The sequence below is a fragment of the Grimontia sp. AD028 genome (assembly GCF_000973155.1).
GTDB classification, from domain to species: Bacteria; Pseudomonadota; Gammaproteobacteria; order Enterobacterales; family Vibrionaceae; genus Enterovibrio; species Enterovibrio indicus.
The window spans coordinates 1-57,671 of sequence record NZ_LASY01000028.1 but is presented as its reverse complement, the minus strand read 5'-3'; the positions used below and the strand labels follow the sequence as shown (position 1 = coordinate 57,671).

Annotated in this window: 56 protein-coding genes and 1 pseudogene (1 of these 57 running past the window's edge); 22 read left to right on the top strand and 35 right to left on the bottom strand. The window is 47.0% G+C overall.

The window, feature by feature from the left end; genetic code table 11:
* On the bottom strand, positions 1-15 hold the 5' end (the start) of the coding sequence (locus tag RN22_RS07005; protein WP_046303672.1) for a GyrI-like domain-containing protein. It extends 846 nt beyond the left edge of the window; 15 of the gene's 861 nt are visible here — the first part of the coding sequence; its start codon is at positions 13-15; its stop codon lies beyond the left edge, outside the window.
* Positions 16-246: 231 nt separating this feature from the next.
* On the opposite strand from RN22_RS07005, the gene RN22_RS07000 reads away from it, so the two are divergent.
* Positions 247-1,869: a methyl-accepting chemotaxis protein gene (locus RN22_RS07000; protein WP_046303671.1), complete on the top strand. Its 1,623-nt coding sequence runs from the start codon at positions 247-249 to the stop codon at positions 1,867-1,869.
* Positions 1,870-1,913: 44 nt separating this feature from the next.
* On the opposite strand, the gene RN22_RS06995 is transcribed toward RN22_RS07000, so the two are convergent.
* The gene (locus RN22_RS06995; RefSeq protein ID WP_046303670.1) at positions 1,914-2,798 is read right to left on the bottom strand and encodes a LysR family transcriptional regulator; all 885 of its coding nucleotides are present in this window, start codon (positions 2,796-2,798) and stop codon (positions 1,914-1,916) included.
* A 112-nt stretch (positions 2,799-2,910) separates the two neighbouring features.
* Between RN22_RS06995 and RN22_RS06990 the strand changes: the two genes are divergently transcribed.
* On the top strand, positions 2,911-3,414 hold the full coding sequence (locus RN22_RS06990) for a lactoylglutathione lyase family protein (RefSeq protein WP_039849885.1): 504 nt from the start codon (positions 2,911-2,913) through the stop codon (positions 3,412-3,414).
* 47 nt (positions 3,415-3,461) lie between these two features.
* Here RN22_RS06990 and RN22_RS06985 read toward each other — a convergent pair whose 3' ends face one another.
* Positions 3,462-4,346, bottom strand: a complete 885-nt coding sequence (locus RN22_RS06985) for a LysR family transcriptional regulator (protein WP_046303669.1) — start codon at positions 4,344-4,346, stop codon at positions 3,462-3,464.
* A 117-nt stretch (positions 4,347-4,463) separates the two neighbouring features.
* Between RN22_RS06985 and RN22_RS06980 the strand changes: the two genes are divergently transcribed.
* Positions 4,464-5,327: an MBL fold metallo-hydrolase gene (locus tag RN22_RS06980; protein ID WP_046303668.1), complete on the top strand. Its 864-nt coding sequence runs from the start codon at positions 4,464-4,466 to the stop codon at positions 5,325-5,327.
* 52 nt (positions 5,328-5,379) lie between these two features.
* Here the strand turns inward: RN22_RS06980 and RN22_RS24475 are convergent, their stop codons facing one another.
* Positions 5,380-6,219 carry a LysR family transcriptional regulator gene (locus tag RN22_RS24475; protein ID WP_052737503.1) on the bottom strand — a complete coding sequence of 280 codons (840 nt, stop codon included), beginning with the start codon at positions 6,217-6,219 and terminating at the stop codon, positions 5,380-5,382.
* Between the two features lie 89 nt (positions 6,220-6,308).
* Here RN22_RS24475 and RN22_RS06970 point away from each other — a divergent pair, with 89 nt between their 5' ends.
* A complete protein-coding gene (locus tag RN22_RS06970) occupies positions 6,309-6,737 on the top strand; it encodes a nuclear transport factor 2 family protein (RefSeq protein ID WP_002538280.1) in 429 nt (142 codons plus the stop codon).
* 59 nt (positions 6,738-6,796) lie between these two features.
* Here the strand turns inward: RN22_RS06970 and RN22_RS06965 are convergent, their stop codons facing one another.
* Complete coding sequence (locus RN22_RS06965) at positions 6,797-7,378, bottom strand: hypothetical protein (RefSeq protein WP_046303667.1); 582 nt, start codon at positions 7,376-7,378, stop codon at positions 6,797-6,799.
* A 603-nt stretch (positions 7,379-7,981) separates the two neighbouring features.
* On the opposite strand from RN22_RS06965, the gene RN22_RS06960 reads away from it, so the two are divergent.
* The 6 genes from RN22_RS06960 to RN22_RS06935 all read left to right on the top strand — a co-directional run bounded on the left by RN22_RS06960 (position 7,982) and on the right by RN22_RS06935 (position 11,805).
* Entirely contained in the window at positions 7,982-8,269 is a 288-nt protein-coding gene (locus RN22_RS06960; RefSeq protein WP_231590865.1) for an acyl carrier protein, read from the top strand.
* Complete coding sequence (locus RN22_RS06955) at positions 8,262-9,512, top strand: beta-ketoacyl synthase (protein WP_002538285.1); 1,251 nt, start codon at positions 8,262-8,264, stop codon at positions 9,510-9,512. The genes RN22_RS06960 and RN22_RS06955 overlap by 8 nt, the downstream gene beginning before the upstream one ends.
* A 22-nt stretch (positions 9,513-9,534) precedes the next feature.
* Positions 9,535-10,041, top strand: a complete 507-nt coding sequence (locus RN22_RS06950) for a 3-hydroxyacyl-ACP dehydratase FabZ family protein (protein WP_046303701.1) — start codon at positions 9,535-9,537, stop codon at positions 10,039-10,041.
* Between the two features lie 90 nt (positions 10,042-10,131).
* Positions 10,132-10,581 (top strand): GNAT family protein, encoded by a 450-nt coding sequence (locus tag RN22_RS06945; RefSeq protein WP_231590864.1) that lies wholly within the window; start codon positions 10,132-10,134, stop codon positions 10,579-10,581.
* On the top strand, positions 10,574-11,176 hold the full coding sequence (locus RN22_RS06940; protein ID WP_046303666.1) for a GNAT family N-acetyltransferase: 603 nt from the start codon (positions 10,574-10,576) through the stop codon (positions 11,174-11,176). Before RN22_RS06945 ends, RN22_RS06940 begins: the two co-directional genes overlap by 8 nt.
* Positions 11,177-11,178: 2 nt before the next feature.
* Positions 11,179-11,805 (top strand): CPBP family intramembrane glutamic endopeptidase, encoded by a 627-nt coding sequence (locus RN22_RS06935; protein ID WP_046303665.1) that lies wholly within the window; start codon positions 11,179-11,181, stop codon positions 11,803-11,805.
* Here the strand turns inward: RN22_RS06935 and RN22_RS06930 are convergent.
* The 7 genes from RN22_RS06930 to RN22_RS06900 form a co-directional block, all read right to left on the bottom strand.
* The gene (locus tag RN22_RS06930; RefSeq protein ID WP_046303664.1) at positions 11,800-13,044 is read right to left on the bottom strand and encodes an ABC transporter permease; all 1,245 of its coding nucleotides are present in this window, start codon (positions 13,042-13,044) and stop codon (positions 11,800-11,802) included. The two genes, RN22_RS06935 and RN22_RS06930, sit on opposite strands and share 6 nt — an antisense overlap.
* Complete coding sequence (locus tag RN22_RS06925) at positions 13,041-13,703, bottom strand: ABC transporter ATP-binding protein (protein WP_046303663.1); 663 nt, start codon at positions 13,701-13,703, stop codon at positions 13,041-13,043. The genes RN22_RS06930 and RN22_RS06925 overlap by 4 nt, the downstream gene beginning before the upstream one ends.
* Positions 13,690-14,778, bottom strand: coding sequence for an efflux RND transporter periplasmic adaptor subunit (locus RN22_RS06920; RefSeq protein ID WP_046303662.1), 1,089 nt, complete (start codon positions 14,776-14,778; stop codon positions 13,690-13,692). The genes RN22_RS06925 and RN22_RS06920 overlap by 14 nt, the downstream gene beginning before the upstream one ends.
* A 209-nt stretch (positions 14,779-14,987) precedes the next feature.
* Entirely contained in the window at positions 14,988-16,613 is a 1,626-nt protein-coding gene (locus RN22_RS06915; protein WP_231590867.1) for an ABC transporter ATP-binding protein, read from the bottom strand.
* Between the two features lie 917 nt (positions 16,614-17,530).
* Entirely contained in the window at positions 17,531-18,124 is a 594-nt protein-coding gene (locus tag RN22_RS06910; protein ID WP_046303661.1) for a hypothetical protein, read from the bottom strand.
* Complete coding sequence (locus tag RN22_RS06905; RefSeq protein ID WP_046303660.1) at positions 18,121-18,666, bottom strand: sigma-70 family RNA polymerase sigma factor; 546 nt, start codon at positions 18,664-18,666, stop codon at positions 18,121-18,123. Before RN22_RS06905 ends, RN22_RS06910 begins: the two co-directional genes overlap by 4 nt.
* A 22-nt stretch (positions 18,667-18,688) precedes the next feature.
* Positions 18,689-20,362 (bottom strand): VWA domain-containing protein, encoded by a 1,674-nt coding sequence (locus tag RN22_RS06900; protein ID WP_046303659.1) that lies wholly within the window; start codon positions 20,360-20,362, stop codon positions 18,689-18,691.
* A gap of 311 nt (positions 20,363-20,673) precedes the next feature.
* Here RN22_RS06900 and RN22_RS06895 point away from each other — a divergent pair, with 311 nt between their 5' ends.
* The 3 genes from RN22_RS06895 to RN22_RS06885 are packed head-to-tail and all read left to right on the top strand — an operon-like array spanning position 20,674 to position 22,834.
* Positions 20,674-21,432 carry an amino acid ABC transporter substrate-binding protein gene (locus RN22_RS06895; RefSeq protein WP_046303658.1) on the top strand — a complete coding sequence of 253 codons (759 nt, stop codon included), beginning with the start codon at positions 20,674-20,676 and terminating at the stop codon, positions 21,430-21,432.
* Positions 21,432-22,106 carry an amino acid ABC transporter permease gene (locus RN22_RS06890; protein WP_046303657.1) on the top strand — a complete coding sequence of 225 codons (675 nt, stop codon included), beginning with the start codon at positions 21,432-21,434 and terminating at the stop codon, positions 22,104-22,106. The genes RN22_RS06895 and RN22_RS06890 overlap by 1 nt, the downstream gene beginning before the upstream one ends.
* The gene (locus tag RN22_RS06885) at positions 22,103-22,834 is read left to right on the top strand and encodes an amino acid ABC transporter ATP-binding protein (RefSeq protein WP_046303656.1); all 732 of its coding nucleotides are present in this window, start codon (positions 22,103-22,105) and stop codon (positions 22,832-22,834) included. Before RN22_RS06890 ends, RN22_RS06885 begins: the two co-directional genes overlap by 4 nt.
* A gap of 112 nt (positions 22,835-22,946) precedes the next feature.
* Here the strand turns inward: RN22_RS06885 and RN22_RS06880 are convergent, their stop codons facing one another.
* Positions 22,947-23,972: an Mbeg1-like protein gene (locus RN22_RS06880; protein WP_197076263.1), complete on the bottom strand. Its 1,026-nt coding sequence runs from the start codon at positions 23,970-23,972 to the stop codon at positions 22,947-22,949.
* Between the two features lie 311 nt (positions 23,973-24,283).
* Entirely contained in the window at positions 24,284-25,051 is a 768-nt protein-coding gene (locus tag RN22_RS06875; RefSeq protein WP_039849889.1) for an IclR family transcriptional regulator, read from the bottom strand.
* Between the two features lie 331 nt (positions 25,052-25,382).
* Between RN22_RS06875 and RN22_RS06870 the strand changes: the two genes are divergently transcribed.
* From RN22_RS06870 to RN22_RS06855, 3 genes are all read left to right on the top strand, one after another.
* Positions 25,383-25,925, top strand: a complete 543-nt coding sequence (locus RN22_RS06870; protein ID WP_046303697.1) for a glutathione peroxidase — start codon at positions 25,383-25,385, stop codon at positions 25,923-25,925.
* 173 nt (positions 25,926-26,098) lie between these two features.
* Positions 26,099-27,808 (top strand): hypothetical protein, encoded by a 1,710-nt coding sequence (locus RN22_RS06860; protein WP_156168179.1) that lies wholly within the window; start codon positions 26,099-26,101, stop codon positions 27,806-27,808.
* 538 nt (positions 27,809-28,346) lie between these two features.
* The gene (locus RN22_RS06855; protein ID WP_046303653.1) at positions 28,347-29,495 is read left to right on the top strand and encodes a Na/Pi symporter; all 1,149 of its coding nucleotides are present in this window, start codon (positions 28,347-28,349) and stop codon (positions 29,493-29,495) included.
* 73 nt (positions 29,496-29,568) lie between these two features.
* Here RN22_RS06855 and RN22_RS06850 read toward each other — a convergent pair whose 3' ends face one another.
* From RN22_RS06850 to RN22_RS06825, 6 genes are all read right to left on the bottom strand, one after another.
* On the bottom strand, positions 29,569-30,339 hold the full coding sequence (locus RN22_RS06850) for an ABC transporter permease (protein WP_046303652.1): 771 nt from the start codon (positions 30,337-30,339) through the stop codon (positions 29,569-29,571).
* Positions 30,336-30,965 carry an ATP-binding cassette domain-containing protein gene (locus tag RN22_RS06845; RefSeq protein WP_046303651.1) on the bottom strand — a complete coding sequence of 210 codons (630 nt, stop codon included), beginning with the start codon at positions 30,963-30,965 and terminating at the stop codon, positions 30,336-30,338. Before RN22_RS06845 ends, RN22_RS06850 begins: the two co-directional genes overlap by 4 nt.
* Entirely contained in the window at positions 30,962-31,396 is a 435-nt protein-coding gene (locus RN22_RS06840) for a thioesterase family protein (protein WP_231590863.1), read from the bottom strand. The genes RN22_RS06845 and RN22_RS06840 overlap by 4 nt, the downstream gene beginning before the upstream one ends.
* Positions 31,397-31,521: 125 nt before the next feature.
* Positions 31,522-31,935 (bottom strand): alternative ribosome rescue aminoacyl-tRNA hydrolase ArfB, encoded by a 414-nt coding sequence (gene arfB, locus RN22_RS06835; protein ID WP_046303650.1) that lies wholly within the window; start codon positions 31,933-31,935, stop codon positions 31,522-31,524.
* 48 nt (positions 31,936-31,983) lie between these two features.
* On the bottom strand, positions 31,984-32,865 hold the full coding sequence (locus tag RN22_RS06830; protein WP_046303649.1) for a LysR family transcriptional regulator: 882 nt from the start codon (positions 32,863-32,865) through the stop codon (positions 31,984-31,986).
* 262 nt (positions 32,866-33,127) lie between these two features.
* Positions 33,128-34,048: a DMT family transporter gene (locus RN22_RS06825; RefSeq protein WP_046303648.1), complete on the bottom strand. Its 921-nt coding sequence runs from the start codon at positions 34,046-34,048 to the stop codon at positions 33,128-33,130.
* A 193-nt stretch (positions 34,049-34,241) separates the two neighbouring features.
* Between RN22_RS06825 and RN22_RS06820 the strand changes: the two genes are divergently transcribed.
* The 3 genes from RN22_RS06820 (at position 34,242) to RN22_RS06810 (ending at position 37,338) form a co-directional block, all read left to right on the top strand.
* Complete coding sequence (locus RN22_RS06820) at positions 34,242-34,643, top strand: DUF805 domain-containing protein (protein WP_046303647.1); 402 nt, start codon at positions 34,242-34,244, stop codon at positions 34,641-34,643.
* 191 nt (positions 34,644-34,834) lie between these two features.
* On the top strand, positions 34,835-35,374 hold the full coding sequence (locus RN22_RS06815) for an NAD(P)-binding domain-containing protein (protein ID WP_046303646.1): 540 nt from the start codon (positions 34,835-34,837) through the stop codon (positions 35,372-35,374).
* A gap of 371 nt (positions 35,375-35,745) precedes the next feature.
* Positions 35,746-37,338, top strand: a complete 1,593-nt coding sequence (locus RN22_RS06810) for a BCCT family transporter (protein ID WP_046303645.1) — start codon at positions 35,746-35,748, stop codon at positions 37,336-37,338.
* 61 nt (positions 37,339-37,399) lie between these two features.
* On the opposite strand, the gene RN22_RS06805 is transcribed toward RN22_RS06810, so the two are convergent.
* Together RN22_RS06805 and RN22_RS06800 are read right to left on the bottom strand one after the other, a co-directional pair.
* Complete coding sequence (locus tag RN22_RS06805) at positions 37,400-37,690, bottom strand: DUF2218 domain-containing protein (RefSeq protein ID WP_046303644.1); 291 nt, start codon at positions 37,688-37,690, stop codon at positions 37,400-37,402.
* Between the two features lie 60 nt (positions 37,691-37,750).
* Positions 37,751-39,751 carry a TonB-dependent siderophore receptor gene (locus RN22_RS06800; protein WP_046303643.1) on the bottom strand — a complete coding sequence of 667 codons (2,001 nt, stop codon included), beginning with the start codon at positions 39,749-39,751 and terminating at the stop codon, positions 37,751-37,753.
* Positions 39,752-39,870: 119 nt separating this feature from the next.
* Between RN22_RS06800 and RN22_RS06795 the strand changes: the two genes are divergently transcribed.
* Positions 39,871-40,854, top strand: coding sequence for a helix-turn-helix transcriptional regulator (locus RN22_RS06795; protein WP_046303642.1), 984 nt, complete (start codon positions 39,871-39,873; stop codon positions 40,852-40,854).
* A 14-nt stretch (positions 40,855-40,868) separates the two neighbouring features.
* Here the strand turns inward: RN22_RS06795 and vctC are convergent, their stop codons facing one another.
* Genes vctC through RN22_RS06775 form a run of 4 tightly spaced genes read right to left on the bottom strand, consistent with a single transcriptional unit; the run spans position 40,869 to position 44,461 of the window.
* A complete protein-coding gene (vctC, locus tag RN22_RS06790; protein WP_002538335.1) occupies positions 40,869-41,624 on the bottom strand; it encodes an iron chelate ABC transporter ATP-binding protein VctC in 756 nt (251 codons plus the stop codon).
* Position 41,625: 1 nt separating this feature from the next.
* Positions 41,626-42,576 carry an iron chelate uptake ABC transporter family permease subunit gene (locus RN22_RS06785; RefSeq protein ID WP_046303641.1) on the bottom strand — a complete coding sequence of 317 codons (951 nt, stop codon included), beginning with the start codon at positions 42,574-42,576 and terminating at the stop codon, positions 41,626-41,628.
* Positions 42,569-43,504, bottom strand: a complete 936-nt coding sequence (locus tag RN22_RS06780; RefSeq protein WP_002538339.1) for an ABC transporter permease — start codon at positions 43,502-43,504, stop codon at positions 42,569-42,571. The genes RN22_RS06785 and RN22_RS06780 overlap by 8 nt, the downstream gene beginning before the upstream one ends.
* Before the next feature lie 45 nt (positions 43,505-43,549).
* The gene (locus RN22_RS06775; RefSeq protein WP_046303640.1) at positions 43,550-44,461 is read right to left on the bottom strand and encodes a siderophore ABC transporter substrate-binding protein; all 912 of its coding nucleotides are present in this window, start codon (positions 44,459-44,461) and stop codon (positions 43,550-43,552) included.
* Positions 44,462-44,924: 463 nt separating this feature from the next.
* Here RN22_RS06775 and RN22_RS06770 point away from each other — a divergent pair, with 463 nt between their 5' ends.
* Positions 44,925-45,308: a DUF805 domain-containing protein gene (locus tag RN22_RS06770; RefSeq protein ID WP_002538342.1), complete on the top strand. Its 384-nt coding sequence runs from the start codon at positions 44,925-44,927 to the stop codon at positions 45,306-45,308.
* A gap of 10 nt (positions 45,309-45,318) precedes the next feature.
* On the opposite strand, the gene RN22_RS06765 is transcribed toward RN22_RS06770, so the two are convergent.
* From RN22_RS06765 to RN22_RS24650, 5 genes and pseudogenes are all read right to left on the bottom strand, one after another.
* Positions 45,319-46,425, bottom strand: coding sequence for an FAD-dependent oxidoreductase (locus tag RN22_RS06765; RefSeq protein ID WP_046303639.1), 1,107 nt, complete (start codon positions 46,423-46,425; stop codon positions 45,319-45,321).
* A 15-nt stretch (positions 46,426-46,440) separates the two neighbouring features.
* A complete protein-coding gene (locus RN22_RS06760; protein ID WP_082111377.1) occupies positions 46,441-47,115 on the bottom strand; it encodes an SDR family NAD(P)-dependent oxidoreductase in 675 nt (224 codons plus the stop codon).
* A gap of 253 nt (positions 47,116-47,368) precedes the next feature.
* Positions 47,369-49,249, bottom strand: a complete 1,881-nt coding sequence (locus tag RN22_RS06755) for a hypothetical protein (RefSeq protein ID WP_156168178.1) — start codon at positions 49,247-49,249, stop codon at positions 47,369-47,371.
* A gap of 69 nt (positions 49,250-49,318) precedes the next feature.
* Positions 49,319-50,485 carry a hypothetical protein gene (locus tag RN22_RS06750; RefSeq protein ID WP_052737502.1) on the bottom strand — a complete coding sequence of 389 codons (1,167 nt, stop codon included), beginning with the start codon at positions 50,483-50,485 and terminating at the stop codon, positions 49,319-49,321.
* A 725-nt stretch (positions 50,486-51,210) separates the two neighbouring features.
* A pseudogene (locus RN22_RS24650) lies at positions 51,211-52,074 on the bottom strand (IS5 family transposase).
* Positions 52,075-53,374: 1,300 nt separating this feature from the next.
* On the opposite strand from RN22_RS24650, the gene RN22_RS06735 reads away from it, so the two are divergent.
* Positions 53,375-54,331 carry a LysR substrate-binding domain-containing protein gene (locus RN22_RS06735; protein ID WP_046303635.1) on the top strand — a complete coding sequence of 319 codons (957 nt, stop codon included), beginning with the start codon at positions 53,375-53,377 and terminating at the stop codon, positions 54,329-54,331.
* A gap of 59 nt (positions 54,332-54,390) precedes the next feature.
* Here RN22_RS06735 and RN22_RS06730 read toward each other — a convergent pair whose 3' ends face one another.
* The 4 genes from RN22_RS06730 to RN22_RS06715 form a co-directional block, all read right to left on the bottom strand.
* Positions 54,391-55,170: an MBL fold metallo-hydrolase gene (locus RN22_RS06730; protein ID WP_046303634.1), complete on the bottom strand. Its 780-nt coding sequence runs from the start codon at positions 55,168-55,170 to the stop codon at positions 54,391-54,393.
* A 12-nt stretch (positions 55,171-55,182) separates the two neighbouring features.
* On the bottom strand, positions 55,183-55,824 hold the full coding sequence (locus RN22_RS06725) for a glutathione S-transferase family protein (RefSeq protein WP_002538350.1): 642 nt from the start codon (positions 55,822-55,824) through the stop codon (positions 55,183-55,185).
* Positions 55,825-55,883: 59 nt separating this feature from the next.
* Entirely contained in the window at positions 55,884-56,582 is a 699-nt protein-coding gene (locus tag RN22_RS06720) for a cupin domain-containing protein (RefSeq protein WP_046303633.1), read from the bottom strand.
* 225 nt (positions 56,583-56,807) lie between these two features.
* The coding region (locus RN22_RS06715) for a transketolase family protein (protein WP_046303632.1) at positions 56,808-57,671 on the bottom strand (864 nt) is incomplete at its 5' end.

Below are 57,671 nucleotides of genomic sequence, written 5' to 3'. Positions count from 1 at the left end.
CGATTGACGCTTCATCAGTGCTTCTCCCTTGTTTCCATCCCTACAAGTTATCAATGGGTCTTTTAACAAATCCTGCGCATTTTTTATTCAAAAACTAACCCACTGAATAGTAAAGCATGATGTGCCCATCCTGAGAGAACGCGGCGTGCCTGTTATGTAATTGTTCGATTTATCACTAAAGCGAATGGTGCGTGGGTCGATACATCATACGGTAAATGATTCATTTCATCGGGGAGGAGAATCAGCATGTTGAGGAAGCTGACGGTCAGTCAAAAATTGTTTTTTGGGTTTGGGGGCATTCTTAGCCTGTTAGTTGGTATGGTGGCGTTTGTCTGGATTAAGTTGGCGTTTCTTCAGGAGGTTGGTATAGAGGTCAGAACCGACGATGTACCGGAAGCGATAGGTTATCTTGGACTGATTGATGAAGCTGGTGACGTTTACCGGGATTCAATGGGCGTGATAAATGACGTTACTGGCGCCAAGGAGGATTTAAAGAGCAACATCAAAGAGTATATGGATTTGATTGCTCATGTGCGCCTGTTGGAAACCCCAGGGTCGGAAGACTTTCAGAGACTGGCAGAGATAGAAGAGCACATGAAGGCTTATCTAGCCGCTTTTGAAAACAGTATTCTTCCACGGGTAGGAAATGGTGTTGAAATGTCTGATTTGGTGGAAGAGCTTCACGACGTGTATCTCATGCACCTTGCACCTATCGAAGACATTCTCGACCAAGTCTCATCTGAGGAAGTGGCTGAAACTGATAAGGCACTTGGCAGTCTGCTTGAAGCCTATGAAGTGATGCGAATGACTCTGCTTTCTCTTGCAGCAGTGGCTATTTTGCTCTCCTGCGGCATTGCTTATCTGCTTTCCACCTCAATTACACGTCGTCTGACAATCTTGAACCAAGCGGCACAGCGTATCGCCAATGGAGAGCTTTCCAATGAATCGATTGAAGATAAGTCTGGCGATGAACTCGCCAGCCTGGCGGTGTCTGTTAACGGGATGCAAGCATCATTGGTGAGCCTGATTTCATCCATCCGTGGCGTAACTGAAGAGGTGCATTTTTCGGCTAAAGCACTGTCTACGATTAGTCAGGATGTGGTATCAGGCGCATCGATGCAGGATGAAAAAGCGACCTTGATTGCGACTGCGTCTGAAGAACTCAGCCTGACCATTTCTGAAGTGGCGAATCAGGGGACTGCGACCTTTGATGAAGCCAAACGCTCAGAGGAATCAGCGCATGAAGGCCGCCGCGTGATTGGTGAGATGGTAAACAGTATTCAGCAGGTGTCTGTGCAAATGCAGGAAATGTCGGTATCGATGCGTGAGCTGGGCAGCCACAGTGAAGAAATTGGCAATGTGATCAAAGTGATTCAGGGGATTGCTGAACAAACTAACCTGCTTGCACTGAATGCGGCAATCGAGGCCGCGCGTGCGGGTGAGTTTGGGCGTGGGTTTGCCGTTGTAGCAGATGAAGTTCGTGCACTGGCGGAGCGTACTACGCAGGCGACGCAAGAAGTCTCTACTATTATCCAATCGATCCAGACGGGCACACAAAATGCCGTCACCAGTACCGAAGAGAACTGTGGTTTGGTTGAGATTGGTGTGAACCACAGCGAGAGCGCCGTGAAAGCGCTGGATGACATCTTCAATGGCGCTGCATCCGTGCAAAGCATGATAAGCACGATTGCGACGGCAGCCGATGAGCAAACATCCGTGACCCGAGAAATCGCCTCAGATATTACCGCCATCAGCGATATTTCTTCCAAGTCGCTGGACAGTGCTCAGCAAAGTGCAGACCGCATTGCCTCGCTCGACAGAAAAGTGGATGAGCTTGATGCACTCATTGGCAAGTTTAAAGTGTGTTAAGTCTTTACGCTTGAAGACATTGGCCGCCTGCTTGGGCGGCTTTTTTATTTGCATGTTGATTGGTGAATGATTTCCATCACCGCTTCGAATCGCTTCGGCAAATCACGATGTTTCTTCTTCGAAAGAAACAGGGATTGCGAAACCGGTGACTCAAGCGGGAGCGACGTAAGCTGTTCTTTTTGCTCAAATCGACTCATGACGCTTTCTGGCAACACGGTGAAACCAATGCCTTTTGATATGGGCAAAAGGATCTGCGCCAGCTGGTTGACGTAACCGCGATGATCCAAGGATTCGACGCCACGGTATTCTTCGGGGAAGTTACTTCCAAGCACCAAGTCGGCGTAGTGTTTTCCATCGGGGTGATGAATATAGCCCAATGAAGCAAGCGCATGGAAATTGCCTTGGGGAATATCAGCGTTGGAAGGCACGATCACACAAAGTGCTTCTTCACCGAGTAAGGTTTCTTCAAAGGCAGGGTGATCGAACTTTTGGGTAGTGATGCCAATGTCGGTTTGGTTATCCATGAGCATCTGACGAATTCTGTCTGCTGGCGCGGCTTCAAGCTGCACCGATAAGCCGGCGTATGAGGTTTGCAGGTTCAACAAAGACGAATATAGCTTCATCGCCATTGCACCGGAACAGGCAATGCGGATTGCCCCTTGATGGGGATCATCGTCTTTCATTCTTGCCAGAAAGTCTGCCTGCTGCTGATTCTGCTCGGCGATAAAGGCATTCAGCATGATGCCTTCACGTGTCAGTTCGAACTGCTTTCCTTCACGGTATATGAGGGTTTCCCCCAACTCGTCTTCCAGCTTTTTCACATGCTGACTGACGCCGGGTTGTGTCATGTAGAGCCGTTCAGCGGTTTTGGTAAAGCTGCCGGTTTCAACCAGCGTGGCGAAGGTGTTGAGCCATTTAGGGTTCAGCATATGGAAATGAATAACAGAATATTATGGATTCAATAATAATCGATAATTTTTCAATGAAAAAGGTGGTAGGTAAACTTCTCTTCATCCGATAACGCATTGAGAGATTTTAATCATGACAACGCCATATCCACGTAACTTTTCACACATTGGTATTTCCGTTCCTGACTTGGAAGCAGCGGTGAAGTTTTACACCGAAGTACTGGGTTGGTACCTCATCATGGAGCCGACTGAGATTGTTGAAGACGATTCTGCCATCGGTGAAATGTGTACGGATGTATTCGGTGCTGGCTGGGAACGTTTCCGCATCGCGCACCTTTCTACCGGTGACCGCATTGGTGTTGAGTTGTTTGAATTCAAGAATCAGGAAAACCCAGAGAACAACTTCGAATACTGGAAAACCGGCATCTTCCACTTCTGTGTGCAGGACCCGGATGTTGAAGGTTTGGCAGAAAAAATTGTCGCGGCAGGTGGCAAGAAGCGCATGAAAGCGCCACGTTTCTACTACCCAGGTGAGAAGCCTTACCGCATGATCTACATGGAAGATCCGTTCGGTAACATCCTTGAGATCTACAGTCACTCTTACGAACTGCATTACGCGGCGGGTGCTTACAAGTAAGCGTCTACACTCCCTCCTCTTTAAAGGGGAGGGCTTGCTCCTGAACGTCAGAATTTCCCATCAAAATACTCAACCAGAAAATCAATCAAAGCGCGCACAGGCCTTGAAAGATGCTTGCGTGATGCGTACAGCAGATAGATGGTCAGGGTGTTCAATTCCCATTCCGGCAATACCTCTTCCAACTCGCCTTTTTCCAGCATTTCTTCGACCAGATACGTTGGCTGCATGGAAATTCCCATGCCTGCTAATGAGCCATGAAGCAGCACTGTGGCTTCGTTGCCAGTGATCGGACAATTTACTTCAATGGTTTGTTTTTCATGGCCTTTGGAGAGATGCCACTCGTGCCGGCCAAAGTTCTTATAGCCCAAGCATTCGTGCGCCTTGAGATCTTCCGGCACCAAGATAGGCGGCCGCGATTTCAGATAAGCAGGAGAGGCAACCAAGGTTGATTCACAGGGCGCGAGGGGTCGGCCAATCAGCGAAGGATCTGGGTTGCTGGCAGTGCGAATAGCGAGATCAACACGCTCTGCGACCAGATCAACCGCTCTGTCCTGTGCGTCGATATCTATGGTGACACCGGGGTGACGCACCCGAAACTCGTGCAGTGCTGGCATCAACAGGGAAAAACCAAATGACATACTGGTGCTTATTCGGATAAATCCACTCAGCGCTTCGCCGGGCATCAAGCTTTCTTCCAAGTGCAGCGCCTGCTCCACCCATCGCTGCATATCTGGCAGCACTTGCTTACCCATATTGGTAAGTGACACTTTGCGGGTAGTGCGGTTTAACAGCCTCGCCCCAAGCCAGTTTTCCATGGCTTCCACATAGCGTGTCACCATAGGTCGGGACATCTCTAATCGGTCAGCTGTGGCGGTGAAACTTTCCGTTTGCGCCACATCGAGAAGCACCCTTGCGGCAGTCAACTTATCCATAAGTTCATTCTTTATCTGTTCGATTTAAGAAATAATGATGCAAATAATAGGCGCTATTTCCGAGCATATCCAATCGTTATGCTTCTTCCCAAACCCAAATAACGAGGAAGTACAACAATGAAAACAACCATTGCTTTAGCGCTCTCTTTCGCTCTGACAGCCCCAGTAATGGCGGAGACTACACCACTGACATTTGACGTTTACTACGGAGACGACAACAGCTTCAACGTGACTTCTACCGTCGTTGCAGGCGAAAAAGAAGTGATGGTGATCGACACGGGTTTTACCCGCGCCGATGCGTTGCAAATCGCCGCTAAAGTATTGGACTCTGGCAAAGAGCTGAAAACCATTTACATCAGTCAGGCGGATCCGGATTACTACTTCGGTGCTTCACAGCTACTTGAAATCTTCCCACATGCGAATGTGCTGACCACGCAGGCAGTACGAGACGCTATCGTGAAAAAGCTGGAAACCAAGATCAGTTTCTGGGGCCCCAAAATGGGTTCTAATGCACCGAAGCAACCACGTGTACCGGATGTATTTAACGGCACCGAGCTAAAAGTCGATGATGCAGTTATCGAAATCAAAGGCACAGAAGGCGTGCTGGCGCATCGTCCGTACCTCTGGATCCCTTCAGAAAAAGCCATTCTGGGTAATGTCGGCATCGTTGAAGGTATGCACGTTTGGATGGCAGACACCCAAACCGATGAAGAAGTGACAGCGTGGTTGGATCAACTCAAGGAAATGCAATCTTTGAAGCCTGAACTGGTCATCCCGGGTCACATGAAAACCGAAGGCAAACTGGATCCTTCGACCATTGATTACACAGCGAACTGGATTGAACGATTTGCAGATGCGAAAGCCAAGAGCGAAAACAGCAAAGGCGTGATTGATACCATGGTTGGTTACTACCCGAAATTGGGTGCCAACTTCACGCTGGAGCTAGGCGCACAGGTTCACGAAGGTGAAACGCAGTGGTGATGTGCCAATAAGCAAAGGTTAAAACGGTGACTCTGGTAGTCACCGTTTTTGTTTAGCCCATGTTTGATTGCGAAAGCTGGAACTGCGATATCAGGGTGTCGATGACCAAACGGATCCGCGCCGGTGTAAATTCTGAGAAAGCGTGAATGGCGTGAACATCACGTTGTTGTTCTGGCTCAGGCTCTGCTCTTGAAACCAAGGTCAACAACCCTTGCTCACAACATGACCGGGCAAAAAGATCGGGCAGCAATACACGTCCCAATCCCTGCTTTGCCATTTCTGCAGCGGTGAGGATATTGTTTACACGCAGCACGTTGGCGTGCTCTGGGGTTTGCCATGGCAGCAGAATCTGGTCATCTGAACCTTCCGGCAATTCAGGTGATTGGTACCAGCGTTGGTGAAAGCGGCCGAGCAATCTGGCTTTCAAATTGCTATCTGGGAGATTACCCACACGAATCGCCACATCGATATTTTCCTGCAGCAAATCCTGAATGGTATCCGTCACGACGAGTTCAATATCCAGTTCAGGATGTTCGCACCTCAAGGTTTTAATTGCTGGGACAACCAAAACCGGAGCCAAGGCTGTTGGGCAGGAAATCCGGACTTTTCCTTTTATGCCTGATTGGGTCGAAGAGATATCTTCCTGGGCCTTTTCCAGCAAATTTTCCATTGCTACGGCATGTTCAAAAAAGCGCTCGCCGGAATCTGTCATCCGCAGCGTGCGGGTGGTGCGATGCAACAACAGGGTGTTTAGTGATTTCTCCAATCCACTGATTTGCTGACTGAGCCAAGAGCGGGTAATGCCCAGTTGTTCTGCTGCCTGAGTAAAACTGCCAGCCCGAACCAAGGTGACGTAAAGCTGCATTTGGTAGCCAATATGTTTATTTTCCATAAACAGTGTTTTCTATTGTGCGATATATATCTAACAATAATGCGTGGGTACTCTTTGCTCAACCCAAATAAAGCGATGTGGAGTGAAGGATGAAAAAGCAATTAATGGCAGCGGCAATCGCAACTCAAATGGTATTCGCAGGTGCAGCTTATGCGGGCCCGATTGAAGAGGCGCAAGAAGCATCAAAACAGTGGATCGCTGCATTCAACAAAGGTGACTACCAGTATCTTGGTGATGCATACACCATGGAATCGACCATGATTTCTCATCCGTTTGGTGTGTATCATGGCCGCCCGGCGGCAACGGCATTCTGGAAGCAATTAATCAGCGATGGCGCGACAGATTTGGTCTACATAGAACCCAAATTTACAGAGCTGGATGACAAAACTGTGGTGATGGAATCTCGCTGGAAGATGAACATCGGCGAAGGCCATATCACGCTGGAAAAGTGGGTGAAAGAAGCTGATGGTGTTTGGCGTCTGGAGCTTGATGACTTCACCGTTGAAAAGCGTTACTAACAAACACCAATTCGAAATAGAAAGGGACGCAGATGCGTCCCTTTCTATTTGATATCTGCTTAACTTGCTGGGGGAAAACCGCAGAAGTTACAGCCTAGATAGGTGATCACTAGACGGTTCTGATAGCGGTTCTGGTAGTTCCACGGAGATACATCATAAGGCGCACGCTGATAGCGGCCTTGGATGAAAATGGTCTCGCCTTTTTCAAGCTGCATAATGCTGTTTACTGCTGCGACGCCAGGGATGGCGCAACCCGTATCGTTATTGGCAAAAGTAACAGGGCCAATAGAAGCATTGCTGCCTGGTGGGACAGCATTTGGCAGTGAGATGCCAATCCGAAGCAGGTACTTAAACCCGCAAGTACGTTGAGCATAACGGGCATCGATATTGTAGAGACCAGCCACAGGTGCCGTGAACATATGAGACGTGGTGTCAAAAGCGTAATTAAAATTAATCGTCGTCTCATTGTATTCGACAACTTTGATGGCACCATTGTTGGCCTCCGTCAACTCATCACCGCCTATGTAAGCGTCGACAACAACACTGTTTGACGGCAGGTATGGTGTGGTATCAGCAAACACACTGGCTGAAAACATCAGCGCTGCTGAGGAAAAAATAGATACTGGTAGCGAGTATTTCATCCGCATTCTCCATACGATTATTGTGTGTAAATCAATGGGAATATTAGGACGCAGGTGGTTAACAGTTGTGTCACTTGAGTGAGATTTTTTTGTGACTCAAATATTATGTAATCTATTGCATAATGAATTTTTATGCATATCTTTTGATGAACAGAAATGAACGCTATACGGTTTGTGTATATATTAAGTAAAGACAGTGTTTTTAAAAATGACTGAAAATGAAGTTTGATTTTTCACTAAATAATTTATGGGAGAGTGTCACGAATTTCCAAATTAGCATGTAAGTTGTATTTAATAAATTCTAATTAGAATAGTGTGAGTCATTTGAAAGGGCTATAAAAAATCAAGGATATCCATTGATCTCATTCGAATGGGAACGGTATTTAAACTGTATGTTATGTTTTGTATTTGAGATGTGATGATATTTTGACAGAAGAAATGTTGAAAGGGTTTGAAGCAGGTTGTCGTGAAAGATAAGCTAACAGCAACTAGATAAATTCCCACATCGATTGGCAATAAAAAACGATTGATTGAATTATTTCGTCTTGTCGTTGTTCGGATATACGAACCTTATCATTAATTCATGTAGTTGGTGTAATTAATATGAATTCTATCCTCGAGAACCAACAATATTTAACAGATTCGATAATATCGGAAATCATGAGTCGATTAGAGTCTGAGTCAGAAAATGCTATTTCAGCGAAAGATATTGTCCCATCTATGTCATTGCGTGATGATCTTGGTATGGATTCCATGCAGGCTGTTTCACTCACTCTTGATTTGGAAGACTCTTTGGGGATATCCATCGATGACGAAGACTTAATCAAGCTTGACACTGTGAGTGATCTTTTAGAAATCATTGAATCCAAGTTAAGCGAAAAAAATGGATAATCGTAGACGTGTTGTCGTAACAGGGGTTGGTGTTGTTTCATCCATTGGCAACGACTTTGACACTTTTACCGAATCGCTAAAGCTTGGTCGCAGTGGTCTTCGCGCTGTCGAATCTTGGTCTGAATATGGATTAACGAGCCGTGTTGCTGGTTTAATCGATTTAGAAGAAGCCAAAATACAGTCCACGAACATTCCGCTCAAACTCCGCCGGGCGATGCCGACCTCAACACTCTATTGCAGTGTTGCCGCCAATGACGCGATTTCGGCTTCCGGCTTAAGTTCTGAAGCGCTCTCTGACCCGCGAACGGCTTGTCTTGTCGGCAGCGGTGTGGCGGATGTCGGTGTGATACATCGAGAAGGTGTAAAGTATTTCAATGGCCAGGTTCGAAGAACTGAACCCTATACCGTGCTCAAATCCATGAGCAGTACACCAAGTGCACTTTTGACCAAACTCTTTGGTATTAATGGGCGAAGCTATTCCATTTCGTCGGCGTGTGCGACAGGTACGCACAATATCGGACATGCGTATGAACTGATACGTGATGGAGTGATAGACAGAGCCATCACAGGTGGTTGTGAGGAAGTGAGCGACTTGATCGTCGCTTCCTTTCAAGCGTTGAGAATGGCACTGTCCACCGGTTTTAATGACACCCCGGAAACAGCATCACGCCCCTACGATCGAGACAGAGATGGCTTTGTGATTAGCGGCGGGGCAGGAGTGCTTGTCTTAGAGTCACTTGATTCTGCGTTGGCGCGTAATGCGCCAATTTATGCAGAAATTGCAGGTTATGCCGCTAACTCAGATCCTTATGATTTGGTTCTGCCTCAAGCTGATGGCGGTACATTTGTTGACTGTATTGCCAGCGCGTTAGAAGACGCGTGTATTGACTCTGCCGATATCGATGCAATCAATACGCATGGGACAGGCACCGTCGCGGGTGATGTGGCGGAGGTCAATGGATTACGCCGCGCATTTGGCGGCAATGTTCCAAGGTTCTCGTCAACGAAATCCATGACTGGACATGCGATAGGAGCGGTGGGTGCTATCGAGCTGATTGCATGCATCGCCATGCTAAAAGATGGCTTCATTGCGCCATCCATCAATATCGAAAATATTGACCCTCTGTTTGAGGATGCTCCCATCGTACGTGAAACCACACAAGCTGATTTGAAGAGAGTTCTTTCTTTAAACTTCGGTTTTGGTGGCACGAATGCGGCGACCATCCTGCAAAAAGTGGAATGACCTTTGTCTGTGAATGGCGTCTATGAATCGAAATATTATTGATGGATTGAGGGGGCCACAGGGTGGATTGAGTAAAGCGGCTGTTCGTTCAATCTTACCCTATGGTGATGCCTTTTTATTCGTTGATTCAGTAAGTTATTTGACTGAGTCTGAGGCCGTGGCGCAATACCATATCCCTGAATCTTCAGATCTGATTGATGCACACTTCAAACATGTCAGCATGATGCCTGGCGTTTTGATGGGTGAAGCATTAGCACAGGCCGGCATTGTATTGATTCACTACCGGAGTGAATTTGAAGAAGAAACCGATGTGGTTGCCAGCACTGTCAGCCAAATGCGATTTAAGTCTCCTGCTCTGCCGGGAGACACCTTAGAAGCGCGCGTCAGCATAAAGGCCATCAACCGATTGGGCGCCAGGCTAACGGGTAATTCCTATGTGAATGGGCGGGAAGTGTTGGCTGCTACGTTCGATCTGTCGTTTATCAAGCGAAAAAATCTCATTGAGCATATTTCTCAACATGCCTCATAGGCCTGAACGACCTGAATCCTACATATTCAGGTCGTTTGGGTATAGACCTCGGTGAGCGTGTTTTCCTTATAAAAAAGAGTGGAGATTTCAGTGTCATTTAGATTGGCAACGGTGGATGATTATCTTGATTTAGCATCATCAGGATTCAAATGTTCAACATATAAAAACCTGGCTTACCCTCTTGGCTGCTCACAATCCGAACTCGATGCGGCGTTGGGTGATGGAGATTTCGTGGTATTGAGTGGAACCACCAAAGTCGGATTTCTCAGAATAAGAGCTGTGTTCGAGGGCATTGCCTATATAGATGTTCATTTGCTGTGTGACTCTGCTGACGAAAATATCAAGTTCGTCCTGAACTGGTTGGCCCGGAACTACAGCATCGGTAAGTATTATGTCCAGTTACTCCCTCATGAACAGCAAGAGATAGATTGCCTGAAACGATTAGGTTTTACTGAAGAAGCCCGTTTGAGAGATCAGTTGTTTGTTGAAGGCGCTTATTACGATTTATTAATGCTGGGAAGTGAGGATCAACGTGTTTGACAGTGTTCGTGGAATTTATTGTGCTTTGCGTCGTCCCAATCTCGAAGATATTGATACCATTGCTCGCTGGCTGGAAGATCCCTATCTGAATTCAACGGTTTTTGACAGCTCGACGTTTGTAGATGGTGCTCAGGACCAAGTGATGAGTTGGCTTGAACAAAATGCTGCGGTTTATGGCGGAGAAAACCTTCTGGGCTTGGTGTGTTCGGTCAAAAGCGGCAAGCCAATCGGGATGGTCTGGTTTAATAACATCGATTGGAAAAGCCGCACTGCAGATCTTCGTTACCTCGTGGGAGAAGCGGAATACCGTACCAGTGTCTTTGGGCCAGAGATAGCACTGCTGAGTTTGCAAATGGCCTTTAATGTCATGAATTTACATAAGGTCTATGGTTATGTTCTTTCAGGAAATGAGGATTCCATTCGTCTGGCAGAATTTGGTGGTATCAAAGAAGGTGTGCTGAAAAACTATGTCCCTGTGGGGGATGGATGGAACGACTACCATCTGTACGCCATGTTTTCAGAGGATTTCCGGACATTTTTGCAAGAGCACAAAGAGGGCGTATTGCGCCGTCACTTTAGGCAAGGGCTCTTCTAAACGTGGCCTTGCTTGTATTGCTGCTTATCGCCGTTGTCTGTTTGTCTTTTCTTTACCCGCGATTCATTGGGGATTGCGTTGGCTTCCTGCTCATGCTGCCCGTCATCGCTTATACCTTGTATTTCTATCTGGATTGGCAGCTGGCATCTTTTATTGAAATTAGCACTTTAGTCTTGGGTGGCATTGTTGTTGGCTGTGTCTTACTTATCGCGGGATTGCCGCTGAGTTCACCGCAACCCAAAAAGTTTATGGTTGATAGTATCTGTGGGATTAAGTGCCTTAAAGAAAACAAAAACTATCTGCTTTTTCAATTGGGGATCACAGGTTACGAAGAGCTGATATGGCGGGTATTTTTAATCAGTACGCTGATGCTGGTTTTACCGGTTTGGGCCGCTATTTTCCTCTCAGCCGTATTGTTTTGGACCGTTCATGAGGAAAACAGACCGCTAGGGTGGCACTCATTAGAGTTCTTTCTTTTCGCAATACTCCTTGGTGTTGCGTATGTGGTGACTGATTCCCTGCTGTTCGTCTGGATCGTTCACCTTACCAGAAATGTTCTTATCCTTTCTGCATCATTCTACGAGGAATATCAGGACAGCCTTAAGGTCGGTGCCGGCGAATCTTCATGAGTCTCTAAGCGCGTCCACGGGTTTCATTTGGGCTGCTCTTCGGGCGGGCAAGTATCCCGCAACTAATCCAACCAAAATGGATACAAAAAGGGCAATGCTGATGCCCAAGATGCCGGGGAACAACGGAAAGCCGGTAAAGAAGTCCAAGACCACGCCGATCAACATGCCCACCGCTAAACCTGCCAAACCGCCAATCAGGCAAATGAGCACAGATTCCACAATAAACTGAATCATGATGTGGCTGCGGTGGGCGCCAATCGCGGCACGAATACCGATTTCCCGCGTACGTTCAGCAACGGCCGTACTCATGATCCCACCAACGCCAATGGCACCAACGATCAACGCACTAGAAGCGGCAATAATGCCGATAATGGTCACGCCACCAAGAATACTGTCTGTGGTTCGAATGTAGGAAGCGAGTGTGCTGCTTTGATATTCAAAAACGCCTTGATAACGACGGGAAAGCACGCCTTTTATCTGCGCGGCCGCTGCTTCTGCAGCCTCTACCGTTGTGGCTTCAGCTTGAATGTAGCTCACGTCATTATTGCCGTTAAGTGCCTGTACCAGTGGGTAACTGACTAAGATGCGGTTATTCACATCGCCTCCCGCAGAGCCGATGCTGGCCAGTAGATCCCGACTTTTAGAACGGAGCACGCCAACAACCTGATATTCACGACCCGATATTCGAAACGGGTGACCTAAAGGGTTCGATATGCCAGGGAACAAATCTGAGGCGACGGTTTCGCCGATAATGGCGACAGGTCTGCGATTTCTGATTTCTGTGTCTCTTAGGCCTCTGCCAATCCGCAATTGATCGTTGTTGATGGTTAAAAAGGCGGCATTGACGCCAACCACTTCAGCATTGCTGTAGCGATTGCCGGCTTGGACGATGGGAGGTGAGCCTCTGGGTTTTACGATGGGGCTGATCAGATTGACGGATGGGCAGCAATCTCCCTCAAGTGCGATTAAATCGTTATTGGTGATGCCTGTGCCTGTCCGCATCCGCTTGTGGGGATCTTTGCTGCTTTGTGTGCGATACACCCAAACAGACTTGAGACCGAAAGTTTCCAGCTCTTGCATGACAAAGGTTTTACCTCCGGTACTGACGGTATCCACTGTCATCACTGCGGCGATACCCACAGCGATACCAATCATGCTGAGCATGGATCTGCCCCAATTCGCCAGCATGGCCAGACGCGCCTCTTTAAACAAATCCGGCAGAATCCGCAGCCCTGTCATACCACTATCCTGCCGTCGCGCATGTGTACGACTCTGTCTGCAGCCTCTGCCAGATGCGCATCATGAGTTACCATGATAATGGTGTGACCCTCAGCATGAAGCTCCCTGAACAAATCCATGACTTGCTGCCCAGTCTGGCTGTCTAACGCACCGGTAGGTTCATCGGCAATTAGTAACTTGGGTTTGTTGACCAGCGCCCGTGCAATGGCAACCCGTTGTTGCTGGCCACCGGAAAGCTGATTGGGTAAATGGGTGGCACGGTCAGCCAGTCCAACCCGTTCTAGTGCGGATAACGCAAGGTCTCGGCGCTGTGAGGACGGTGTGCCTTGATACACCAATGGCAGCATGACATTGGCTAACGCGTCACGGCGTGACAGCAAGTTGAAAGATTGAAATATAAATCCCATTAACGACGAACGAAGCTTTGCAAGTCCATCGTCATCAGTTTGATGAACACCGGTGCCATCCAAGTGGTAAGTGCCTTTATCGGCTTTATCTAAGCAGCCAATAATATTGAGTAGGGTGCTCTTTCCTGATCCGGATGCACCCATGATGGTGACAAATTCTCCCTGCTCAACGTGCAGGTCGACACCCTGGATGATGGGTAATGGGGTCTCTCCCCGGAAATAGGATTTATACAAGGATTCAATTTTGATCATTGTTCGCGATAAACCTTGCTGCACGTCCATTTTCCAGATACCCGCTATCAAACAGCGCGACCTTTTGCCCTTCTTGGATGCCACTGAGTATTTCAACATGGGTGTCTGTTTCTAACCCAGATTCAATTGGCTGTAAGCGAATCGCGCCTTGCTCAACCAGAGCAACTTCAAACAGCCCTGGTTCGCGCTCACGCAGGGCGCTGTAAGGCAGGCTCAACACATTGCCACGCTCTTCGATAACGATTTCGATATCCAGCTGTTGCCCCAGTAACAGTTTTGGTGCATCTGGCCCCAAGGCCATACGAACGGGAAAGGTATTTAAGTAGCGCTCTGCAGAGCGTTCAATGGCCGGGCCAATCCAATGGATTTGGGTTTGCCATACTTTGTCAGGAAAAGAATCAGATGACACGTTAACCACTTGGCCTGTGTGAATTCTTCCGGTATCAACGGCGTCTAAGTTGGCTTCAATTTCCCACCCTTCAATCGCGACGAGCTGGAAAAGTTGGGTTCCGGCTTCAACCCACTGTCCGGATTCAGTCCATTTGTCCGTGACAACGGCATCGAATGGTGCGTCGAGCCTTTGCCAGTCTTGCTCGATGGTACTCATCTGGGCGTCGGCTTTGGCTATCGCCACCGCCGCTTTCGCTGTTTCCAATTCGTATTGCGCTTGATCGAGGGCTTCGACGGCAACGAGCTTTCTATTGGAGAGCTCAGATAATCTGTTAAAGCGCTGCTGTTGTTCTTTCAGACGAACCGTTTGTTGCTGAACGACGGCTTTGGCACGATTGAGGCGGGCAACAGAGGCACGGTTATCCATGGAAGCCAGCGTGTCATCCTTTTTCACCTTATCACCACGGGCAACGTAAACGTCTTCGATACGGCCATTGACTAACGCGGTGAGAGAAACAGTGCGGTCATTGATGACTTCGCCCGTCACGCGGATGATGTAGGCCATATCATGACGTTGCACCTGCACACCTGAAACACTGAGAGGCGGCTCCTCATAGAAAAAATAGCCAGCAGCAACGGAAGCCAGCACAACGATGGCAAATATACTCTTTAAGTAGCGTCTCATTGTTTGTGTCCATACTGTTTTAACGTCATAGAGAGGCTTTCAATTCCCTGTTTTTACTACGATAAGGAGGCGAGGCTATTTGATTAGTTTTGTATTGATGTCGACGTTGAAATCATGCATTCCTTAGCCTTCTTCCCACTTAAACATTTCGTGTGTGCCAGTGTGTGGCGCTGAATGACGTTTCGGAGAAAACCACACTTTCTTGCTACTCACGTTCTTAGGGTCGCTTTGGTAGTCATTTCACTGACTCGGGTTGAGTAGTTGGAGCTGTCATTCTCTAGATAAACAATGCGATCCACTGCATCAAACAGGCGGTCGTCATGGCTAACAATAACCACAATCTTGGACTGTCTTTGTGCACGGATAATATCGATAAGTAGCTTCACCGCTTCGCTGTCCAGGTTATTAGTGGGCTCATCCATCAATAGAATCGGTGTGTCGCGTAATATGGCACGCGCGAGGCCCAGCTTTTGAATTTGGCCTCCTGAAAGCTCTGAATGCGCGTCTTTGATGACGTGATCAATGCCTCTATCAAGTCGCTTAACCCATTGATTCAGCCCGACGAGAGCCAGAGCGTGATGGATCTTTTCTTCCTCAACATCCATACCGAAAGTGACGTTGTTGCGAATAGAGTCAGAGATGATGTGAATTCGCTGCGGCACCATCGAAATCCATTCAGATCGGTTTGAGATTGCACTTAGGGGCGTTGAATCCAACGTGATATGCCCTGACTGAGGCTGTAACTCTCCGCTGAGTATGGTCAGCAACGTTGATTTACCCGCACCGTTACCGCCATTGATCAAATGGGCGCGGCCCCGATCAAAGGTGAGGTCAAGGCTGGAAAACAACGGATAATCATGTTGATAGGAAAAGCTCATTCCCTCTATTGCCATGTTTTCGATGAAAGCAGAAGGATTTGCTTGAAGCTCGGTGTGGTCAGGAAAATCCCGTTCAGATTGTGCCTTCGCTAAATCACATAACTCTTTTACGCGCATTAAGGCTGTCAATTCATTCGGAAGGCTTGAAGCAAATTCAATAATCCTGATCAGCGACGGCACCATCAAATTCAACGTGGCGGTATACGTGATGATTAAGCCTATAGTGAGCTGCTCTTCAATCACCATCGCACCGCCCAGATACCAGATGATGACCATGGCGAGCATAGGGATGCCCATGATGATCATGTTGACCTTAGTATCATACAACTGACGGGTAAAACGCTTATTTTCCAGCTTTTCAACGGCTTGCCTGCAATACCGTAAAAAGAAACTTTCAGAGCGGTATAGTTTTATTTCTGCATCAGATTCAATCGTTTCTTGTACGACAGTTATCTTTCTTGCCGAGGCGTTAGTTTCCTCTTTGGAAGATGACCAAAGGGCGCCATCAAATCTCATGTAAACCATGACGGCAGCAGGCAGGAGGACAAGCAGTATGGCGCTCAATTGCCAGTTCAGGAAAAATACGATTACCAGCAGCACCACTGACAAGACAAGATGGTGAATCGTGCTTGATAAGCCATAAGGCATAATGACTTCAAACTGGTCGATATCCCTAGTTACCCGGGACAAGAGATCACCGTTGTTAATTTTAAGTCGTTGATTGTAGTTCAACCCCAGAATGCTCTGAATGACATCCTGATTGAACTCGACCATAATTTCTCGCCGTACCTTTAGACGAAACCAAGCGTAAACGTAACTGAGTATCAAGTAGCCGCCGTAAAGGGTCGCGAGTAAAAGAACCGTCTTGAGCAGCAAATTCGAATCTGCGCTTGGTAAAACCTGATCGATAAGATGACCAGACAGGTAGGGAAGTGGGGCTTGAAATGCGGTTAACAACAATGCCAACAGCAAAAAAGACAAAGAATGAAGTTTTCTTTTTTTGTAGATCAGTTGATATAAGTAAGCAGTTCGGGTCACAGTCTGATCCGGATATTGAGAAGATACGCACTTTAATGTTTAAAAGCGATAAAGTGTATTTATTAGTCTCACTACCTTACTAGAAATGGGGGTGAAAAATTACCCCCTAATTTCAGAATGTAAATATCAACATTCGAAAATTATTCTTATAAATGGTATTTACAGATAAGTCTAGAGACAAAATACCTAATAAAAATAATTATGGCCCAGTGTAGCCACAGCATGGACCTGGGTTAGTTGGCTCAGTTTTCTTAGTAGCTAGAACTGGACCCTTTTTTGCAGCGAACTTAATTTTTTTCATCATATTTCCCTCTTGAGAATAAAATTATCGATTAAAGGAATCAAGATATGCATATAGTTTAACTTCTAAACGAATGCAATTTTATTGTTGAGGAGGCGTTTTTAATTGTCAACTCTCTGTAAAAACAGAATTGTTTTTATACCACTGATGATGTTTATAATTTTCTAATTGCCTTTTCATTATCTAACAACTTTTTTCTCATAAATTTATCAGCACTTTTTAATTATTTAATATTAAATTCGAGTTATGACTAAAACTCGAATTTACGTGACCGATTTTGTGACTATTGATGGGTGATATCATCTAACATGCTGGTATGGATAGGTATACATTACCGACTAGTAGTGCATACTTCATGGTGTATTACGCTTTTGGGCAAGGGTGAGTATCTGACTGGCATCAATCCGGTGTGAGTGAATCCAACACTTTCATTTCTGCCTAAAACTCACCCTTATCCGATACTCCTTTTCTAGCGTGGGTAATGTCTAGAAGTCGAGAAGCTCACCAAGGCCTGATTCCAAATCAGACCTTGGATTTATTTTCCTTCTTTTTCCACCAGAGTTTTCAGTCTTTCCGGCAACTTGTTAATTAGCTTGGGATCGTCGGTCAGCATCTGTTCCAACAGTTCTCGCGCTTGTTGTTTCTGACCTTCATCAAGCAGTCTTTCAACTTCTGCAAACTCAGTGATGATGGATTCTTCCAGTTCCATCTCCATTTGGGGCAGAGATTTCGCCGCCGCGGGTGAATTGCGGAAGAAACGCTGTTCCTCTGGTTTTGGTGGCAATAATTCCATTGACCGCGCCGCATCGGCTTCATGGTCAGACAAGGCTTCTGGGCTGATGAATGCAGGGGCGTTCCTTGGTTCGATACCAGGTTCGATACCAGGTTCGATAATAGATTCGATACTTTGAGGCGTTTCTAGGGTGTCATCCACCCACTTCCACGGTGCCAGCAAAGCGATAAAAGCGACCGTTGCGGCGGCACCTGCATAGGTCCACCAAGGTATGTGTTTTTTGCTCTGACTGTTTGCATAGGCAAGGATGCGATTGTCTAAGTCTTTGCTTGGTGTTTCTGTCGCGCTTTCCTTGTACAGCGCGACGATGTCTTCGTCTTTGATTGGCGCTGTCATTGTCGGTCTCCGAGTTTTTTTGTCAGGCACTGGCGAAGTTGATCCATGGCATAGCGAAGCCGGGTTTTCACAGCCTCCGCTTTCGCGCCGACGATCTCGCATATTTGTGCTGGCTCAAAGCCTGCTTCATGGCGAAGTAGAAACGCTTCCCTCTGCAAAGGCGCGAGCAGTGCCATACAGGCTTTGATGGCAGTTTGCTTATCGCCGTTCCAATCAGGCACTTCGCTCTGATTGTCGTCCAATGATTGAGCATAAGCGCTGGATGACATCATTTTTCGGTGTTCATCAATCACCAGATTATGGGCAATGTGATACAGCCAGGTGGTGAACTTGGCGGTCGGCACATAGCTTTTCCGCTTATCAATCACGCGGTACCAAACATCCTGATATAACTCTTCGGCACGGGCGTGTTGCGCCGTACCCAATTGACGGACGAAGTAGCGATATAGCGGATTTTTATGGCGTTGATAGAGTTCAGCAAAGGCGCGCTGGTCACCTTTGCTGAAGTTCACCATCAATGTTTCGTCGGTTTGTTTATCCATGGATGCCTGTTAACGAATGCCCCTAAAGGTTCTGCGCAATCTCCACCAGACTGATAAATTCGCCGCGGTAGTTGAATGGGTCTTTGCCCCGGTTTTCACGCGCGATATCAGCTATTTGACTGTAGGCTAAACCATCCACATAGTGATTGTCTTTGAGCTTCTGCGCAAAGGCGGCAACCGCAGTGGCAAACTGGAAATCCGCACTGGCCTGAGTGAATGTTGGCTTGCCTTTGCTGCCATTAATCACCTGAGTGGTGAGCTGGCTTTTGTCTTTGCCGGGCAGCTTATATCGGACTTTGACCTGGGCGAGTTCGTCACTGTGTGAGGCGTCGTCTGTCTTTTTCTGCTGATAGCGCAGATCGTCAATGCGTCCTTGGTCACCAACCAGTGTTAGTTCATATAAGGCGGTGACTGTGTGTCCTGCACCGATTTCTCCAGCGTCGACTTTATCATTGTTGAAATCTTCATCACGCAGCTTACGGTTTTGGTAGCCAATCAGGCGGTATTCCTTAACCGTGTCTGGATTGAACTCGACCTGAATTTTCACATCTTCCGCGATGCTTTGCAGTGTGCCGCTCATCTGTCGCAACAGTACCTTTTGCGCTTCGTGCAAGGTATCGATATAAGCATGGTTGCCGTCGCCGATGTTGGCGAGTTGCTCCATCATGGCATCGTTGTAGTTACCACGTCCAAAGCCCAATGTGGTGAGAGAAATGCCGTTCTCGCGTTCTTCTTCCACCCGATCTTTCAGCGCATCCAAGCTCGTCACGCCGACGTTGAAATCACCGTCTGTCGCCAGAATCACGCGGTTTACGCCATCTTTGATAAAGCCCTTCTTTGCTTGCTGGTAAGCCAGTTTGATCCCGCTTTCACCATAGGTGCCGCCGCCTGCCTGCAGGCTTTTAAGGGCATCGACGATCGCTTGTTGATTGTCACCGCTGGTGGGTTCGAGCACGACGGAGGCATTCCCCGCATAAGTCACCAGACTCACTTTGTCTTTCTCTCCAAGGTTTTTAGCGAGCAGAGAGAGGCTTTGTACCAACAGCGGCAGCTTATTGGGTTCATTCATGGAGCCTGACACATCTACCAGAAACACCAGATTCGATGCTTTACGCTCGTTGACCGGAATGTCGTAACCCTTGAGTGCAATGCGCATTAGCTTACGTTCCGCATTCCATGGCGCTGGGGCAAGTTCAGTGCTGACAGAAAAAGGTCTGGCTTTGGTTACAGGTGTTGGGTAGGCGTAGTCAAAGTAGTTGATGAAGGCCTCTTCACGAATGGCGTCTGCTGGCGGCTTGTTGCCCATCTTCAGGTAACTGCGAACATTGGCGTAACTGCCTGTGTCGACATCTACAGAGAAAGTCGACAAAGGTGACACTGTCACCAATCGAGTGGCGTTACTTGGGGTTTCTAGGTAGTTATCTCGGTTTTCAGGTTGCACGTAGGGATCGACGCCTGGCATTGGCATCACCATAAATTGGTGATCGGTAGCAACGCGGCTATACGCCATTTTGGAGGTTGGAGTAGCGGGTAGTGGATTCGTTGCATCCATGACTTCCAGCTCCACCAATTCTTCCTGAACCAGAGGTGGCTCCTGTTGAGGCGAGGTTTGAGTGGTGTCGTGGATAGACTCTGAACAGCCGACAACCACGGTCAGTGCTGCGACGATAGCGATAGTGACTTGATTGAATTTCATATACCGATTCCTTTTTCTTGCTGGTTTGTCGGTATAAACGGGCGAGTGGGTGAGAGGGGTGAAATTTTTTCTGCCTTTTTAAAATTCGATAGAGCGGGGCTAGTTCAGAGTAATGTTTGCTCAAAAAGTAATCAATGCGGCGGATGTATCTATAAATGCTCTCATTTGCAGATTATTACATAGAACATTTCGTTATTTATCACAAAAATATGTATGAGTTACATTTGGCTCCATAAAACGAAACACCTTACGAACAATACGTGAACCCAACGGAAGGTGTTTAAGGAAAAATAACAATTGGAGTTGTAACCATGCCTGCTATGAAAAACGTTTTGCTTGCTACCGTCGCATTTGCAGCGAGCTTCACTTCGACCGCTTCGCTTGCCCAAGAAGAAATTAAAGTGGGTATGTCTGGCCGCTACTTCCCATTCACCTTTGTGAAAATGGACAAGCTGCAAGGCTTTGAAATCGATGTATGGAATGAAATTGGCGAGCGTGCGGACTACGACGTTGAATTCGTGACTGCAAACTTCTCTGGCCTTTTCGGCATGTTGGAAGCGGGTCACATCGACACCATCAGTAACCAAATCACCATGACTGACGCGCGTAAAGCAAAATACGCTTTCTCTGTTCCTTATGTGGTAGACGGTGCGCAGGTGGTTGTACGTAAAGGCCGCGAAGACATTGAAGGTATCGAAGATCTGAAAGGCAAGAAAGTCGCGGTTAACCTTGGCAGTAACTTCGAGCAACTGCTGCGTAACTACGACAAAGCCAACGAGATCAACATCATTACTTATGATTCTGGTTTCGAACAAGATGTGGCACTGGGTCGCACCGATGCGTTCGTGATGGACCGTGTTTCTTCAGCACAGCTTATCAAGAAGTCTGGTCTGCCACTGCAACTGGCGGGCGAACCGTTCGAAACTATCCAGAATGCAATGCCATTCCTGAACACTCCTGAGAAGCTGGCGATAAAAGCTAAAGTGGATCAGGCACTGACTGAAATGAAAGCTGATGGCACCCTCAGCGAGATTTCAGAGAAGTGGTTTGACTCTGACATCACGCAATAATGCAGAGCTTCGATTTTAACTACATGCTGGAGTTGTTCCCGATACTGGTGAAGTATCTGGGAATAACTCTGGAAATGTCACTGATTGGCTTTGCGGTTGCTCTGGTGCTGTCGGTGCTGCTGGCACTGGTAAGGGTGTTCAAAGTCAAAGTGCTCGACTCTGTCGTTGCCGTGTACATTTCGTTCTTCCGCGGTACACCGCTGCTGGTACAGCTCTTTTTACTGTATTACGGATTGCCACAGGTCTTCCCGATTTTCGTAGGGATGGATGCTTTCACTGCCGCCGTGATTGGTTTGTCGCTCCACTTCTCCGCCTACATGGCAGAAAGTATTCGCGGTGCGATTCTGGGGATTGATAAGAACCAGATGGAAGCCAGCCTGAGTGTCGGTATGACTGAACTCCAGGCGATGAAACGCATTATCCTGCCGCAGGCAGCGCGCGTCGCAACCCCTTCATTGATGAACTATTTCATCGACATGATCAAAAGTACTTCACTGGCGTTCACGCTGGGTGTGGCGGAAATCATGGCGAAGGCACAAATGGAAGCCTCTTCGAGCTTTAAGTTCTTTGAAGCCTTCATGGCGGTGGCTTTGATTTACTGGCTGGTGGTGATTTTCTTCACCCGTATTCAAACGGTGATGGAAGTCCGATTGAACAAGGCGTATGCACGATGATTGAAGTGAAAAATTTGAGCAAACGCTTTGGTGATGTCGAGGTGCTGAAGCAAATCGACCTCGACGTCAAGCAAGGTGAGATTGTGGTGATCATCGGTCCGTCTGGCACGGGTAAGTCAACACTGCTTCGTTGCCTGAACTACCTGGAAGTGCCAAGTGGTGGTGAAATCCAGATTGGTGATGTGTGTGTTAACGCTGGCAAGGTATCGAAAAGCGAGATTCACCAGCTTCGTAAACAAAGCAGTTTTGTATTCCAGAGCTATGCATTGTTCGCGAACAAAACCGCACTGGAAAACGTGGCGGAATCGCTGATCACCGTTTGGAAAGAGCCAAAAGATAAAGCGTTGGAAGCTGCACGTAAATTGTTGGTCAGCGTCGGAATGGAAGCGCATTTAGAGAAATACCCTGCGCAACTTTCCGGTGGTCAGCAGCAACGTGTCGGCATCGCCCGTGCCATGGCCTGTAAAGGCGAAGTGATTCTGTTTGATGAACCTACGTCAGCACTCGACCCTGAATGGGTAGAGGAAGTGTTGGCGGTAATGAAAGCACTCGCTAAGCAAAAGCAAACCATGATTGTGGTGACCCACGAAATGCAGTTTGCCCGTGAGATTGCCGACAAGGTGATCTTTATGGAAGGCGGCGTGATTGTCGAACAGGGTCCACCATCCCAGATCTTTGGTAATCCTCAAAACGAACGCACGAAAGCTTTTGTGGCGCGTGCGGCGTAACGAATTCAACTGTTCCCCCTGGTTGATTTTCCATTAAAGCAAAGCCCCTTAATCTGGCCGATTAAGGGGCTTTTCCTTGCCGCGGGCCAACAGCCCCTAGCCAACGTTGTTGTTAAAGATCTTCAAGGAAACTTGGGAAAGAGTTAATGGCGTATTCAGCCTGCCACGCCATCAAGTCCAACGTGTCGTCAGTCCAATCGATATAGAACAGGGCGGTAAAGCCATTAATATCGTTGTCGATGCTGTTCCAGTCATTGGCATTAACACGAAAAACCGGTTGGGAAAGAAATTGCAGTTCTTCTCTCAGTGGCGTAGTGAAGTGGCGGGACAGGCCAGTGTTGAGGAAAAACAGAGGTGTGAAACGTGCGGCGGAGAGGTAGAAAATATTGCCATACTGTTTTGAATCCACGCCAATCACGTCGGCATCTTGTTGGTAATCGCCATCAGATACGAATTCGCCTTCCAGGTTATAGTTGGTGATTCGCCCGGCATTGGTTGACCACGATGCGGCGCTAACACCTGCGTTAGCCATGGATTGTTGAATCTCACTTAATACGGCGTTACCTATGCCTGATGCGTCGAAGACGGTAGCTGGTTTGCCAGTGCGAATGGCGGCAACCGTAGCAAGACCACCACCAAGGCTGTGGCCAGTGTAATGAATGTTGTAGCTGCTGTACTGGCTAGCGAGTCGCGCTGACTCTGAAATGGCTAAACGGTACTGCGGTGGCACTTCCCCGGCGGCCATAATGCCATTGTTTACCCAATCAGAAGTCCCCAGTTCACTGCCACGGAATGCAATCACTGCGTTGCTGCCACTGGTATAAACGGCGGCATGAAAACCTGTACTGCTATCGTGAATGGTTTCCGTCAGTGTCCATCCGCTTGGTGCGCCCCAACTTTTGTAAACATATTCTGCAAAGGCAAGATAATGTAGCGCGTCACCAGCTTGGTTAATGGATGGAGGCTGGTGGGTTTTATACGTCGTGCCTGTGGCGTTTGCTGTGTTGGTCATGTTCGGATTCAGTATGGAATCGACATACGCGCCAATATTACCCAACTCTTCCTGAGTGGTTGCTGATGCGGACTGAATGGAGAAACCCATCAGAATGGCTAACGAACATGCGGTGATCTTCTTCATGAGAAACTATCCCTTTATTGATGATTGACGATACTGCCTTGTGTCAAGTTGATACTTAACGTATCGATATTCATCCTAGGAGGTCTGAAATATCCTGCTAGCCCAAAATTGAATCAATAATAAGACTACTTAAAATTAGTAGGGTTATTGTGTTTGATTGCAGGTTTGAATGGTATTAACCATTTGAAAATAATAGGGATGTATCTTTCTGGGATAGGCGGAAAAATGATGGAATTACAAGCTAAACAAACCTGCCGACATCATGGGTGATGTAGCAGGATAGTCGTTGGGCGGATAGGCAAAAAGTGGGCTTAACCTTCCTTCATTAGGGCTTCTAAATCCCTCGCTGCGCGACGCAGCTGGGGTTCGAATTTTAACAAGTCATCCAACGAACTTCGGAACACGGGGGCATGGGTAAACAGACATGCATGTAACTGTCCGTCTTCATTTCGTATAGGCACCGCTATAGCAGCCATACCATCTACAAACTCTTCATTGTCGATGCCGAGATCCTGTTTTTCTATTTCGGTGAGCGCACGCTCCAAGTCAATGGGATCTGTTATCGTATTCTTGGCATGTCGCTCCAGGCTCATATTATTGATAAGTCGCTGCCGGCGTCGTTTTGACAGGGTGCTGAGGTAAAGTTTGCCACTGGCGGTGCACCAAATCGGCGTATGACTGCCGGTCTGCAGATTAATCTGCAATGGCCAGTTGGTTTGCACACGATCGAAATAGATCATGTCGACACCATTTGGCAACGAGATACCACAGGTTTCACCCACCTCATTGGCGAGCTTTTGCAAAATCGCCTGTCGAATAGCTTTAAAGTGTGTGGTGTGTAATACACCGAGCGCAATGTCATGCATACGGTTGGCCGGAACAAGGTTTCCACGCATGTTGGTTTGTACAAAGCCTTCCCGTTCGAGCTGTTGCAGCAATCTGTGAATACTGGGTTTGGGAATATCGAGCATGATTGACAGTTCGGCTGGACTTGGTGGCCGCTCTGAGCAGGAAATTGCTTCGATAATTTCCAATACACGGGTTATTGATGAGGCTTTTTCGCGTCTTTCTGTCGTCATCCCTGCACCTGATTCAGTCGATATGGTGAAAGTATATCTGCATCAGACAGCAAACCGTATTGTCGGGGCGCACCTGTATAAGCTTGCTCACACAAGTGAGCCCCTTAAGTATCACGCTTTCACACTATTTCATCACTGGCATTGAAAATGACACACTCTTTTTAAGGCGAGTATCGAGAGAGGACTTCACCAATATGTCTGAGACTTACGGGTAGTCGATGCTGGGGTGAAATGAAAACGGTTTACGGTCAATCGACAGTGCAGTGATCTGATCTTTTTTCTCTGGATTGGGTAATGCTCAATGTCGCCAACCACTCAAAAAGGCTTTCCAATGAAAATGCTCACCACCGCCGTTATTACGCTGGCTCTCAGCGCCCCAGCAATAGCAAAAAGTTGTCCCGATATTCTCAATGGTTCGCAGCGAAAGCTTAACTCTAACGAGACAGTCGACCTTTGCGAGACCTTCAAAGGCAAAACCTTGCTGGTGGTGAACACGGCTAGCCAATGCGGATATACGCCGCAGTTTGAGCAATTAGAAGCGCTCTATCAAAAATACAAAGACGAAGACTTCAGTGTGATTGGTTTTCCGTCCAATGATTTTAACCAAGACAGAGGCAACGAAGAGCGTTCCGCGAAAGTCTGTTACCTCGATTATGGCGTGACGTTTCCGATGATGGCGAGAAGCCCAGTAAAAGGAAGCAACGCCAACCCAGTGTTTGCAGAAATCAGTAAGCAGGCAGGGGTGGAACCAAGATGGAATTTCTACAAGTACCTTATCAACGCAAAGGGTGAAGTGGTTGCCACGTTTCCGAGTTCAGTCAGCCCTATATCCCCAAATATAACAATGACTTTGGAAAGTATCATCAAGAAATAAAATTACTCTCAAATGAAAACTATTTTTATTTGCAATAAAATTTGAGCGACTCGCCAGAAGTCAAAAGGAAATACAAATTATTGATTATGTAATCGATTTCCATCATTGAGCTTGTGAATGTAAGTTCATAGTGTGTGCAAAGGATAATTTGAACAAACTGACAAGGAAGTTCTATGCGCACAATGATTTGCATACCAATAGCGTTGGCTTTATTGGGCTGTGGTGGTGGAGGTAGTGACTCAGGTAGCACCAGCAATGGCGGGTCTACTTCTCCTGAAGAACCAACACCCAGTAGCGGTACGCTTGAATCATATTCTTTGGCATTCGACCAACGCACTTTTATTCCTCTGCCAATGGACAACAGGAGCTCTCTCCATCTTTTTGCAGGCGAGTCTTCAACGTTTACTGCAACGGTTGAAGGAGAGGGGTTACCCGAGCACGATTGGACGTTGAAAGAGGTCAGTAATGGCAGCATGGCGGTGTTATCGGAGTCCCAAGGCGATTCCTATACATTCATGCAAAATAACCCAGGTGAGTTTTTGTTGACGGGCTGTGCTGATAAATCCGGCTACGACAGTGAGACCTTGGAAGGTTTTGAAAAATGCATCAATGTAGCCATTACCAACCACAGCCCAGAAGTGATCACGCTAACAACGGACAAAGAATCCGACAAAACAGTTGGTGTGGATGCATTTAGTGATTTGGACCTTAAGTTTATTGAGGTAGAACAGCCAAGCCGCGGACAGCTAATCGTCAATCAGGCAAGAAACACACTCACCTATCGCCCTTTGAATCATTACGATTATTTGATGGACACCGACGGGGCAGAAACCCAAAAAGTGTTTGTAAGGCTTGAGGGCGGAGGAGAAGTTGTAAAGCGGTATTTGAATATCGAAGTGAATGGAACGGCGACACTGCCAACCTGTCATGATGGTAATAGTGTGTCAGTCGCGCCGGCGAATCCTGCGATTGCGGTAACCGTTGACCCTGATCAGTGCGTTGAGCTCGATGCTGCTGCCTACGGAGAAAACGGGTATTGGGATTTGTTAAAAAGCCCGTTGGATAGCTTCCTGATTTATGCTGGTCTTGAAGAAGGAACGTCGGTACTGCGCTTTAAGTATCCGCAGTATGGCGACTTGCACTTTATGTGGTGCTATGGCTTAAACGACTGTGAGTCTGACACTTGGAAAGTTGTTTCGTCTTTGACGGACGATGCCGTGATTTCGAGCCCCACACTCGAGGCTCTCACGAGCCAATCTGAAGAGACCGTATCTGCCACTATTACTCGAAGTGTTCAGATTGAGAATGAAGTGAATTACACAGCACCCGACCCTATCACTTATGAATGGTCGCTTACGGATAGCACTTATGGAGAGCATCGCGTACTGAATCTTCTCACCAGTGAAAAGCATTTGGATTTTGACCTTCCTGCCAATACAAGGAACTTTAAACTTGAGGTGAGAGCAATTAATGGCGCGTATCAAGATGACTATTTCGGGAACTCATCTAAAGGCTTCAATGTGTCGCAATACCTCTACGCAAGAGGAGCCAGAACAGACGCTCCTACAGCCATAGTAAGAGTGAATGGTGAAGAATATAATGGAGAGACAAGCAAGAGAGTGAACCTAGATGTCGCTGATGCAAAACAAGTCAGCTTTGACGCTTCCGCCACTGTCTTTAAATCGGACAATCCATTCAACCGAAGTTTCTTTGTTGCTGCCGCTAGTTTGGTTGCTGAGTCGACTTATCAATTAAGTGAGACTTATACACACGACCTTTCTTCTGGCCAGGTACAACCTGTCACCTTGTGCGCTCAAAATGACTATCGCTGGAGTTACGTCGATAACAGCTGCATCACGTTTATCATCTACCCAGGTGAGTAAGCACTTTTAGTCATCTCAAGGAGCCAGCCACGACTTCGTGAAGCTGGCTCAGATCCCAACATAAGTTGTGACGTTACATTGTGTGAGATGGCGACATTCCCTACTAACAGAAACAACGATATTAGACTTGCCTAGCCAGCGCCATAGGAGATGCGGTTGCGATGTTTCTGACCTTTATCGCAGAGGAAGGCGTCACAGCTGGAAACTCAAGGTGGCTAAAGATGGCATGGTGAGAAATTCTGCCTACCAAGTTCTTCGTAAAATAAATTTCCATTGATGAAAGTTAAGACAGTAAGCCTGACTTTATAGGCGTTGTTTTGCGGTCACATTGTGGAGAGAAATAGTAACAGTTCGAAACATCTTTATGGCTTGTCATAAAAGATTTTTCTGCTAGCCATTCGGGAAATTTCTGTTTGGTCATATTTTGAACACAAAAAGAGTAAAAAAAGTGCCGTCGCAATCTTGGATTCATATTTCTGTAATATTTAATTCATAGCATCCACTTCGAACTGAAATCATTACTATCAGGAAGTGAGTTATGAGCATCCAGTCTGATGCGCTACAAGGACCTCAGTCCGCGAATCCAAAACGTGCAATGCAATGGGCAACACTCATTGGTATGTTGTATCTTCTGCTGGTTTCCGTATCTATGATCGGCAGTGGCTTCAAATGGGCTGTAGGTGAGCAGGCAAAAGAGCTTTTCGAGTTTGCCTCTAACCCTGTTGCAGGTTTGATGATTGGTATCGTTGGTACCGCTCTCATTCAATCTTCAAGTACAGTCACCGCGATTATCGTTGGTCTTGTTGCTGGTGGTCTGCCAGTTGCAATGGCAATCCCAATGGTGATGGGCGCAAACATCGGTACCACGGTAACGAACACCCTGGTGAGTTTGGGCCACGCACGCTGTAAAGACGAGTTCCGTCGCGCATTTGCTTGTGCCACCGTACACGACTTCTTCAACTTGTTTGCGGTTGCCATTTTCCTTCCTCTGGAAATGATGACTGGCTTCCTGGCGAAAATCTCCGCTTGGCTGGTATCTCCACTGATGCAAGCTGACAACCTCAGCCTGAAAGGCCTGAACTTCATCAAGCCTCTGACTAAACCGGTTGTAAGCGGTGCTAAATCAGTATTCGAAATCTTCCCTGGGTCGTTTGGTGGTGTAGCGCTGGTTCTGTTCGGTATTCTTCTGGTTGTTGTCTCTATCACAGTGATGGGCAAACTGATGAAGAAACTGATGGTAGGTAAGGCGCGCGAAGTACTGAACGGTGCAATCGGCCGTGGTCCAGTTCACAGCATCGCATCTGGTACGCTGGTAACCATTCTGGTTCAGTCTTCTTCAACAACGACAAGCCTTGTTGTTCCGCTGGTAGGCACCAACGTACTGAGCGTGCGTCAGGTTTACCCATTCACCTTGGGTGCGAATATCGGTACTTGTATTACCGCACTGCTGGCAGCAACCGCGGTAACGGGTGGCAACGCAGTATTCGCTCTGCAGATAGCACTGGTTCACCTGTCATTCAATGTGCTGGGTATTCTGGTTATCTTCGGTATTCCGTTCCTGCGTGAACTGCCGCTGAAAGCAGCGGAGCTGCTGGCTGACTACGCAGCGAAGACAAAACTGGCTGTAGTGGCCTACCTGACCGCTGTGTTTGTTGTGCTGCCAGGCTTGGTACTGTCAGTGTCATAATCGACAGTCAATCGAATAACGAAAGCCCGACCATTTGGTCGGGCTTTTTGCTTTCTTGCTTTCTGCGATGTGGCTATTGGTTTAGCCTTCCATAGCTATCAGTGAGTCGCAGACTACTCAGTTTGAGCGTGGTGGCGACTGACAAGGTGACTGTGATGAAAATGGCCACCATAATCACCAGTTGATATTTCACCGCCAGCAAAGGCTCTGTACCACCCAGAATTTGCCCTGTCATCATTCCGGGTAGGCTGACTATACCTAAAGTGCTCATGGCAGCCAGCGGCGGTCTCAGGGCGGCAGAAAAAGCTTCTTTCAGAAATGGCTTACCCGGCTCTTTCGCGCCAAGGGCAACATAAAACTGATATTCCGCGTGGCGCTGTTTCATGCTGGAATGCAAACGCTCAATCGCCAATACATTGGCAGACAGCATATTGCCGAGCAACATTCCCGCCACAGGGATTAGGTACTGTGCCTGCCACCACGGAGAAGTTTGAATCACCCCAACCATCAATAGTGGCAGCACAATTCCAAGGGAAACTAATTGTCCGCTCAGCACGGCAGGCAACATTTTGCGCCAAGGCGTGTCGGCCTGTTTGCAGATAGTCCAGCTTGCCACCAGTATCATCACCAGCAACCAAGCCGTGTTAAGCCAGAAGCTGGCGAAGTTAAACAGGGTTTGGAGATAAAGACCAACCAGAGCTAGCTGCAAGGTCATTCTCACCACGGAGGTAATCAGGCTTTTACTTAGCCCCAATTGCCAGCGCTGGAAAAGCAGCAGTGGGATCAGGAAAACACAGTAAAGGCCAGCCAGCGCCCAAGCGCTGATGTCGAGCGCGCCATTCATGATGCGACTCCCATATTAAATTCGACATCTGCTGCTGCAATCCAAACTGGGTCGTGGGAGACAGAGACCGCAATAATGTCTTTAGCCTTCAAAAGCGACATCACGATATCGCGGCTATTGCCATCTAGCGCTGAGGTCGGTTCATCCATCAGCCAGATCGGGCGTTCCAATAGAAGGGCGCGAGCAATGGCAAGACGCTGCTTTTCACCACCTGAAAGTGAGGAAGTCTCGGCGCTGAGTGCATGTTGGAGCGAGAGCGATCTCAATACTTCTTGGCATTTAGCGGGATCTGGCTTGCTCAGTGTGGTCGCCTGCATTGACCAAGGCAGCATCAACACCGCTTCGATAGTGTCACCACCCATGACCGGATCCTGTGGCAGGTAATTAACCTGCGTGCGCCACCAAGACAGTGATTCCAGAGTAACGCTCTTTGAGTCCCATTGAATACTTCCTTCCGAAGCAGGCAACAATCCACAAATCACTTTTAGCAGGCTGCTTTTGCCACAGCCTGAAGGGCCGTGAATCACCAGATGTTGGCCATGTGAGAGAGAGATATCCAGTGGAGATACGCTCCGGCTTTCAAAGCCAGAGCGCAGTGCGGAAAGCATGAGGGAGTTTGCGGTCATTGACCACCCACATAAGCTTGAAGCCCTTCCAGCGTTTCAGCAGGAATAGGGCAGCTTTTCCCGGTGTTGAAATCGCAATACACGATGAGCGCTTCTCCTTCTGCCACACAACGTTGTTGGTTATGGCTGTGGATCTCATATTTCATGGTGTAGCGTTTTTCCTGAATGTTTTCGACCCAGGAAACCGTTGTGATAGTGTCTGGGTAAACCAGTGGCGCGCGGTAATCGCACCGCGTTGAAGCAACGACAGGGCCAATGTTGTGGCTTTTGACAAAGTCGAACACTTTGAGCTCTTCAAGCATGACGACGCGAACATCCTCAAAGTAGCGAAAATAAACCGTGTTATTGATGTGTTGCAGGGCGTCCATGTCGTTCCAGACGATGGCTTGTGTTTGTGAGAGCGGGTATTCCTTTAAGTCTACGTTGGCCACTTTGTGGTCCTCCTTTTTTGTTGTGCTTTGATTGCACAACAAGACGTCACTGCAAACAAGCTCAGCGTCAGGAATGGACCGAGTAATGTGACATTAGGCCAATGAGTTAGGAGAAGCCGGGAGGATCAGAACTGCACTTTGCCGCGAAGTGATTTGGTCTTACCGCGTTGGGTTTTACTATCCACGCGCTTTCTTTGCGAAGACTTGGTCGGCTTAGTAGCACGGCGGGCTTTCTGCACAATAGCGACACTTTTGATCAGTTCCTGAAGGCGCTGCAGTGCATCTTCACGATTCTTCTCTTGTGTTCTGAACTGCTGAGCTTTGATCACGATGACACCGTCTTTGGTCAGGCGGCTGTCTTTCAGTGCTAGCAAACGTTCTTTGTAAAAATCTGGCAGCGATGATGCCTGCACATCAAAGCGAAGATGCACAGCAGAGGAGACTTTGTTGACGTTCTGTCCACCAGCGCCTTGCGCGCGGATATACGAAATATCAATCTCGTCGTCAGGGATAGAAACGTTATGAGAAATAAACAACATACAGATATTACTTACTGGCAGAGAGCTCAATACTATAGCGAAACGCTGTTACTCTGCATACTCCAAGAGATACTCAATAAAAAGCCGCGTTCTCAGAGACAGGTTCTTTCTGGATGGATAAAGCAGGTGGCAGCAAACGTCCCGCTCGTACCATTCAGGCAGAATATGAACCACTTGTCCTGTTTCTACTTTTTCGATCATTGCTCTCTCCCGCTGAAAGCCAACGGCCTTGCCATCAAGAATGATCTCCCTCATAAGAGTCGGTGAGTTGGTTTTGTCAAAAATTTCAGGTTGCAGCGAGATATTACAAGAACCATTGGAAAGAGGAATGACATTATTGGGTGCCAAAGCACCATAAAGTATCCAAGGAAAAGAAGAAATATTATCAATGGTTGGTGTTTGACCCATTTCGTTGATGAGTGCTGGTGAACAGTACAGGCCAATCTTATCCGGAAACAAGGGCCTGGCTATGTAGCCTTCTTCTTCAATGTGGGACACGCGAAGTGCCAGATCGATCCCTTCTTTGACGATATCAATTTTGTCGAAAGAGAGAATGTAGTCTAGCTGTATTTGAGGGTGTAGCTTCTTGAAAATATGAATCTTTGGAAGCAGCCAAGTGACGGCAAAGTCATGGGGTGCTGTGATCCGTATTGTTCCTTCCGGTTTGTTATGGTTGAGATTTTCTTCCGCTTCTGCCAATCCTTGTGCGATCGCTTTTGCGGACGGATATAGCGCTTGTCCATCAACCGTCAAGGACAGTTGCCGTGTTGTTCTTTGAATGAGGCGAACACCCAAAGAACTCTCCAAGTTTCGGATTTGCTCACTGACTGCGGAGCGGTTAATACGCAAGAATTTTGCAGCAGCGGAGAAGCTACCTTGGTCTGCCACTGTTGCGAATATAGTGAGTCCCTTCAGGTACTGCAGTTTCATAACATCCCTATTGTTCTAACTTTTCGAACAAACTATCCCTTAAATATCCTCTATTTAAGTTTCAGTTTGTTCTTTATCCTTGTCGCCACTTTTGGGAGGCATCCATGTTTCCCAAAAGGAGCAAGCTCTTTATTCAAAAATCTTCTGCTTTGTTTCATTTACAGCGCCGAGTAACACCACCAACCGACTGCGGCGCTGTTGTTTGAGAGCATGTGAATTTTTACTCTCAGTTTTTCTATCCATATAAATGATACGCCCTTTGCTAGGGCGCTTTTTTTTTGCGGTTGACTGAGAGATTTGCAACGACGATACCCGTCACGATAAAGCCAATTCCCAGCCAGTGATAACTCTCCAACCTTTCACCAAGAAATAGCATGGAAAAAATCAGCCCAAATACCGGGATCAAATGCATAAATTGCCCAGTGGTTGCTGCTCCCATTCTCTGTACTGCTGCATTCCAACAAAAGAAGGCGATACCGGATGCGAAAATACCTGTGTAGAGAGAGATAGCGAGACTTTCTTTGGTCATTGGCATGGGTTCGAACCACAGTGATTCACCAAGATAAAACGGTAGTAGCATCATGTTGCCGAGAAAGACGGTGTAGCCCAGCATAGGTAATCCCTTGAGTGCTTCAGGGAGTTTTTGCACCAGTACGGAATAGGTCGCCCAAACCAGAATCGCGAACAGGGCAATAAGCTCACTGTTGCCGATAGAGAAGTCAGTCACCAGCTGACCTTTGGTGATAATAAGCAGTACGCCAATGGCGGAAACCGAAATAGCGAAAGCCTGCTTTAGGGTTGTGAGTTGGCGAAAGAGCAGAAACTGAACCAAGAGAATCCACAACGGAGAGGAAGACTGTAAGATCACCACGTTGGTGGAGAGGGTGTTTTCCAAAGCAATGTATACCAGCGTGTTGTAACCCGCGACACCGAAGAGCGCCAAAAGCACCATCAACGATGCATTGGCTTTGAACAATGGCCATTGTTCGCGCATGGGGCGCAACACAAACGGAGCCAGAACCAGCGAGGCAACCGTCCAGCGCCAGAAGGCGAGACCAATTGGCGGAATGGATTCGTTGACCAGCTTTGCCAGCGTAATGTTACCAGCCCAACTTATCGTCGCGATAACGGCGAGCAGAATGGGCAGCCAGGCCAGCGGTGAGCTTTGTTGGTTACTTGCCATGTGTGTGTGCTCAAAATCCCTCTGAGTCTTCAGTTAGTCAGCTTGTTAACCAACATGCAACAACTCAGCGTCAGCAATGTGCCTTTACTCACTGTGTCAGGTTGTTCAATGGGTTGGATATTTTGTTAAAATAAGCGCTGATCTTTTTGCCAGAGGGTAGTTATTTCCGCTGGCTTGTTACTCGGAGAGAACCATGAATTGGTATATCGGCGTGTTGAAACAATACGCGAACTTCAAAGGCCGCGCGCGCCGCAAAGAATACTGGATGTTTTTGGCGTTCAACATGCTGTTCACTTTTGCTCTTGCATTTGTGGATCAGGCATTGGGCACACTTAACCCTGATATCGGTATTGGCACGGCGGGAACCGTGTATGCGATTGCGGTATTTATTCCGACATTGGCGGTTACAGTGCGTCGTCTGCATGACACGGATCGTGTGGGCTGGTGGGCATTGATTGGTATCTTGCCGTTTGGTGTGATTGCATTGCTGGTGCTGAATGCCTTCGATGGCACCAAAGGCAGCAACCGTTTTGGTCCAGACCCTAAGTCGGGCGAACGCACTGACACAACCAATACCGGTACGTTCAGCGGTTAATCGATTGATTGTTCATAGACAAAGCGCCTGCATCCTGCAGGCGCTTTTGTTTTCTACGTTTCTTTCTCCCCAATCTTTTCATTTTTTGCAATGTCGCAAACAGCTCAATCGACGTACGCGATACCGCAAATCACCCTAGGTAATCTGGTTTCTGCTAATAAACCACAATCACCGATATGAAGGTGCCATTCATGGATATTGGCTTTATCGGGTTGGGCAAATTGGGAGAGCCCGTTGCTCAGCGTATTTTGACTTGGTGTCAAACCCACGGCTGTCGCTTGTATGTGTTTGATGCTACTCAGCGGGAAGCAATGGCAAGGCTCAAAGCCTCGGGTGCGAGAGAAGGGGTCAACACCGCTTCTATTGCTGAGCGATGTACGATTTTGTTCAGCTTGTTGCCGGGGCCGGAAGATGTGATGGCTGAAGGGCTGGGAGAGAACGGCATTCTCCACAATGCTGAAGGGTTGGATATCTGGTTTGAATTGAGTCCCTTTCAGAATGTCCGTTGGGACGCCCTTCGGGAACAAGCCCCACCGGATTTGGTTTTGGTAGATGCGCCTGTTAGTGGGGATTTGTCTTTGGCGAAATCTGGCCAGCTTAGTATGGCGTTGGAAGGTGCTCAGCCAATCCTGCAGCGGTATCAGGATTTGCTCAGCACCTTTGTCTCGCGATGCAAAGTGACAGAGATAACAAAGACGAGCCCTTCATTTTTTAAGCTACCAGATAGCTAAAGATGAGACCTTTTTTCTCGATATAGCTAGGAAGATTACAGTGGCTTTTGCTTTCTTTCTCTAAATTGAACAGCTTGTCTTGGAACTGGCCATGTTACGCTTTTGCCCCAATGTTCGATTAGTCATTTTTGCAGGTCGAACAAATAAGGCCACGCGCCAAAAAATGTTTTTGGAGAGCTTTAACTCTCTCCCTGTTCAATTAAGCCCATCTTAACAGGGGTGTTAGTTCTGCATTTGTTGGATCGGTGAGCATACACCGACCTAGTAGCAACACACCTTGTCCTCAGGCCCTCTGGTCTTATGTCCAGATGGCAATTTTCTCTATCCGTTCTCCTTCATAGATGAAGCAGGGCGTTTTAAAAGGTAATGCTATGACAGAGCCTACGACAACAGTAAACAAAAATGATGACGACCTATACAACACGGACTATCAGGTAGGTCAGGACAACGTGAACTTCCTGGGGTTAGATTTCCATAATCCCGTCTTCCCTATCTCCGCCATCATGGTCGTGGTGTTTGTATTGGGTGTACTGATCTTTACGGATCAAGCGGCCGATTTCTTCGGTTGGCTGCGCCCCGCTATCACCCAATCCTTCGACTGGTTCTTCGTGATTTCAGCCAACCTTTTTCTCATCTTCTGTTTAGTGCTGGCAATCCTACCTGTCGGAAAAATTCGATTGGGCGGTGAAAACGCGAAACCTGATTACTCCTACCCCGCATGGTTCGCAATGCTGTTTTCCGCGGGCGTAGGTATCGGCCTGATGTTCTACGGTGTGCTTGAGCCAATGAACCACACCCTAACACCTCCTTTGGGGCTAGAAGCGGGTTCAGATGATGCACGAAGCATTGGTACTGCGGCTGCGATATTCCACTGGGGCTTCCATGCGTGGGCAATCTACGCCGTTGTCGGTCTGGCGCTGGCATTCTTCCACTACAACAAAGATCTGCCGCTAACATTGCGTTCAGCGTTTTATCCGCTGCTTGGTGATCGTGTTTGGGGTCTGTGGGGACACATTATCGATATCATGGCGGTACTGGCGACTTTGTTCGGTTTGGCGACGTCCCTCGGTATCGGTGCAAACCAGATTGCTGCAGGTCTTAACTATCTGTTCGGTATCGATTCGGGCATCGAAACTAAATCCATCCTGATTCTGGCTATCACCATTGCTGCTCTCGTATCGGTATACCGTGGTATGGACGGCGGCGTGAAACGTTTGAGTGAAATCAACATGGTGATGGCAGCCATGCTGATGGTATTCGTGATGGTGGTGGGTCCAACGGCACTTATCTTCTCGGGCATTGTCAGCAACACCGTTGATTATCTGAGCTGGTTGCCTGCTTTGTCTAACTGGGTCGGCCGCGAAGATTCAGGCTTCTACCACGGTTGGACGACCTTCTACTGGGCGTGGTGGGTATCTTGGTCACCGTTCGTTGGTATGTTCATCGCGCGTGTATCACGCGGCCGTACCGTTCGTGAGTTCATTCTGGCGGTACTGATTGCGCCAACCATCGTGTGTATTGTGTGGATGACCACTTTCGGCACCACTGCGCTGGATCAGATGGATGGCGGTTATATGGGCGTGGTTAACCTGATCACCAATGGTAACTGGCAGCCAGAGCTTTCTATCTACAAGATGTTTGAAGGTTTACCGTTCACTGCAGTGATTAGCTTCTTCGGTATGGTGCTGACCATCATCTTCTTCGTGACTTCGTCAGACTCCGGCTCACTGGTTATCGATACGATCACGGCGGGTGGTAAGATTGATGCGCCGGTTTCGCAGCGTATCTTCTGGTGTACTATCGAAGGCCTGGCGGCAATTGCCCTCCTGATGGGCGGCGGCTTGGGTGCGCTCCAAGCGGCAACTATCTCTACGGGTCTGCCGTTTGCGGTATTCCTGCTAGTGATGTGTGTGAGTCTTTACATAGGACTTTCACGAGAGCTGCGTAGAAAGCAGTTCGCGTAAAATCGATAAATCAAAAAGAAACCCGCCTGATGGCGGGTTTCTTTTTACTTATCTTTGCTTTCTAAGCATAGGTCCAGTTTAGCTGGATTTTCTCTCTGCGAGAGAAGAGATCAACATGGCCGGTAATAATTGCTTTCTGTATCTCAAGCTTCTCGTCGTCATCCGCTTCACACTGAATGGTGAGTGCTGTTTCTTCCTCATTCACGGCAAATTTGGTGGTGCCGACAGGAAATCTCACTTCGCCATACTTCTCATCCCAGTCAGCCGATACCTTTCTTGCAAAGTGTCTACAAAGCGTAACGAGGTACTTTGCGGCATGTTCAGATTCAATTTCTGTCATCGCCTTTCTCATACGTGTCTCCAAAAAAATGAGGCGGAAGCAAGACGCTTTCCGCCCTCAAGAGTGAAAAAGTTAGAATTGGTAAGATGCAGACAACTTGACGTTGCGGCCTGGCTCATAGTCATCAAATGTCGCGCCGCGGCCTTCGCCTGAACGTGAGGCGTGTGATACGTAGAGTTCGTCAAAGATATTATCGATACCGAAGGTCAGTGTTAGCGAATCCACTGAAGATGGTGCCCATTGCGCGTAAAGGTTATGAACGTTGTAACCGTCTTTGATGGGTTGGCCGTCTTGCACGTTGTCCTCGTCTTCCACAAAGAAGCTTGTCCAACCGAATAGAGTTTCAATGTCACTGGAGTAGTAATTTAACGCAAGTACAATGGTGTCACCTGTGTCCATGCTACGGCCATTACCTGCCAGAATAGGACCGCCAGTGGTGACGTTTTCGATGTCTGAGCGTGAATAAGAGAGCTTGCCTGAGAAGGTTTTATAGGCGTAGGTTGAACTAATTTCAAAGCCTTCCAGCTTAACATCGCCAATATTCTCAATCAGATAATTGTCATCTGTGCGGCTATATGACTCTGCGATGTAGTCGTTGATTTTGGTTTGGAATACAGTGGCATTCGCACCAAACTGATGTGCACCATGTTGGGTTGCGAATCTGAAACCACCTTGGGTGTTGCTGCCCGTTTCGGGTTTTATATCGTCTGCCAGGAATGTCACATCCTGATAGCGAATATAGGATTCCAGCAGTTCAGGACCTTTGAAAAGTGAGCGTGTGTTCGCAAAGAGTGTCCAATCCTCGGAAACAGCCCATTCGGCTCCCAATGACCATGTGATGTCGTCGTAGTCTGTATCACTGGTTTCCGCTTTGCGCTGGTAATCGTCATAACGAAGTCCTGCCACTAAGGTGATGGAGTCAGTGACTGCTATGCTGTCCTCTACAAAGATGGCAGTAGAGATGGTGGTTTCATCCATGAACTGTTCACCACCGTATGAGCTGGTGGTATTACGGTCGATGTAATCAGTGCCATAAGTGAGGGTATTTTCGAGCCCTGCCAGTTTAAAGTCTGACTGGAATTGAATGTTCAGGCCGAGGTTATGGTTGTCTGCTTTGTTACGTGAAGTACGGTTTGGACGCCATAGAGGTGCGAGTACAGACTCATCACGGTCTATCTCAGTCTTGCTGCTATAAAGAGCGACCTTGCCATTGTGCGCCTCACCAGAGAGTTTGTAACTCAGGGTTATAGTGTCACGATCGTATTTGGTTGGAACCAGGGAGTCACCGGAGAAGATCTGGTTTGCATCGCCGGACATATCAGGGCGCACACTGTAGTCACCTTCATCACGATAGGCGTCATAGGCAAACTGCAGGCGTTGTTCATCATTAATCTGGTAGCCAACTTTAAATAGGCCATTGAGAACGTCACCTTCAGAGCCAAAAGTCTCTTGGCCATTCCCGTCTTCAAAGTTGTCTCTACTGATGAGGTGCGTGTATAGCATCATATCGATGTGCTCGGTAAGCAAACCGTAAGCTGTCAACGAACCCTGCTGACTCTTGTTGGAGGCCAAACCACCGTGGACACGTAAACCGTAGTTTTCATCGTAACGAAGCAAATCCAATGCATCTTTGGTTTCAAAGTAAACCGAGCCACCGAGACCATTTTGAACAACAGAGTTGTTTCCGACTTGAATGTCAGCAGATTTCAGAATGTCGGGGTTAAGCGTTAAGTTACCGATGTGGTGGAACATGTTGGCGTGCTGAGACGCGCCATCTAAACGAATATCCAAATCGTCCTCGCCGAGACCACGAATATTGATACGTTGGTTAACGGAATGGGTTCCACCCACATCAACCCCCGGGATTTCGCGCAGAAGGTCAGACATATGGTCAGCTTGCTTCAAAGCGAAATCGTCAGACAGCAGTTGCTCAGAGCTACTGGTAACACGGGTACCCCACACCACCATTTCTTCTTCGGCCTGTGTTTCGGCTAAGACAGGTGTGCTGAGTACAGCCATGACAGCTGACGCAAGGGCTGTGGGTTTAAAAGCGGCAGTGATCTTCAATTCCATGACAATGACATCCAAATACAAATGATAATGATTCGCAGGTATGGTATGGTTTTGCACTCGAGTGATGAAGTGCGATCACTTATGCGAAATCGCCTAGCTGTTATGAGGAAAGGTCAAAGATGGAACCGGGTCGTTGTCCTCGTCAGAAACCTACGAAAGTTGCGCTCGCTGAAAAAATTGAGCTGACAGAGAAACAAATGATTGTTTCCAAAAATCGTGGTCAATCTAAGGCGCTATTGGAGGGAAACTTCGTTGCTTACCAATATGGTGATGGCATTGCCATGCATGGTGGTACAAGCATGGAGCTGCATGATTCTAATATTGTCTCCTCAGCTCCCTCTTCATTAATTCTGACCTTGCTTCTCGAGGGACAACTCAGCTTTGGATATGACGAACTGCAATTTGAATTAGACGCCAATGTAACGCCCAAAGCGGTGTTGGTTAATTTGGCTCGTCCTGCTCATTTTCGTCGCGCTATTCGCAAAGGAAACCCGGTGAGAAAGATCAATGTGATGTTCAAGCCAGATTGGGTCAGAGAGCGCGCTGATAAGCACAGTGAAATGCTTCGCCTGCTTTCCACACATCAGGCACACATGAAGATCCATGTGAATGAGAAGGTGTTGACCATCGCCAATCAGCTGGTCGAAGCTGGCACGCCGGAAACCTTTGGGGAAAAGCTGGCAGTAGAAAGTTTGATACATCAACTTGCCTTGCATGTACTGAGCGAGCTAGAAATGTCTGAGATGCAGACAGGTGAGAATGCAGTGCCAGAGACTGCAAGCCGGCTCAATCCAACGGTGGAAAACATTGTGGGGCATATTGAGACGCAATTGCAGCAACCGTTAACGCTGGAAAGCCTAGCGAGCGAGTTCGCAATCAGCGTGTCCAAGCTACAGCGTCTATTTAAAGCAAACCTCGATCTGACTGTTCAAGGCTATGTTCGCCAGCGTCGCTTGGAAATCGCTCGCCAGCAACTAGAGAGGGGATTGGTTGGGATTACTGAAGCAGCGTATGAGGCTGGGTATCAACATCCCTCCAATTTCACCGCAGCATTTAGACGTGAATTTGGTGTGTCCCCCAAGGCGCTGCTCAGTAAAAAGTGAGGGCGCATACGCCCTCAGTAGTAAAGACACATTCTCTTGCCGTTGGCTTCGACAATAGTAAATGGCGTGTCGTAGATGTTTTCCAAAACGGCTTCCTGAATCACTTCATCAACTACGGCATTGGTGGCGATTTTGCCTTGCTTCATCGCGATGATGTGGTCGGCATAACAGGCTGCAAAGTTGATGTCGTGGATGACGATAACCACAGCCTTCCCCATTTCGTGCGCCAAACGTTGAATGGTTCGCATGATGCTTAGTGAATGGCGGATATCGAGGTTGTTCAAAGGCTCATCAAGGAACACATAGTCTGTGTCTTGCGCGATGACCATGGCAATAAACGCCAGCTGCCGTTGACCTCCGCTTAGCTCATCAAGATAACGGTTTTCCAGTGACTTCAAATCCAGATAATCAATGGCTTTATCGATGACTTTATTGTCTTCGGTGGTCAGGTTTCCCTTTGAGTAAGGAAAGCGCCCGAACGAGACTAATTCGCGTACGGTAAAGCGCATAGTGATTGAGTTCGCCTGACGAAGCACGGCAAGACGTTTTGCCAGCTCACCGGTATCCCATTCGGCGATGGCTTTACCATCTATCACCACGTGGCCACCATCGGGAGTGACGAGGCGACTGGCCATAGAAAGCAGGGTGCTTTTTCCCGCGCCATTTGGACCTATGATGGCGGTCACTTTACCTTTCTCGAATTCGCCGCAGGCTTCATCTACGACGCGTTGTTTACCAAAAGCTTTGGTCAGGTTTTTTAAGGTGATCATGTTAAACAACTCGGTTCTTCAGCAGCATCCAGAGGAAGTAGAGTCCTCCAGCGAAATTCACGACAACACTTAGCGTGGTATCAAACTTAAACAGGTTTTCTACCACCCATTGGCCGACCAACAAGGTGCAAATGGACATCAACGAACATCCCACCAGTAAAATGCGGTGCTCATAGGAGCGGAACAGTTCTCGGGTCAGGTTTGTAACTAACAGGCCAAAGAACATGACAGGGCCAATCAATGCAGTCGACATGGCGATGAGGACAGCGGAGAGAATCAGCGCTTTACGTGTGGTTTTCTGCACATCAACACCCAGACTGATGGCGTTGTCCTTATCCAGCCAGAACACATCTAACGTCCGGTGCATGCGGTAAAGAAGGAAGCTGGCGACCAGCAAGAGTGGCAGGCACAAATACACCAACTCAATCTTGATGTTGTTAAAGCTCGCAAACATCTTGCTTTGCACCACCAGAAACTCGTTCGGATCCATCAGCATGGTGAAAAACGAAGCGGTGCTTGAAAATACCTGCCCGAGGATCAGGCCAATTAAGAGCAACACAATCAGGTTGCGGCCTTCCTTGCCAAAGTAGAAGCCAAACAACAGTAGCGAGAACCCCACCATCACGGACACAGCAATGGCGAAGTTAATGTAGGTGTTGATCAGGAAAAAGCTGAAGCCCCCAAACACAGCAACCAGTAGTGTCTGTGTCAGCACATACAGGGAATCAAACCCCATAATGCTTGGTGTGAGAATGCGGTTGTGGGTGATGGTCTGGAATACCAACGACGACTGAGCAACCGCGATACCTGCCAGCACCATTGCGAGTACTTTCGGGACACGACGAGACAGGAAATACCCATAGTTCGTGGCCGTGAGTCCAATGCAGATAAACAGGGCGGCAAAGACAAGGGCTGTCATAGCCATTGCCCACATTTTCTTGGTATCAGACATTTTTTGGCCCTTTGGTAATGAGATAGATAAAGGCCAATCCACCCAAAATACTCACCAGCATAGAAACCGGAATTTCGTACGGGAAGATGATTAAGCGACTGACAATGTCGCAGGCAAGTACTAGAAGCGCGCCGACAATCGCCACGCGGGAAATGTTCTTGCGAAGGTTGTCGCCATAGAAAATGCTGACAAGGTTAGGCACCAACAAACCAATAAAGGGTAGGGCGCCCACAATCATCACAACACTCGCCGAAAGAATGGAAACCAGCATCACGCCAATCACTAACACCTGTCGGTAACTCAGGCCAAGACCAACCGCAAAATCACGTCCCATGCCGACAGCGGAAATCCGGGCGGCGTAGGCATAAGTGAAGGCTGCAATCGGCAGGGCGATATAGAGAAGCTCATAATCCCCTTTCAAAATGCTGGCAAAGTTGGCGACTGTCCAACTGCTTAGCATTTGTAGGGCATCATACTTGTAGGCGAGGAACGTGGCGCATGAGCTGATGATACTGCCGTAGATAATGCCAATTAGCGGTACAAATACAGCGTTACGGAATTGGATGCGTTGGATAAGGGTAACAAACAACAAGGTGCCAAAAATGGAAACGGAAAAAATCAGCCAGAGTTGATTACCATTGCCGAAAAACACAAGGCTAAGCATATAGCCGAGCATGGCACATTCAATGGTGCCTGTAGTGGAAGGCGCAGCAAACCGGTTTTGGCTGATTTGCTGCATCACCAGACCTGCAATGCTCAAGCCTGCACCGGCGAGCACGATGGACAGCAAACGGGGAAGGCGGCTGGTGAAGAGAAGTTCGAGCGCTTGGCTATCTCCTGCCAATAAAAGGGCAGGAGACAACTCGCTGACACCGACAAATAGGGATGCCAGACTCAGCAAGCCCAGAAGAAACAATAGCTTTAACAAGGTATACCTCAGTTTCTTAGGGTCAACAGACCCTAGGGCTGTCGCTTATAGATCAACGCTGTTTTTGATGTCAGAAATCATTTGCTCGGTCGCAGTGATGCCTGACATAGACAGGTACCAAGCATTCAAGTCGAGATAGGTCATCTTGTTGTTCTGGTATGCCTGTGTCGCTTTGATCAGATCGTTATCAAACTGTTCGCGGGTTTCGCTATCAGCTGGATTGATCAAAGTATCACGGTCAATCACCAGCAAGGTTTTCGGGTCAGACTCGCGAATGAATTCAAACGAGATCATATCGCCATGAGTCGTTGCTTTGATGCCTTGTACGGATTCTTTGAAACCAAAGTCTGTGTAGATAGCAGAGAAGCGAGAATCAGCACCGAATGAAGACAGTTTGCCGCCAGCACTCATGATAGTCAGGGCATCAACGCCATTAGTTTGGTTGTAGTCGTTGATGGCTTTGAATTCTTTATCCATGGCCGCGATTTTTTCTTCAACCAATGCTTCTTTATCAAAGACTTTACCCAGATTGCGCCATTGCTCCTGAGTGGCCTTCCAGTAGCCTTTTGAGTTGTCTGCAGCGAATACTACTGTTGGGGCGATTTTAGATAGCTCGTCGTAGCTGGTGGAGCTACGTGGGCCCACGATGATGATGTCTGGGTTCTGGGTGTAGATTTCTTCGAAATTCGGTTCAAACAGGCTACCTACGTTGGCGTATTTGTCGTCTTTGTATTTTTCCAGGTAAGCAGGAACCTGCGGAAGGGTTTTGGATACTGCAACAGGATCAATACCCAGCGCGTTGACGGCGTCTAGCGAGCCCAGTCCAATCACGACGACGCGCTCTGGTACGCTTTGAATTTCAGTTTTTCCCATACGGTGTTCAATAACAACCGATTCTGCAGCCAGTGCTGAGGTGGTCACAAGAGAAAGCAATGCAGCCTGGAATAAGGTTTTCATTTATTGCTCCTTTTCATAAATGAAAATGGTTATCAAAATCGTTCGCAATATACATTTGAGTTCATTCTGATTCAACTGGATATATTGAAAAGGCGCGATTTCAGGATTCAAAGCATTGAAAGTTGCGAGGGTTGCGGTTTTTTGGAGGCATTGAGTAATGACGAACTGAGGCTCTCTGAAGGTTGAGTTTGAAGAGTTTCATTAAAGTTTGTGACTTTTTATGGCTGAGAAATACGCCTCAAAAATGACAATCACTACGTAAATAAAGTGTGGAACAACATTTCTGTGTAGTGAGTTCACCTACAAAGGAAAAGCTTTTGGTAGTTTAAACCCGCGTTTAAAAAGCAATACCCAAGCTACCTGTAGTTGGCCTCGGTATCTCTGAGTTTCAGGTTGTTTGGGTATAGTCATGGCTGTACAACAAAAATTCGAATAAGCCTAAGAGAAGTAAGGATATACTCGAATGAAATGGCTGTTTGCCGCGTTTTGGAATTACGCGAAGTTTTCAGGCAGGGCTAGACGACGAGAGTTTTGGGGATTCTTCCTCATTCAAAATATAGTGTTGGCTCTCTGCGTCGGGATTGATGTTGCTGAGGTTGGGGTGCATGCGTTCCAGCTAACGGACTTTTACGCTGCACCACTTTGGTTTGCTATTACCCTGATCCCCTTGATTACTGTGACGGTTAGACGCCTTCACGACATCAACAAGTCAGGTTGGTGGTGGTTGGTTGTTGTCGTGCCTGTTGTGGGTCCTTTGGTGTTTCTGGTGTTTACCTTGTTACGTGGCACCAAAGGAAGCAATCGTTATGGTTGCGACCCTATCGGTATATTTAGTAGCGGAATCTAACCGAATCCCTTCAGGAAAACTGAAGGGATTTTGTCATTAGTGCTTCAACTGCCTTGTTGGCAGAGTCTAAAGCGCCTTCCAGATACCCGCCATAAGCGCGGGACGCTTCGGTTCCAGCAAAGAAAATGTTTGGGTGATTCTCATCTTGTTGGGTAAAGCCATACAAACCATGCATCACAGCCATGTCATCGTTCGTGGCCGTGTACTTTTCCTGAAACCAATCCACATACTGAATTGAAATCGGGTTTGCCGCATCTGGCCCAAACAACCTGACAAGTTGCTGTTGAATGAGTTTTTTCAATGTCTCATCGCCTGCGGTTTTCCGCGCTGCGGCGTTAATACCCATAAAGCCCATGATTGCGCCATGTACGGGCTGACCATTTAACTCCGGCGAAGCATCATGGATTTCTACTAAAGGCCCTACATTGCTTGAAGCTGAACCCGAAAACCCATTGTCGCGCCAGAAAGGTTTGTCATAGATAAATACGGCTTTAGCATGCGCTGCCATCCAGGTTTCTGTGCCGTCAAAAGTATTCATCAGAGCAGGGCTCAATGACGGATTAAAACTCACTGTGCGTGCAATCAATCTCAGTGGCATCGCAAAAATAATGTTTTGTGTTTGCAGCGTTCTGGTCTCACCCGACCTCTCATAGCTCAGGGTGTAAGTGCCATTGTTCAGTGAAACTTCTGTCAGCTTGCTACTTGCAATCCGTTTTTCCGCTGGAAGCTTTTCCAGTAAGCCTTCGACCATTGCTTGCATTCCGCCTTCAAGGCGATAGGTGTCAGGCATAATGTCATAGCCGACATTGATCGCCTGTGGTGGCGCACCGCGGGCTTTTTCGACGAGATAATGTCCTTCGCCATGTTGCTTATAGTTTGGAATTCCTAGTTCTTCAGCTAGCGCAGAAATTTCTGGATTGATATTAGGCCAGAACCAGGAGGGACCCAGATCGACTCTGGCTGCCTGTGAGCCTGGTGATGCAGAAACGATACGCCCACCAAAGCGCTCGCGTGCTTCCAATAGTAGGTAATCCTGATGTTGCTGTTCGAGCAAATAAGCTGCATACAGCCCGCTTAAACCACCGCCTACTATCACGGTTTGAGGGTGCCTGTTCATCGTCTACCTCCCTGATCAAAACACTTCGCTGTAGGGTCTAATATCTATTTCCTGCGTCCAGGCGCTGGCAGACTGCTTGGTCAGGCTAAGATAAACACTCGCCGCATCAGCCGGCTGGATAGCGGTCTCGCGTCGAAGGGCAGGGAAACGCTCACGACTTTTGGGAGACCACAAAATACCATCAACGACAACATGGGAAACATGGATGCGTTGTGGTTGGAATTCTCTGGCCAGGGATTGAGTAAGTCCGCGTAGTGCGAATTTTGCAGATGAAAATGCGCTGAAGTTTTTACTTCCGCGGATACCTGCTGTTGCGCCCGTGACCAGTAGTGTGCCACCACCTTGTTTAATCATCATTGGAATGACAGCCTGGGCGATGTTGAAAACACTCATTACTGACGCTCGCCAAGTTTCCTCAAAGCGCGTCGCTGTCGTTGAGAAGAAGCGCTCGATAGTCAGCATGGCAGTATTGCAAATCACGACTTCTGGGGTGCCATAGAGTGCATCAATCTGTGCAAATGCACGGCTGATTTCATTTGCATCTGTTGTGTCTGCAATGATCATCCCATTTGAACGGCTGATGGTGACTACTTGGAAACCATCGTTTTCGAAAGTGTTTTTAATCGCCTCACCCAGCCCCTCACCGTAACCGGCGATCACTGCTAGGGGTTTTCCTTTTGATGTTGTCATTGCGCTCTCCATCAATACAGCTTTAACGTATTAGATGCTATCGTAATGCTGGCGTTGAGCGAGGCAGTATTGGTAAGTCAGTGGCGAAGTATTTCTTGTGTGAGTGAGAAAATAGGCATTTTATCGGTGAGGAGAAATACGAACGGCTTTTAGAATATCCCCCAATCCTCTTTAGGTGATGAAATTTATCACTTTTGATTGATTGGGGGATCACTGAGTTTATGTGTTTTTCAGACTATGTTGTGAAGCTTGTTTATCCTCCAACATTAGGAGACGTTGATTCTCTTAAAGTTTGCTGCTGGTAGGTGTCTAAAATTTTGGTAAGACCTGGTTTATTTGTATTTTGAGCAAGCTCCTCTAATTTTGATATCATTTGAGGCCTTTGCTTTTCATTTGCAAGCAGAATAGTCGCCAATGCTGACTGCTTATTGTCCGATTCTTCTTTGACCAGACGGTTGTAAAACTGGCCTTGCTCAATAAACGTCATTTCATGTGTGCTGAAAAAACGAGAGGCTGTTGTCAGAACGACAGTTTTTTCCTCGTTCAGAAGATGCTCAACAGCATCAGCTCTTCCATCAGGACGATACAGCGCACCCTCTACGGCCGCATTGCGCTCAAAAGGATGATCTGAATCCATCGACTTTATGAATGTGGGGGTGAATACATCATCATCAATATTGGCGGCGGATTTGAGTGCTATGAGCCGCTCTCTATTCGACGAGGCATTGCTTTGTAATACCGCCGAAACCATATCAATACCACTTTGACGCAAAGCCGTTTGCTTATTTGCGAGATTGCCAATGTTGAACATAGCAGTCTCGCTAAGCATCGGAGAATCATTCCGTTTGATAACTTCTTTGAATGCTTCCATCGCGATATCTGTCGCTCCCTCGAGGTGTGCTAGGTTAACCATACCTGCAGCTCTATATCTGTATGGAACATCTGAATCGTTGATGATATTCCCAAGGTATTGCTCGGACTCGGGTTGGTTAGCATCTTGTATTGCCATTAATATGGCTTGTCGCTCCAATGGAGAAAGTGCTTCATCACTTAACATTGATTTTATTTCTGACAATGTTTTGAAGTTAAGAAGATACTGCCCTACACGGACAGACTCTGTATAGGAAAGTGAGTCTGATAACACATTGAGCGCCTCGTAGTACTGCTCATCATTAGAAATATCGTCTTTGGCAGCATAGGATTCTAAATCTGAATTGAATCGTGCGTTAGCATTAAATGCAAACAGCTCATTTTTAAATTCGACATGTCCAGGGTCGAATCTTTGGTAGCTGCCTACGATGGTCATGCCAATCTTTATTTTATTGTTTTCCGCGACAGAAGATGAGTTATGTGACAGGTCCAGAGAAATGTCCCCTTGCATGGACAAATTCACGTTAGCTTCTGTTAGAAAGCCATCGTCACCTATTTGACCTGACCATGAGTCTTTGATGTCGTCTACTATCGAACCCAACTCGAACTGATTGGTGTATAGGATATCTAATAGCCGTCGGGTGACTCTGTTAGAATCGCGATCAAGTTGATATTGATAAACAGCTGAACGTGATGCCTCTTTGATGGTTACTGGCTCATCGTTTGAACTATAAGAGAGGTTTGATACATAAAATGCCGCAGAACCTAAGGGATGTTCGCTTGAAAGTCCAAGCATATCTATTTGTGTGTAAAGTTGTGGTGCTTTGTATGCGTAAAGGAAACCTATTTCATTTTCGTCAGTCGGTAAAGCTCCCTTGTCGGGAGTGGTGACCCTAAAGTTCCTTAATATCCCCCGTCTTTTGCGCTTTCCAATGTCTTGGTTTTCGAAAATAACCTCAAAAGAGAGTTTTGCCTCAGTAGGTGGTGAGTCACTTTCCTTACCAAAATCAAACTTTGCTGTATTTTTTAGATTAACGATATATCCAACAAACTTTGGAGGTGAGTTTTTATTATGAAGTTCAGGCTGCTGCGTACTCGTCGGGTTTTCATTAGATGACGAAACAAAGCTATCATTCATTTTAACGTCTGAAGTTTCAGATGTTTCTATTGGTTCCTGGTTTTGTTCGCCTTCCAGACTTAAATACGTAAAGCTTACGGCGATAAGGAATAGAACGATAACTGGGAGAATGGCTTTTATTTTCATGTTCATACCTCTAGAAAGGTGCCGAATTAACGGCACCTTGTAAATCGTATATCAAGGCTTAGCCTCATATTACATTTTTCGAACACTGGCCAATCGTGAGTTGCGTGGATTATTTGGATCTATAACAATTTTTCCTTTGACGAATTCATCTAACCAAACTCTTTCCCAAAGTTTATAACCACTCCAACTAGCTATAGTCCCCTGCCAAAGTGTGATAGTCCAAGGTGGTACACCCAGCTTGACTGAACCCGCCCAGTTACCACCTTTTGCTGTAGCTGATGATTTCCCTTTGGTATGAACATAAAACTTCCAGTTATTAGGATTATTATCTCTGGTTAGACCACCTTCAATCCGTAATGGTTTCGATGCTGAAACAGTATTTAATGTCCCCGTTAAGTTTAGTGTCAGTCCGATACCAACCCCTACATTAACCGTAAAATTTTGCCATCCATTTAAGGAGACAGCGTTGTATACATATTCTGGACTCCGCCATCTGTTGTTGATATAAATAGGGTGAGGAACGGAGTTAAACCAACCAGTATAACCACCTCCCATTGAGGCTTTTACATTAGCGCCTACGCCAGTATTAAAAGTGAACTTGATGGGACTTGGAAATTGCATCAATTCAATTGTGTCCAAGAAGGGATTTGATAGAGAGGCACCTACAGCAACGTTGAACCCATAGCCATTGTGCACAGAATCACATTCTGTAGCCACGAATACGCTAAGCGACGTTGACGGACTCGTACCTCCACCGAGAGAAACGCCGGCCGAATGTCCTGCCCAACCGCCATTCCACACTCCATCTAGACCGCCTGGAAGGTCAAGAAATGCTTTACAATAATTTTTGCCGTCAGTATTTTCGTTACCCATAAGCGCTTGTATCAAATCACCCTTTGCGTCGGAGTCGGTGGGGGTAATATCGCTTTCTAGATAAAGATCAAAGGCGCGGTGACGCTTACCTTTAAGCCAAGTGCCGTCTTGAGTTGAAACACGTTGACTAAGCGAGGCACTTTTGTCGGATCTTGACGAAATATCAGAGGCTGCCCAGCCACCTTCTCGAGGAAAGAGGTGACCTAAACCAAGTGCATGTACACTTTGATTCCAAAGTGGATCACCCACGTTGTCCCAAGTGATACTATGACTGCCCGAGTAGGAGAGAGTTGAAAAGCAGGCGAGTAAAGCTCCTGCGAAAATCTTTCCTGATTTACGTCTTTTAAAAAATGATGAGTACACTGTTTGTTCGCTCCATTTACAATCTACAGGTTTAAAAAGATTAAAAATATATAGGTACACTAATATTTGATAATGAATGTTTGGCGTTCTAATTCTTATCTCCCTTTTTGGCTTTTTATTTTCAAGCCTACTCCGCGAATTGTCATTGAAAGTATGGTTTTGTATACGAACTGGATATGGCGTTATATTTCAAAGCTAACCTATTCGTTGGGTTTCTAGTGTAGTTAATAGAAATTGCCTCACTATAAAGAAAAACTATGCCGAAATATCCTCTCGTCCAAAAGTAGTACTTTTAATTAAAAATACAAATTCATTAGTATCTTTTTAATAAGATGCCACTAATGTACTTATCCCTAAGATTAGATAATTTAACTTTGCCCATGTTTGTTTATTAAGTGTTTGTTATATCTGGTATAGGATTATATTATGACATTAACTGGTATAAATAGTGGGTCTATTTCTCTGGCGTGAAGTTATCTTATGAGGTCAGTTATCATGGACAGTATGGTTATTTTCATGGTGTGAAATATTAACTCTGAGTGTGATCTTTATAGTTCAAAAAAAGTAAGAATGGTTAAAGTGCTAGCTTTTAGTATTAAAATAGAATGATCCCTGTTTTTTTGTGACTTTTGGGATTTAAAGGTATGTGGTTAGGTCAGTGAAATTAAGGGCCTTATTGTTCACATCAGTCACTTAACGTACTGATCTACTGAGAGCTATATCGGTCACTCGACTCGGTAACTCTTAGGCATACCTAGTCTTATGACTTTGTTCATCGCTTTGACGTTTGCCAACGCTTCGCCGACTTGTGCATTGTAATCGCGCAGCGCCAGTTTTGGGCTGACCAACTGCTTGAATCGATACATGGCCGTTTCTGATAATGAGCGTTGATGACAGTTGTTTTCACGTTTCCATTGACTCAGTGCTCCCGCTTTCAATGCATGAACCGCATCGTTGCGAGGATGTCCATCTTCCCATAGCCCAGTGTTGCTCCGCGGAGGGATTGTGGGCTTGAACGCTTTCCTCCTCAGCACCTGAGGACAGGATTTCGTGTCGTAGGCAACGCCGCCGCTGACTTGCCCTATCTTCCGGCGCAAAGGGTTGAGTAATGTCGGCAGTGCTTCTTTGTCGCCTACTGATTCCCAGCTGACGACAACAGAAATGACCTCATGCGTACCTGCGTCAATCGCCAGGTGTATCTTTTGCCAAACTCGTCGCTTTTCTTAACCGTGCTTGCGCATTTTCCATTCACCCTCACCGAATACTTTTAAACCTGTAGCATCAATAACGACATGCGCCACAGGCCCACGACTGAGTGGACTATATTGAACTTCAACGGTCTTTGCCCGTTTGCGAATGCAGTTGTAAGACGGCGATTTCAGTGGCACATCCATCAGGACAAATATCGAGTCGAGAAAGCCTTGAAGAGCGCGTAGAGGGAGCTTGAAAATGCCTTTAATCATGAGGGCCGTTTCAATGGCAGCATCGGCAAACGTAAAGCCTCCGCCTTGTTTGACATGGTGTTTTTTGTAGTGCCAATTCTGGATAGCAGCCTCATCAACCTAAAAGGTTATCAAGCCGCTGCTAATCTATGCCTTGTAGTATTGTTTCCAGCTGCTGATTTTGTACTTGGCTTTTCCCATCATCGTCACTCATTTTCAGGTTCTGATGATCTGATTGCAATACCGTTGATTAGTCCATTGATTTAGGAAACAACGCCCTACAAAGAAGCCGCGATCACAGCCCTAGTAAACTCGCTGAATCCTCAGTCTTCAGGTCGTTTGGCTATTTGCTAAATAGTACCAATATAAGCGGTGTCATCGTGATGCTTACCGCCGATGACAGTGCTGCTTTCATGCTAAACGCGTAACCAACTCGCTTCGTTACCACCACCAATAACTGTGCACTCGCCTCTTCTGTGCTAGATGGAGTCAAATTCAACCAGTCTCATATGAAATCATGCCCATAAATGTCTTCATCTCCGCGTGCCCGTTATTGTATCGTTTCCTTCAAATCCTTTGATGATCATATAAATTTCCATTTCCCAGATTAGATACACCCAAATTAATTATGGTTAAATGAAATCCAGATAACTGGTCTTCAGAGGTGCAGACACTCAAGATATATCAGCGAGTATGGAAGTACGAGTCTCACTAAAAAGTCATTTTACTGGCTCGATGAAATGAATTTTAAATAATGACCAAAAAAGAACTAGTGATAAAAGTTGGTTTAAGGGTGTTGGTTTTGTGAATTGTCCTTAGTTGAAAATTTCTCGCTATTGATACTGAAGGTTAAGATGTTGATATAATTGTTGATATTTGTCTTCCTTGAATTTTTTATTTATTGCTAAGCTGGTATTTTGTATTTATTAGTAATCATTGATGAATCTGGAGTAATGCTTATAAATTAAATAAGTATGAGTAACGTTGGATTGTGTTTTGTTTGAATATCTCTATAGTTTATCCCTCTACCTTTAGAGGTGGCTAAAACGGTTTTGTTTTTTCTGTGTTTAAAATGTGTTTGTATGTCAATGATAGAAAGTGCTTTCTTTTCTATCGCATTAATCAATTAAAAGGATGACTTTGGCTAGTCGGTCTTTCATGTTGGAATTTTTCGTTATGACTGGAATGAGTATCGAACTAAGTCGCTTAATGATACTTGTATAGAAATTTAGTATTAGTTCCCTAATTTATTGGTGTATTGATTTATAAACAAATGAGTGTTGGAAATTTTCGAAACGAACCTTGGGTTCGTTACTAAACTAAGTGAATAAATTGTTCAAATTATTATAGCGTTCGGATGTCTCCTGTTTTTGGTATCAGCTTTAGAGCGAAAATTTGGTGGCAATTGAGTGGAAGCGCGGAATGTTGTGGGAGCAATTGAGGATAGATGATGGATGCATCGAAAAAGAGGTCCTTTAGAGGCAAGGTAAACAGAATTGCATACCTTAATGGCATAAGAGCGTTTGAAGCTGCCGCGAGGCATCACAGCTTTGCAGGTGCGGCACAAGAACTTAATGTGACACCTGCTGCGGTTGGTCAGCAAGTCAGGCAACTTGAAGACTGGCTTGATATCAGATTGTTTAATCGTGCGACCTCGGGTTCAACGAGGTTAACTCTGACAGAAGAAGCATTACGCGCTTTCCCCGATATTCACCGTGGTTTTGATTTAATCACCCGTGGTCTGAGTAATCTCTTCGATGAGCCGGAAGAAAACACCATCACGATTTCGGCCAGTCCTTCCATTGCCTCGAAATGGCTGCTCTCCCGTATCAATGCTTTCCAGTTAGAAAAGGAAGATTGCGATATTCAGGTCGAAACTGATGTCGCTTTGGTGGACTATGCCGAAAGGGGCATCGATATTGGTGTACGTTACGGGTTGGGGCACTGGGATGGATTATGTGCTCAGCTCTTAATGTTCGAAGATATTTTCCCCGTGTGTACGCCAGAATTTGCTAAAAAATATGGACTTGAGCGATCACCACCTGATGAATTTGAGGGTATTCCTCTTTTGCATGATTATTCGGTTCCGGCTAGCAGTGGGTATCCCTCGTGGCAGGAATGGTCGGATAATGTTGGAGCGCCACTGCCAGCGAAGTTACATGGTCTGAAAATCAATGACTTCGCCAGTGTTATTGAGTTAGCTCGCCGAGGAAATGGTCTCGCTTTAGGGCGTAGTAGACTGATTGAAGATGAATTGGCTTCAGGTGAGTTAATTTGTCCTTTTGATCGTGACTCATATCAGTTTCGCTCTCGCTTTTGCTATTTTCTGGTTTGGAAAAATGAAGCATCAGAAGAGGAAAGAGTCAGTGTGTTCCGTGATTGGCTACTGTCGACAGTAAGTTAGGGCTTGCTGAGATTTGGTTTCAAAAAAAAGACTGGATGTTATCCAGTCTTTTTTGATTTTCAGGGTGTCGGTAGTTGAAATGTCAAATTGAAAGGCACCGCAATATCTAGCAATTTGGGTGCTTTTAGCGATTCATCGCGCTGGCTCCTAACAAAGACATATTCATCCATGGTGGTGGTGTCACGCAACATGACATTTCTACGCTTTTGCCAGTCTATCTTCACGCACATGGTAGGTGATGATCCAAGGGGCGGGTAATCATGGCATAGGTAAACGTTTGTTCCACTTGGCAGTTCATAGAGTTTTCGAATGGAGTTGTACAAATCCTGTGCGCTACCGCCGGGGAAGTCCACTCTTGACGTCCCTTTATCTGGTGCGAAAAGTGTGTCACCGACGAACACGTTGTCGTCGATTTTGTAAGTGACACAGGCTGGAGTGTGGCCCGGCGTTTCAATCACTTCGATCACTTTGGACCCAAAATGAATTTTTGAGGTTCCATTGACCAGAAAATCAAAGTTCGCCAGATTGTCCAAGCCGAACTTGCTTTTCCACTGATTAAACACTTCTCGTATCCGGTGGCTAATGACGGTTTTTGCGCCTGTGGCAGCCTTCACATACTGCGATGCCGATAGATGGTCTGCATGGATATGTGTATCTAGCACGTAACGCAGTTCAAGCCCTTTTCTTTTGATGTATTCAAGAACAGTGTCGATATGTGAGTGAGAGATATCGCCATTGTTGTAGTCAAGAACCGGGTCAATGATCAGTGCATGCCCGCTATCAGAGACCACATAGGTCAATGAGCCTGTTTCGGCATGAAAGAAGGGTTGTACTTTCATGGCGCACCTCCTTCAGCTTGCAGAAAAGCAAGCGCGCTCTGACATGGTTTGTCTCCAACCGATTAGGTTGGTGAGTTCCGCTGGGACTTCAATACCCGCAAATTCGGCAAATGCCAGACCGTAGAACAAGGTGATATCAGCCATCGAGAATGTATCTGCAGCCACGTACAAGTGGTGCTCCAGATGTTGATTGAAGTACGAAAAACCGGCTAGTGCACGTTGCTTCTGATGATTGCCCCATTCACTGCACTGATAAGTTTCGAGTGCAGGACCCAAACCTGCTGTAGCATGGTGGAAGTAGGCACCAACAGCATCCATTACCATGGATTCGGCTCGGCGCTGCATCATGTGAATCATGCCACGCTCAAGTGGGGTTTTACCTGTGAGAGATGGCCCATCAAACAAAGCATCTATGTACTCGGTAATAGCGGTAGACTCTGAAAGATATTCACCTTCCAGCGTACGAAGTACAGGTACTGTTCCCAAAGGGTTTATGGCGTAAAACGCTTCGGTTCGGTGTTCAAGGTTCATAACGTCAACCTCGATAAACTCTACCTGATTCAAAGATCCTTTTTCAGCCAACGCTGCTCGAATGCGTGCAGGGTTCGGGAAACCCGTAGTTTCGTATAACGCGATTTTGCTTTCCGAAGACATGACTTTTCCTTATCCGGTTTTCCGGCCGTTGTTTTTTACGAATATGTTGAGCAGAAGGGTTAAACGCGTACTTCGCCTGCACCAATTTTTCTGTAGATCACCGCGCCGCTATTGGTAGCGATCGTGACAGGCGTGTTAGCGGGGAAGCGCATCCAAGAGTGATGTTCATACTGAGTACCATTGATGGTTGCACTGCCAGAGAGAACAAAGTATTCAACGACCTTGTCGAAGGTTTCTTCTGTGGATTGATAACCCGCTTTTAGCTGATTCAAGGAGGTTTCTTCGAGGTCCGAGTTCCAAAGCGGCAGTGTTTTGTGGAGCTCAGACACTGATGTCCAATCAGCTTCGTTGGTGTTGAGATAGAAGTAGTCTGGTTCTGTCGAAGGCACTTGGGAAAGCTTCACGAAGATCTCACAACCTTCTTTTGTGAAAGGGGCGTGAGTTGAGCCAACCGGGTTGCGCACATACCAGCCTTTGGTGAAGTCGCCATTTTGGTCAGAGAATGTGCCTTCCAGCACAATGTATTCCTCACCACCTGGGTGACTGTGTGGTTTGAACGAGCTTCCTGGTGCATAGCGGACACAAGAGGTAGCGCGTCGTGCAATTTCATCGCCTCGGCGTTCAAACATCATGCGTTTTACGCCGACCATAGGGGTATCTGAGAAAGGTAGTGAGCCACCTTTAATTGTGATGGGTGTAGAAAGATCCACATTCCATTCGATGTATTCCTGACTAGCGGTTTTGGTGTCCGTTGTCATGCTGTCACTCCTTGTTCGTGATTTTTTGTCAGTCTAAGGAGGCGATACGAAAGGGACGAGGCACAAAAATTTGCAGGGTGGGAAAGTTTTGTTTGTTCAGTGGAAGCTAAATCAATGTATCAGTATGAAAGTACTTGATAATTTCAGTTGGCTATTGAGTGTTTATAAAAGAAATAGGCAATAAAAAACCCGCCAGTTGGCGGGTTTTCAGTGTTGATTGGGTGCTTATGCCAGCAGTTCTTTTGCTGCCTCAACCACGTTTTCCGTGGTGAAGCCGAACATCTTGAACAGCTCACCCGCCGGCGCAGATTCACCGAAGGTGTGCATACCGATGATGCGACCGTCAAAGCCCACGTACTTGTACCAGAAGTCAGCGATGCCCGCTTCGATAGCGACACGTGCTGTCACGTCTGATGGCAGTACCGCTTCACGGTATGCAGCATCTTGCTTGTCGAACACGTCAGTCGATGGGATAGACACCACGCGAACCGCTTTGCCTTCTGCTGTCAGCTGTGCTGCTGCTTCAACTGCCAGTTCAACTTCTGAACCGGTAGCAATCAGGATAAGCTCTGGTTTGCCTGCACAATCTTTCAGGATGTAACCACCCTTGGCGATGTTTGCCACTTGCTCGGCGTCACGCTCTTGTTGAGCCAGGTTCTGACGCGAGAAAATCAGCGAGCTTGGGCCGTCTTTACGCTCAATCGCCAGTTTCCACGCTACCGCAGATTCCACCTGGTCACATGGACGCCATGTGCTCATGTTTGGTGTCAGACGCAGAGACGCGATTTGCTCAACAGGTTGGTGTGTTGGGCCATCTTCACCCAGACCGATAGAATCGTGGGTGTAAACCTGAATGTTCTGCACTTTCATCAGTGCCGCCATACGCATCGCGTTACGTGCGTACTCCATGAACATCAGGAAGGTCGCACCGTAAGGAACGAAACCGCCGTGCAGGGCGATGCCGTTGATGATCGCGGTCATACCGAACTCACGCACACCGTAGTGGATGTAGTTGCCAGACGCATCTTCACCGGTCAGGGCTTTTGAGCCAGACCACATGGTCAGGTTTGAAGGTGCCAGGTCAGCTGA

Coding starts and splice junctions, on each gene's coding strand:
- RN22_RS07000 (WP_046303671.1), top strand. CDS start 247: ATGTTGAGGAAGCTGACGGTCAGTCAAAAATTGTTTTTTGGGTTTGGG.
- RN22_RS06995 (WP_046303670.1), bottom strand. CDS start 2,798: ATGCTGAACCCTAAATGGCTCAACACCTTCGCCACGCTGGTTGAAACC.
- RN22_RS06990 (WP_039849885.1), top strand. CDS start 2,911: ATGACAACGCCATATCCACGTAACTTTTCACACATTGGTATTTCCGTT.
- RN22_RS06985 (WP_046303669.1), bottom strand. CDS start 4,346: ATGGATAAGTTGACTGCCGCAAGGGTGCTTCTCGATGTGGCGCAAACG.
- RN22_RS06980 (WP_046303668.1), top strand. CDS start 4,464: ATGAAAACAACCATTGCTTTAGCGCTCTCTTTCGCTCTGACAGCCCCA.
- RN22_RS24475 (WP_052737503.1), bottom strand. CDS start 6,219: ATGGAAAATAAACATATTGGCTACCAAATGCAGCTTTACGTCACCTTG.
- RN22_RS06970 (WP_002538280.1), top strand. CDS start 6,309: ATGAAAAAGCAATTAATGGCAGCGGCAATCGCAACTCAAATGGTATTC.
- RN22_RS06965 (WP_046303667.1), bottom strand. CDS start 7,378: ATGAAATACTCGCTACCAGTATCTATTTTTTCCTCAGCAGCGCTGATG.
- RN22_RS06960 (WP_231590865.1), top strand. CDS start 7,982: ATGAATTCTATCCTCGAGAACCAACAATATTTAACAGATTCGATAATA.
- RN22_RS06955 (WP_002538285.1), top strand. CDS start 8,262: ATGGATAATCGTAGACGTGTTGTCGTAACAGGGGTTGGTGTTGTTTCA.
- RN22_RS06950 (WP_046303701.1), top strand. CDS start 9,535: ATGAATCGAAATATTATTGATGGATTGAGGGGGCCACAGGGTGGATTG.
- RN22_RS06930 (WP_046303664.1), bottom strand. CDS start 13,044: ATGACAGGGCTGCGGATTCTGCCGGATTTGTTTAAAGAGGCGCGTCTG.
- RN22_RS06925 (WP_046303663.1), bottom strand. CDS start 13,703: ATGATCAAAATTGAATCCTTGTATAAATCCTATTTCCGGGGAGAGACC.
- RN22_RS06920 (WP_046303662.1), bottom strand. CDS start 14,778: ATGAGACGCTACTTAAAGAGTATATTTGCCATCGTTGTGCTGGCTTCC.
- RN22_RS06910 (WP_046303661.1), bottom strand. CDS start 18,124: ATGACAGCGCCAATCAAAGACGAAGACATCGTCGCGCTGTACAAGGAA.
- RN22_RS06905 (WP_046303660.1), bottom strand. CDS start 18,666: ATGGATAAACAAACCGACGAAACATTGATGGTGAACTTCAGCAAAGGT.
- RN22_RS06900 (WP_046303659.1), bottom strand. CDS start 20,362: ATGAAATTCAATCAAGTCACTATCGCTATCGTCGCAGCACTGACCGTG.
- RN22_RS06895 (WP_046303658.1), top strand. CDS start 20,674: ATGCCTGCTATGAAAAACGTTTTGCTTGCTACCGTCGCATTTGCAGCG.
- RN22_RS06890 (WP_046303657.1), top strand. CDS start 21,432: ATGCAGAGCTTCGATTTTAACTACATGCTGGAGTTGTTCCCGATACTG.
- RN22_RS06885 (WP_046303656.1), top strand. CDS start 22,103: ATGATTGAAGTGAAAAATTTGAGCAAACGCTTTGGTGATGTCGAGGTG.
- RN22_RS06880 (WP_197076263.1), bottom strand. CDS start 23,972: ATGAAGAAGATCACCGCATGTTCGTTAGCCATTCTGATGGGTTTCTCC.
- RN22_RS06875 (WP_039849889.1), bottom strand. CDS start 25,051: ATGACGACAGAAAGACGCGAAAAAGCCTCATCAATAACCCGTGTATTG.
- RN22_RS06870 (WP_046303697.1), top strand. CDS start 25,383: ATGAAAATGCTCACCACCGCCGTTATTACGCTGGCTCTCAGCGCCCCA.
- RN22_RS06860 (WP_156168179.1), top strand. CDS start 26,099: ATGCGCACAATGATTTGCATACCAATAGCGTTGGCTTTATTGGGCTGT.
- RN22_RS06855 (WP_046303653.1), top strand. CDS start 28,347: ATGAGCATCCAGTCTGATGCGCTACAAGGACCTCAGTCCGCGAATCCA.
- RN22_RS06850 (WP_046303652.1), bottom strand. CDS start 30,339: ATGAATGGCGCGCTCGACATCAGCGCTTGGGCGCTGGCTGGCCTTTAC.
- RN22_RS06845 (WP_046303651.1), bottom strand. CDS start 30,965: ATGACCGCAAACTCCCTCATGCTTTCCGCACTGCGCTCTGGCTTTGAA.
- arfB (WP_046303650.1), bottom strand. CDS start 31,935: ATGTTGTTTATTTCTCATAACGTTTCTATCCCTGACGACGAGATTGAT.
- RN22_RS06830 (WP_046303649.1), bottom strand. CDS start 32,865: ATGAAACTGCAGTACCTGAAGGGACTCACTATATTCGCAACAGTGGCA.
- RN22_RS06825 (WP_046303648.1), bottom strand. CDS start 34,048: ATGGCAAGTAACCAACAAAGCTCACCGCTGGCCTGGCTGCCCATTCTG.
- RN22_RS06820 (WP_046303647.1), top strand. CDS start 34,242: ATGAATTGGTATATCGGCGTGTTGAAACAATACGCGAACTTCAAAGGC.
- RN22_RS06815 (WP_046303646.1), top strand. CDS start 34,835: ATGGATATTGGCTTTATCGGGTTGGGCAAATTGGGAGAGCCCGTTGCT.
- RN22_RS06810 (WP_046303645.1), top strand. CDS start 35,746: ATGACAGAGCCTACGACAACAGTAAACAAAAATGATGACGACCTATAC.
- RN22_RS06805 (WP_046303644.1), bottom strand. CDS start 37,690: ATGAGAAAGGCGATGACAGAAATTGAATCTGAACATGCCGCAAAGTAC.
- RN22_RS06800 (WP_046303643.1), bottom strand. CDS start 39,751: ATGGAATTGAAGATCACTGCCGCTTTTAAACCCACAGCCCTTGCGTCA.
- RN22_RS06795 (WP_046303642.1), top strand. CDS start 39,871: ATGGAACCGGGTCGTTGTCCTCGTCAGAAACCTACGAAAGTTGCGCTC.
- vctC (WP_002538335.1), bottom strand. CDS start 41,624: ATGATCACCTTAAAAAACCTGACCAAAGCTTTTGGTAAACAACGCGTC.
- RN22_RS06785 (WP_046303641.1), bottom strand. CDS start 42,576: ATGTCTGATACCAAGAAAATGTGGGCAATGGCTATGACAGCCCTTGTC.
- RN22_RS06775 (WP_046303640.1), bottom strand. CDS start 44,461: ATGAAAACCTTATTCCAGGCTGCATTGCTTTCTCTTGTGACCACCTCA.
- RN22_RS06770 (WP_002538342.1), top strand. CDS start 44,925: ATGAAATGGCTGTTTGCCGCGTTTTGGAATTACGCGAAGTTTTCAGGC.
- RN22_RS06765 (WP_046303639.1), bottom strand. CDS start 46,425: ATGAACAGGCACCCTCAAACCGTGATAGTAGGCGGTGGTTTAAGCGGG.
- RN22_RS06760 (WP_082111377.1), bottom strand. CDS start 47,115: ATGACAACATCAAAAGGAAAACCCCTAGCAGTGATCGCCGGTTACGGT.
- RN22_RS06755 (WP_156168178.1), bottom strand. CDS start 49,249: ATGAAAATAAAAGCCATTCTCCCAGTTATCGTTCTATTCCTTATCGCC.
- RN22_RS06735 (WP_046303635.1), top strand. CDS start 53,375: ATGATGGATGCATCGAAAAAGAGGTCCTTTAGAGGCAAGGTAAACAGA.
- RN22_RS06730 (WP_046303634.1), bottom strand. CDS start 55,170: ATGAAAGTACAACCCTTCTTTCATGCCGAAACAGGCTCATTGACCTAT.
- RN22_RS06725 (WP_002538350.1), bottom strand. CDS start 55,824: ATGTCTTCGGAAAGCAAAATCGCGTTATACGAAACTACGGGTTTCCCG.
- RN22_RS06720 (WP_046303633.1), bottom strand. CDS start 56,582: ATGACAACGGACACCAAAACCGCTAGTCAGGAATACATCGAATGGAAT.